Annotated in this window: 56 protein-coding genes (2 of these 56 only partly in view); 19 read left to right on the top strand and 37 right to left on the bottom strand. The window is 32.4% G+C overall.

The window, feature by feature from the left end; all coding sequences use genetic code 11:
- The 5 genes from BK054_RS13895 to BK054_RS18355 form a co-directional block, all read right to left on the bottom strand.
- On the bottom strand, positions 1–43 hold the start of the coding sequence (locus tag BK054_RS13895; protein WP_006263582.1) for an AraC family transcriptional regulator. It extends 815 nt beyond the left edge of the window; the window shows 43 of its 858 coding nt (coding positions 1–43); it begins with the start codon at positions 41–43; its stop codon lies beyond the left edge, outside the window.
- Between the two features lie 737 nt (positions 44–780).
- A complete protein-coding gene (locus tag BK054_RS13890) occupies positions 781–1,761 on the bottom strand; it encodes an IS30 family transposase (RefSeq protein ID WP_071307362.1) in 981 nt (326 codons plus the stop codon).
- A gap of 173 nt (positions 1,762–1,934) precedes the next feature.
- Entirely contained in the window at positions 1,935–2,129 is a 195-nt protein-coding gene (locus BK054_RS13885) for a CsbD family protein (protein WP_006263581.1), read from the bottom strand.
- Positions 2,130–2,238: 109 nt separating this feature from the next.
- The gene (locus BK054_RS18755; RefSeq protein WP_006263580.1) at positions 2,239–2,373 is read right to left on the bottom strand and encodes a hypothetical protein; all 135 of its coding nucleotides are present in this window, start codon (positions 2,371–2,373) and stop codon (positions 2,239–2,241) included.
- Positions 2,374–2,438: 65 nt separating this feature from the next.
- A complete protein-coding gene (locus BK054_RS18355) occupies positions 2,439–2,603 on the bottom strand; it encodes a lmo0937 family membrane protein (protein WP_006263579.1) in 165 nt (54 codons plus the stop codon).
- Positions 2,604–3,720: 1,117 nt separating this feature from the next.
- On the opposite strand from BK054_RS18355, the gene BK054_RS13880 reads away from it, so the two are divergent.
- The 4 genes from BK054_RS13880 (at position 3,721) to BK054_RS13865 (ending at position 6,375) form a co-directional block, all read left to right on the top strand.
- A complete protein-coding gene (locus tag BK054_RS13880; protein WP_232234280.1) occupies positions 3,721–4,317 on the top strand; it encodes a KGG domain-containing protein in 597 nt (198 codons plus the stop codon).
- 52 nt (positions 4,318–4,369) lie between these two features.
- A complete protein-coding gene (locus BK054_RS13875; RefSeq protein ID WP_006263577.1) occupies positions 4,370–4,984 on the top strand; it encodes a DUF892 family protein in 615 nt (204 codons plus the stop codon).
- Between the two features lie 168 nt (positions 4,985–5,152).
- Positions 5,153–5,722 (top strand): hypothetical protein, encoded by a 570-nt coding sequence (locus BK054_RS13870; protein ID WP_232234279.1) that lies wholly within the window; start codon positions 5,153–5,155, stop codon positions 5,720–5,722.
- A gap of 14 nt (positions 5,723–5,736) precedes the next feature.
- Entirely contained in the window at positions 5,737–6,375 is a 639-nt protein-coding gene (locus BK054_RS13865) for a DUF4142 domain-containing protein (protein WP_232234278.1), read from the top strand.
- Between the two features lie 74 nt (positions 6,376–6,449).
- On the opposite strand, the gene BK054_RS13860 is transcribed toward BK054_RS13865, so the two are convergent.
- Positions 6,450–7,373, bottom strand: coding sequence for a helix-turn-helix domain-containing protein (locus tag BK054_RS13860; protein WP_006265287.1), 924 nt, complete (start codon positions 7,371–7,373; stop codon positions 6,450–6,452).
- Between the two features lie 386 nt (positions 7,374–7,759).
- Positions 7,760–8,605, bottom strand: a complete 846-nt coding sequence (locus tag BK054_RS13855) for an SDR family oxidoreductase (RefSeq protein ID WP_006263573.1) — start codon at positions 8,603–8,605, stop codon at positions 7,760–7,762.
- Positions 8,606–9,089: 484 nt separating this feature from the next.
- On the opposite strand from BK054_RS13855, the gene BK054_RS13850 reads away from it, so the two are divergent.
- From BK054_RS13850 to BK054_RS13835, 4 genes are all read left to right on the top strand, one after another.
- On the top strand, positions 9,090–9,737 hold the full coding sequence (locus BK054_RS13850; protein WP_006265283.1) for a hypothetical protein: 648 nt from the start codon (positions 9,090–9,092) through the stop codon (positions 9,735–9,737).
- A gap of 327 nt (positions 9,738–10,064) precedes the next feature.
- Positions 10,065–11,849 carry a hypothetical protein gene (locus BK054_RS13845; protein WP_006265282.1) on the top strand — a complete coding sequence of 595 codons (1,785 nt, stop codon included), beginning with the start codon at positions 10,065–10,067 and terminating at the stop codon, positions 11,847–11,849.
- A 591-nt stretch (positions 11,850–12,440) separates the two neighbouring features.
- On the top strand, positions 12,441–13,469 hold the full coding sequence (locus BK054_RS13840; protein ID WP_006258868.1) for a response regulator transcription factor: 1,029 nt from the start codon (positions 12,441–12,443) through the stop codon (positions 13,467–13,469).
- A gap of 373 nt (positions 13,470–13,842) precedes the next feature.
- The gene (locus BK054_RS13835; protein WP_006261199.1) at positions 13,843–15,015 is read left to right on the top strand and encodes a proline dehydrogenase family protein; all 1,173 of its coding nucleotides are present in this window, start codon (positions 13,843–13,845) and stop codon (positions 15,013–15,015) included.
- A 242-nt stretch (positions 15,016–15,257) separates the two neighbouring features.
- Here BK054_RS13835 and BK054_RS13830 read toward each other — a convergent pair whose 3' ends face one another.
- The 3 genes from BK054_RS13830 to BK054_RS13820 form a co-directional block, all read right to left on the bottom strand.
- Positions 15,258–15,845, bottom strand: a complete 588-nt coding sequence (locus tag BK054_RS13830; RefSeq protein ID WP_006265279.1) for a hypothetical protein — start codon at positions 15,843–15,845, stop codon at positions 15,258–15,260.
- A gap of 154 nt (positions 15,846–15,999) precedes the next feature.
- A complete protein-coding gene (gene ung, locus BK054_RS13825) occupies positions 16,000–16,662 on the bottom strand; it encodes a uracil-DNA glycosylase (RefSeq protein ID WP_006258873.1) in 663 nt (220 codons plus the stop codon).
- A gap of 126 nt (positions 16,663–16,788) precedes the next feature.
- Positions 16,789–17,427: a helix-turn-helix domain-containing protein gene (locus BK054_RS13820; RefSeq protein WP_071307359.1), complete on the bottom strand. Its 639-nt coding sequence runs from the start codon at positions 17,425–17,427 to the stop codon at positions 16,789–16,791.
- Positions 17,428–18,215: 788 nt separating this feature from the next.
- On the opposite strand from BK054_RS13820, the gene BK054_RS13815 reads away from it, so the two are divergent.
- Genes BK054_RS13815 through BK054_RS13805 form a run of 3 tightly spaced genes read left to right on the top strand, consistent with a single transcriptional unit; the run spans position 18,216 to position 23,722 of the window.
- Positions 18,216–19,496, top strand: coding sequence for a TolC family protein (locus tag BK054_RS13815; protein ID WP_006265278.1), 1,281 nt, complete (start codon positions 18,216–18,218; stop codon positions 19,494–19,496).
- A 19-nt stretch (positions 19,497–19,515) separates the two neighbouring features.
- Positions 19,516–20,616 (top strand): efflux RND transporter periplasmic adaptor subunit, encoded by a 1,101-nt coding sequence (locus BK054_RS13810; RefSeq protein WP_006265277.1) that lies wholly within the window; start codon positions 19,516–19,518, stop codon positions 20,614–20,616.
- Positions 20,617–20,635: 19 nt separating this feature from the next.
- Positions 20,636–23,722 carry an efflux RND transporter permease subunit gene (locus BK054_RS13805; protein ID WP_006263565.1) on the top strand — a complete coding sequence of 1,029 codons (3,087 nt, stop codon included), beginning with the start codon at positions 20,636–20,638 and terminating at the stop codon, positions 23,720–23,722.
- A 58-nt stretch (positions 23,723–23,780) separates the two neighbouring features.
- Here the strand turns inward: BK054_RS13805 and BK054_RS13800 are convergent, their stop codons facing one another.
- Positions 23,781–24,620, bottom strand: coding sequence for a helix-turn-helix domain-containing protein (locus BK054_RS13800; protein ID WP_006265276.1), 840 nt, complete (start codon positions 24,618–24,620; stop codon positions 23,781–23,783).
- Between the two features lie 97 nt (positions 24,621–24,717).
- On the opposite strand from BK054_RS13800, the gene BK054_RS13795 reads away from it, so the two are divergent.
- The 4 genes from BK054_RS13795 to BK054_RS13780 all read left to right on the top strand — a co-directional run bounded on the left by BK054_RS13795 (position 24,718) and on the right by BK054_RS13780 (position 27,787).
- Entirely contained in the window at positions 24,718–25,884 is a 1,167-nt protein-coding gene (locus BK054_RS13795) for an MFS transporter (RefSeq protein WP_006265275.1), read from the top strand.
- A gap of 683 nt (positions 25,885–26,567) precedes the next feature.
- On the top strand, positions 26,568–26,936 hold the full coding sequence (locus BK054_RS13790) for a hypothetical protein (protein ID WP_006265274.1): 369 nt from the start codon (positions 26,568–26,570) through the stop codon (positions 26,934–26,936).
- Complete coding sequence (locus BK054_RS13785; protein ID WP_006263562.1) at positions 26,930–27,295, top strand: DUF2200 domain-containing protein; 366 nt, start codon at positions 26,930–26,932, stop codon at positions 27,293–27,295. Before BK054_RS13790 ends, BK054_RS13785 begins: the two co-directional genes overlap by 7 nt.
- Before the next feature lie 6 nt (positions 27,296–27,301).
- Positions 27,302–27,787 (top strand): DUF4259 domain-containing protein, encoded by a 486-nt coding sequence (locus tag BK054_RS13780; RefSeq protein ID WP_006265273.1) that lies wholly within the window; start codon positions 27,302–27,304, stop codon positions 27,785–27,787.
- A 26-nt stretch (positions 27,788–27,813) separates the two neighbouring features.
- Here BK054_RS13780 and BK054_RS13775 read toward each other — a convergent pair whose 3' ends face one another.
- Together BK054_RS13775 and BK054_RS13770 are read right to left on the bottom strand one after the other, a co-directional pair.
- A complete protein-coding gene (locus BK054_RS13775) occupies positions 27,814–28,407 on the bottom strand; it encodes a Crp/Fnr family transcriptional regulator (RefSeq protein ID WP_232234277.1) in 594 nt (197 codons plus the stop codon).
- A 190-nt stretch (positions 28,408–28,597) separates the two neighbouring features.
- Positions 28,598–29,212: a GNAT family N-acetyltransferase gene (locus tag BK054_RS13770; protein WP_006265272.1), complete on the bottom strand. Its 615-nt coding sequence runs from the start codon at positions 29,210–29,212 to the stop codon at positions 28,598–28,600.
- Positions 29,213–29,439: 227 nt separating this feature from the next.
- Here BK054_RS13770 and BK054_RS13765 point away from each other — a divergent pair, with 227 nt between their 5' ends.
- Positions 29,440–30,060, top strand: a complete 621-nt coding sequence (locus BK054_RS13765; RefSeq protein ID WP_006265271.1) for a class I SAM-dependent methyltransferase — start codon at positions 29,440–29,442, stop codon at positions 30,058–30,060.
- Between the two features lie 11 nt (positions 30,061–30,071).
- Here BK054_RS13765 and BK054_RS13760 read toward each other — a convergent pair whose 3' ends face one another.
- The 3 genes from BK054_RS13760 to BK054_RS13750 all read right to left on the bottom strand — a co-directional run bounded on the left by BK054_RS13760 (position 30,072) and on the right by BK054_RS13750 (position 31,782).
- On the bottom strand, positions 30,072–30,455 hold the full coding sequence (locus BK054_RS13760) for a hypothetical protein (protein ID WP_006265270.1): 384 nt from the start codon (positions 30,453–30,455) through the stop codon (positions 30,072–30,074).
- A 105-nt stretch (positions 30,456–30,560) separates the two neighbouring features.
- Positions 30,561–30,965, bottom strand: a complete 405-nt coding sequence (locus BK054_RS13755) for a DoxX family protein (protein ID WP_006258887.1) — start codon at positions 30,963–30,965, stop codon at positions 30,561–30,563.
- Between the two features lie 121 nt (positions 30,966–31,086).
- The gene (locus tag BK054_RS13750) at positions 31,087–31,782 is read right to left on the bottom strand and encodes an SDR family oxidoreductase (protein WP_006265269.1); all 696 of its coding nucleotides are present in this window, start codon (positions 31,780–31,782) and stop codon (positions 31,087–31,089) included.
- Between the two features lie 156 nt (positions 31,783–31,938).
- Here BK054_RS13750 and BK054_RS13745 point away from each other — a divergent pair, with 156 nt between their 5' ends.
- Positions 31,939–34,131, top strand: a complete 2,193-nt coding sequence (locus BK054_RS13745) for a S9 family peptidase (RefSeq protein ID WP_006265268.1) — start codon at positions 31,939–31,941, stop codon at positions 34,129–34,131.
- A 72-nt stretch (positions 34,132–34,203) separates the two neighbouring features.
- Here the strand turns inward: BK054_RS13745 and BK054_RS13740 are convergent, their stop codons facing one another.
- From BK054_RS13740 to BK054_RS13695, 10 genes are all read right to left on the bottom strand, one after another.
- Positions 34,204–34,440: a hypothetical protein gene (locus BK054_RS13740; protein WP_006265267.1), complete on the bottom strand. Its 237-nt coding sequence runs from the start codon at positions 34,438–34,440 to the stop codon at positions 34,204–34,206.
- Between the two features lie 11 nt (positions 34,441–34,451).
- Positions 34,452–34,820: a hypothetical protein gene (locus BK054_RS13735; RefSeq protein WP_006263552.1), complete on the bottom strand. Its 369-nt coding sequence runs from the start codon at positions 34,818–34,820 to the stop codon at positions 34,452–34,454.
- Between the two features lie 400 nt (positions 34,821–35,220).
- Positions 35,221–35,850, bottom strand: a complete 630-nt coding sequence (locus BK054_RS13730; protein ID WP_006265266.1) for a response regulator transcription factor — start codon at positions 35,848–35,850, stop codon at positions 35,221–35,223.
- Between the two features lie 2 nt (positions 35,851–35,852).
- On the bottom strand, positions 35,853–38,147 hold the full coding sequence (locus BK054_RS13725) for an ATP-binding protein (RefSeq protein ID WP_006265265.1): 2,295 nt from the start codon (positions 38,145–38,147) through the stop codon (positions 35,853–35,855).
- Positions 38,131–38,721: a hypothetical protein gene (locus tag BK054_RS13720; RefSeq protein ID WP_006265264.1), complete on the bottom strand. Its 591-nt coding sequence runs from the start codon at positions 38,719–38,721 to the stop codon at positions 38,131–38,133. Before BK054_RS13720 ends, BK054_RS13725 begins: the two co-directional genes overlap by 17 nt.
- A 16-nt stretch (positions 38,722–38,737) precedes the next feature.
- Complete coding sequence (locus BK054_RS13715) at positions 38,738–39,289, bottom strand: hypothetical protein (RefSeq protein WP_006265263.1); 552 nt, start codon at positions 39,287–39,289, stop codon at positions 38,738–38,740.
- A 31-nt stretch (positions 39,290–39,320) separates the two neighbouring features.
- A complete protein-coding gene (locus BK054_RS13710; RefSeq protein ID WP_232234275.1) occupies positions 39,321–39,755 on the bottom strand; it encodes a hypothetical protein in 435 nt (144 codons plus the stop codon).
- A gap of 40 nt (positions 39,756–39,795) precedes the next feature.
- Positions 39,796–41,259: a hypothetical protein gene (locus BK054_RS13705; RefSeq protein WP_006265262.1), complete on the bottom strand. Its 1,464-nt coding sequence runs from the start codon at positions 41,257–41,259 to the stop codon at positions 39,796–39,798.
- A gap of 218 nt (positions 41,260–41,477) precedes the next feature.
- On the bottom strand, positions 41,478–42,134 hold the full coding sequence (gene fsa, locus BK054_RS13700) for a fructose-6-phosphate aldolase (protein WP_006258898.1): 657 nt from the start codon (positions 42,132–42,134) through the stop codon (positions 41,478–41,480).
- A 147-nt stretch (positions 42,135–42,281) separates the two neighbouring features.
- The gene (locus tag BK054_RS13695; protein ID WP_006265261.1) at positions 42,282–43,091 is read right to left on the bottom strand and encodes an SDR family oxidoreductase; all 810 of its coding nucleotides are present in this window, start codon (positions 43,089–43,091) and stop codon (positions 42,282–42,284) included.
- A 228-nt stretch (positions 43,092–43,319) separates the two neighbouring features.
- Here BK054_RS13695 and BK054_RS13690 point away from each other — a divergent pair, with 228 nt between their 5' ends.
- Entirely contained in the window at positions 43,320–44,336 is a 1,017-nt protein-coding gene (locus BK054_RS13690) for a M28 family metallopeptidase (protein WP_006265260.1), read from the top strand.
- 402 nt (positions 44,337–44,738) lie between these two features.
- Here the strand turns inward: BK054_RS13690 and BK054_RS13685 are convergent, their stop codons facing one another.
- The 6 genes from BK054_RS13685 to BK054_RS13660 all read right to left on the bottom strand — a co-directional run bounded on the left by BK054_RS13685 (position 44,739) and on the right by BK054_RS13660 (position 52,013).
- A complete protein-coding gene (locus BK054_RS13685) occupies positions 44,739–46,322 on the bottom strand; it encodes a P-loop NTPase fold protein (RefSeq protein WP_058699573.1) in 1,584 nt (527 codons plus the stop codon).
- A 473-nt stretch (positions 46,323–46,795) separates the two neighbouring features.
- On the bottom strand, positions 46,796–47,482 hold the full coding sequence (locus tag BK054_RS13680) for a transposase (RefSeq protein WP_006265257.1): 687 nt from the start codon (positions 47,480–47,482) through the stop codon (positions 46,796–46,798).
- Between the two features lie 123 nt (positions 47,483–47,605).
- Complete coding sequence (locus tag BK054_RS13675) at positions 47,606–48,043, bottom strand: DUF2750 domain-containing protein (protein ID WP_006265256.1); 438 nt, start codon at positions 48,041–48,043, stop codon at positions 47,606–47,608.
- Between the two features lie 129 nt (positions 48,044–48,172).
- Positions 48,173–48,901, bottom strand: a complete 729-nt coding sequence (locus tag BK054_RS13670) for a toxin-antitoxin system YwqK family antitoxin (RefSeq protein WP_225581550.1) — start codon at positions 48,899–48,901, stop codon at positions 48,173–48,175.
- A gap of 164 nt (positions 48,902–49,065) precedes the next feature.
- On the bottom strand, positions 49,066–50,307 hold the full coding sequence (gene rocD / locus BK054_RS13665; RefSeq protein ID WP_006258906.1) for an ornithine--oxo-acid transaminase: 1,242 nt from the start codon (positions 50,305–50,307) through the stop codon (positions 49,066–49,068).
- Between the two features lie 107 nt (positions 50,308–50,414).
- A complete protein-coding gene (locus BK054_RS13660; protein WP_006265254.1) occupies positions 50,415–52,013 on the bottom strand; it encodes an ABC-F family ATP-binding cassette domain-containing protein in 1,599 nt (532 codons plus the stop codon).
- Between the two features lie 719 nt (positions 52,014–52,732).
- Here BK054_RS13660 and BK054_RS13655 point away from each other — a divergent pair.
- A complete protein-coding gene (locus BK054_RS13655; protein WP_006265253.1) occupies positions 52,733–53,497 on the top strand; it encodes a class I SAM-dependent methyltransferase in 765 nt (254 codons plus the stop codon).
- An 89-nt stretch (positions 53,498–53,586) separates the two neighbouring features.
- On the opposite strand, the gene BK054_RS13650 is transcribed toward BK054_RS13655, so the two are convergent.
- From BK054_RS13650 to BK054_RS13630, 5 genes are all read right to left on the bottom strand, one after another.
- Complete coding sequence (locus BK054_RS13650) at positions 53,587–54,195, bottom strand: GDYXXLXY domain-containing protein (protein WP_006265252.1); 609 nt, start codon at positions 54,193–54,195, stop codon at positions 53,587–53,589.
- Positions 54,185–55,255 (bottom strand): DUF4401 domain-containing protein, encoded by a 1,071-nt coding sequence (locus tag BK054_RS13645; RefSeq protein WP_006265250.1) that lies wholly within the window; start codon positions 55,253–55,255, stop codon positions 54,185–54,187. The genes BK054_RS13650 and BK054_RS13645 overlap by 11 nt, the downstream gene beginning before the upstream one ends.
- Entirely contained in the window at positions 55,245–56,225 is a 981-nt protein-coding gene (locus tag BK054_RS13640) for a DUF2157 domain-containing protein (RefSeq protein ID WP_006265249.1), read from the bottom strand. Before BK054_RS13640 ends, BK054_RS13645 begins: the two co-directional genes overlap by 11 nt.
- Positions 56,226–56,420: 195 nt before the next feature.
- Positions 56,421–56,879, bottom strand: a complete 459-nt coding sequence (bcp, locus tag BK054_RS13635; protein WP_006261164.1) for a thioredoxin-dependent thiol peroxidase — start codon at positions 56,877–56,879, stop codon at positions 56,421–56,423.
- A gap of 88 nt (positions 56,880–56,967) precedes the next feature.
- On the bottom strand, positions 56,968–57,671 hold the final stretch of the coding sequence (locus BK054_RS13630) for a DUF3320 domain-containing protein (RefSeq protein WP_232234274.1). It continues 5,017 nt past the right edge of the window; only the last 704 of its 5,721 coding nucleotides appear in the window; its start codon lies off the right edge, out of view; it ends in the stop codon at positions 56,968–56,970.

Here is a 57,671-nt window from a genome sequence, read left to right as displayed (position 1 = left end):
CTTGTCCTGCAATATTCTTTAATGAAACTTGTTTTGTCTTCATTTTTCGCTCTTATACTGAATTTTTTACAAGATACTAAATCAATAAACAAAGGCGGTACTAAAATCCCCTTTGTTTGTTCAGCTAGGCAGATTACTAGTAAATTATAAAATTCAAAAAAACACTTCTATTTAAATGTTTAATTTTCAATCTACTATTGGCACTTCCTATTTTTTTAAAAAATAAATAAAGACTACCTAATATTAAGAAATCTATAAAATAGATCCCCCTCCTACACCCTCTTTTCTCCTATCTATTTTTTTACTACCTTTGCCTACAGTAAAGGCTTTGACTCAATGGCTATTATTGAGAATATTCTTCTATTCAAAGTCTGGTACATCTCACCAAAAAGAAAGCACAAATCACAGCTTTCAAAATTCAATTTTAAAAATTTTAACAAGTTTTTTAACACTATGGATTCGCCATAAATCGAGTATTCATGCGGTCTCCGTTGTGGTTTGTTCGGAAGGTGTTCGGAAAACACCCCCTTTTTCCGAACACTTTGCAAAGAACTTCCGAACAACGCCCAAACAAACTTCCCGAAAGCCTTGCTGTCACTGGCTTTGTCGCGTGCTGTAATTCACTAAAAAACGCCTAAATGTCAATATTTTTAACAGCTGTGATTTGTCCTGTTTTTAGAATTTATAGTAGTTAAATTATTCTCATTGTGAGATATCTGCTTAAAAAAAGAGCATCTCTTTATAAATATAAAGAAATGCTCTTTTTTACATATGGTGGATTCAAGTATTAAATGCAACAGTAACCATTAGGTTTAATTTTTCTGTAAAAATTTCGTTAGGCGATTTAAAACCAAATCTCTTTCTTGGTCTGTTGTTTAAAATATTTACAGCCTTGTCAATTGCTGCTTGTGTAATTAAATCGAAATTAGTCATTTTAGGGAAATATTGTCTTACTAATCCATTTAAATTTTCATTAGCTCCTCTTTCCCAACTGTGATAAGGCTTTGCGAAGAAGTAATCAAGCTCTAGAGTGTTAGCTATATTTTGATGGTTTGCAAACTCTTTTCCGTTATCAGAAGTCATAGTATGAAGTAACGGTTTGAAGTCTTTTAAGAGTTCTATAATTTTAGCTTCTACAACGTGAGCTTCCTTTGATTCTATCTTTCCCATCCATAAAACCCCTGTAGCTCTATCGTTTATAGTAAGCAGTGCTCCACGATGATTTTTCCCTATTACTAAATCTATTTCAAGATCACCTATTCTATATTTATCATCAACTATACTAGGTCTTTTTTCAATATCTACTCTATTACTTATCAAGCCTCTACTGTCTTTGCATGCACCTCTTTTTCTATATTTTTTACCTTTAGTTCTAAGATGCTTATAAAGCTTTCCTCCTTGTTTTTTGTTCTGCCAAATGAATTGATAAATACATTCAACAGAGACCATTTCTTTTGCTTCAAGTTTACTTCTACCTACTATTTGTTCTGGACTATAATCTTGATTAAGATAGTCTATAATAGTTGTTTTTACGTTTTCAGTTAAGCGTATTCTCTTGCGTTTTTCTTTGTGTCGTTGAGCTGTCTTTCTTTGTCCAAGATTAGCTTTATAAACACCATTTCTTTCGTCTGAATTGCGCTTAAGCTCTCTGCTAACAACAGACTTGTCTTTGCCTATATAACAAGCAATTTCAGTAAGTGATTTACCTGCCTTTTTATATGCTTCTATTTTATATCTTTGTTCTAACGTTAAATGTGACATCTTTTTGGGTGTGTAGGAACCTCAAAAGTAGATGTTTTTTTTCGCCAACGGCGGAGAACATTTGCTCCATGGAGCAAATGTTCTCCGCCGTTTTTTAAATGCTGTTGCATTTATTAGTTGAATCTAAGTATTATATTAGATAATATAAATAAACTTAATAAGATTGAAATCATTTATTCTTCTTTCCAATTTTTGATAACTTCTTCAATCTCTTCACGTGTCTTTCCACTTTTTTCTTGAAGCTTTCCAACAACTTCGTCAAATTTTCCTTCAGCGAAAACCTTATCATCATCGAACCATTGTCCATATTTTTGTTTAACAGCTCCTTTAATACGTTTCCATTTTCCTTCTAATTCTAAATTATTCATAATTAGTGATTTATTAAATTAATACTCTATTTTTTTTCAACTGTTTTACTCTGTTTACCAAATAACTACACTTTGTTAAGTACAATTACTTTTTAATTCATACTAATAGTTAATCTGATATACAGTCTTCGATATCCTTAACCTCTTTCATGAATTTTTTCTTCACTACTACTGCTAATACAACTACTCCTATAGCCGCACAGCAAAAGATTTTTCCTAATTGATACATTTTTTCTTTTTCCATAATTTTGTTTTTAAGATTAGTAAATTATATTCTAGTCTCTTGTTTATTATTCTATGATATCTAAACTAGAGCTCACTTTTAGGTCCCTTTATAACTCGTGATATAAGCATTAGTAAGACAAGTATTAACAAGATATGTACTGCCCAACCGAGCACTTGTCCAAAAGCAAAAAAACCTACTGCCCATCCTATTAAAAGAATTACGATAATTAACCAAAATACATTTCTCATATGTTAAGTTTTAAGATTAGTTTTTACTGCTTGATAGATTTGTTGATTAGTATTACTTTTGGTAGTCTTGACGCTTGATCTAAATGTTTTATTCTTTAATCCCTATATTAAAGTAATACCTATGTATTTTATATTTTATACATATATAAAAGCTATTTACAACTAAATAAATACAAATAGTGTACTACTATAATATTTTTATCAATAATAAAGAGAATAATCTTCTTTTCAATAGCGCGGTATATAGTGTCAGTACTAAAGCTAGCATAAAAACCATAGGCACCTTGCTAATGTTTTATAAAAACTCTTTAATAATTAAAATATCGAGGAATAAATGAGTAAAAAAAACTCAATTTGAGTAATTTTTACTCAAAAAATTGAAATAAAAAGTAAAGCGAGATCTGTAATCACTATCTATTTATGTGATTATAAAAGCTAGTAAATATTTTATAGTAATTTCTATCCATACTAATGTAGAAAGTTACATATAGAATAATTAATTTATTCTACTTATAGAATCAAAAAAAATAAGTAACATACTTTCAAATGTCTTTCTTATACAAGAAGAACAGATAATATTGCAAATACAAAAAACAAACATTGTTGATTTAAAAAAAATAGCCTGTAAATCCCAAATAATACGTAGAAAAACGAGTATTAAATACACGGTATGTATAAAAAGTAAACATTTATTCTACATATTTTATATTATGCTTGCCTACTATATTTGTTAAAATAAATAATTTAAAAAAAAACACAAATAACTCATTTATAGCTATTTATATAAATTAGTTTATTAATTGTAATACTATTACTTACAATTAACTTATTATATGAAACATAAGTAAGTATTTTTTAATTTAATAAGACATTTATTTATGTAAATTAAGAATATTATTATGTTATAATTTTTTATTTCTTAAAAAATAAAATAATAACAAACAACCTTAATCCCTTGTAGCTCCTGTTATTCAAAGGTTTTTTAACAGTTGATATCACCTCCTACTCTATTTTGTTCTATTTTATTTTTCAAGCATGGATATTGAACTAACTAAAAGTAACTGTGACATTTATGACAGCTAGTATCACAGTAATATTAACTTTTAAACAAAAAATTATGAACCACCACAATTCTAGAAACAGAGGGTCACAAAGTAGTCGACAATCTGATTTTTATCAAATGGCAGAAGAAATTTATCAATTAGGTTATGAACATGGTTATGACGATGGAGCTGATGATCAAGCTTATGATGATGATATTGAGCAAGAAGAAATTGAACAATTCTTCGATGAAGATGATTTCTACGATCAGGACTCGTCTTATGACAACAACTTCAATGAAGATGATCACCCGAGAGATTCACAAGGGCGATTTATTCCAAAAGGACAAGGAAGAAGATCAAATAACTCAACATATAGCAACAGGTCTTCTAATTCTCAATCATATGGTAACAGATCTCAAAATTCAAGAGGACAACGTCAATCATCAAGGAGATCAAACTCTAATCATAACGACCAAAGAAGTTATTATAATAGTGCAGATAACAGAACTGGTTCAAATTCATCTAGAAGAACTAACAATGGAAGTTCACGTCGCGGTTTTGCAGCAATGAGCAAAGCAAAAAGAACTGAAATTGCAAGAATGGGGGGACGTGCATCACATGGTGGTGGACGCTCTAACAGTAGTTCAAGGGGAGCATATTCTTCTAGATAGTAATTTAGATAGAAGGAGAGTTTCTCTCCTTCTTCTTTAAAACCTAAAACACATGAAAAAATCAAATAATATTTCGAAGGGAGCATCTGAGTTTAAAGATCTTTTTATCCACTTATTAAAAGGTATCTATAATACAGAACATGGCATTTTAGATTCCTTACCTACTATGATAGAAAAGGCTACAACCCATGAGTTAAAAGATACACTAAAAGATCATGAGATTGTCACACAAAGACAAATCATTCGATTAGAAAAAATTTTTAGAACTCTTGGAATTACAAGCGAAAAGGAATCTTGCCTAGTGATGAAGACCTTTGATGAAGTAACTCAGAAAATAGTAAAAATAACAAAAGACGGAAGTATGGTAAGAGATGCTGGACTCATTGTTATTGCTCAACAAATAGAACATTATGAAATAGCAACTTATGGCGGACTAATCCAATTTGCCCTTGCTATTGAGGAATATGATATTGCTGATTTATTAGAACAAACTTTAGATGAGGAAGAGCAGGCTGATTGTGAATTGACTCATATAGGAGAATGCCACATCAATATAGAAGCCAGTGATCAGAATGTAGAAGATGAAGATGTAAAAGAATCTACAAGTAAATCTAGTTCAGCGAATCAAACCAAAAAGAGTAGCCAGCCCAAGGATAAAGTAAAATAGATTTACTCAATTCAATATTCTTTTCTAAAAATTGCTAGAACTAGAAAATGAAGTGGCTTACCTAGGTCATATCTCCATAGTATAAAATCTTTCATAATACCCCGAAAGTAAGCCACTTTCATTAAAAAAACAATCATGTATATCACTCTAAATTATAAATTCTTTCTTTTGCTATTCACTATAATTATCTTAATTACTGTGTTCTTTACTTCTTGTAGAAGAGATCCAAATCATTACAGATCAACTTATAGGTCTAAAACAAATGAAGTTGTAGATACAAACTCTTCTCCTATTCAAGATCATAAAAATAGTAACGCTTATAATGATTCTTTAGCAAAACACTTTAGTACGCTTGTAAAAACACAGTTTTATTATACAGAAGCTGCAAAAGAGAAAAGCAGAGATAAAAGAATAGTTGACTTTGCTAATACTATAATAATTGAATATCAAAACATTTTAAAAGAAATGAGCATCCTTGTTCAATCTACAACCCAAGATAGTATTATCAACCTGAGTGACAAGAGGCTTGTTCTTCATAAACTAGAAAACAGCTATTCAAAGGACTATGAGTCCCTTTTCTTAGAAGAAACTATCAAACTACAATTCAGTATCAGAGAAGTCTTATGGCAAATTAAAAATAATACTCTTAATACTGACCTACAAGTATTCTATGAGAAACTAATACAAGAAACTGAAATACGTATAGATGAAGCAACCAATCTATTAGATAATGTATAACCAATATTTAAATTATGAAAACATACATAAAAATGATTTTTTTAGCATTAATAATAGCCCTCGCCGCTATCGCATGTAAAGAAAGACCTACAGCTAAAGACCCAGAAAAAATGGCTAAAGATCAAAATAAAGCTAATCTTGATCATACTAATTATTCTCAAGGTAACTACCATCGAGAGGATTCCAAACAAGGTATGAATCAAAACAATCACAATGATAAAAAATATGCTGATATAATAGTTGACGTAATAAGTGATCAACTATATGAAATAGAGTTAGCAAAAACTGGAAAAACTAGAGCAAATAGTCTTAGAGTACGTGAATTCGCAACAGAGCTTGAGAAGCATCATACTAAAAGATTGCAACAATTAAATGCTTTAGCAGGGCAATTCAATTATGCTATTCCAAGAAACTTATCCGATTCACAATGGAAAGATATTCAAGATATAGAATCAACAAATAGTAAAAAATTTGACAAAAAATGGATTGATGAAGTGATTTCTGCTCATAACAAGGCAGTAGATATTTTAATTAAAGGAATTGATAAAACAGATCATATCAATATTAAAAACGAACTGAACAATACGCTACAAGAAGTAAGATCTCATCTTGAATCTGCAAACTACATTAAAAATAATATTATAAATAAATAGCTGTAATACATATATTATGCTTTTTTACTTTTTTTTTTACCGCCATATACTCTATGGCGGTTTTTATAATAACATTATTCTGTATTTAAGCCTTTACTATATTTTTTTCTAAACTCAGCGGGGTTATGGTTTGTAGCTTTTTGAAAATTTCTAAAAAAATTAGAATAATCTGTAAATCCACATTTATGTGCTATATTATTAATTGATAAATTAGAATAAATCAATAATTGCTTAGCGTACTTTATGCGTTGCTCTAAATAAAAAGAATAGAATGTTTGATTATACATTAGTTTAAACCCTTTCTGAAATACATTTTTATTAATCTGAAATTGCTCAATTAATTCATCAATAGTATAAATACGGTCATATTCTTTATTACAGAGAATAGCATGAATTTGTTGTATTTTTTGTTTGTCACTGAATTTAATCTCTCGAATTTTAGTGTAATCAGGGGTATTCTCTTCTATTTTTTCTGTTTCAAAGATTGGATTAACAATAGCAAAGCTCATCCAAATCTCTCTAGACTGCCCCATATAATGGAAACCACAATAACCTTTTATCGATTCTCCTTTAATTAATAGTTCTAATGAAAAAGAAGTTCTTTTGGTTGGGGTTTGAAGAAAAATCAGAAAATTCTTAAGCCATTTTTCCTGATCTTGTTCAGAGACTAAGTCTAAAAGGTAATTATCTATAAAATCTATTTTATCTAAGATATTGTCTTTAGCTTTAATTAACGACATATCTAATATCCTACCTTCAGGGCTAATTTTAATAATACAAGATGTAATATACTCATAACCAAGAGTCGGCTGAAGAGTAATGAAATACTTAAACTTATTTTCATACTCTTCTGCTAAAATATTAAATACTGTTTCTGCATTTGAAAAACAGTCATTTTCAATATTAGAACTAAGGCGTTTAGTATAATTCCCTTTAGCTAAATCATCTAGAGCTTCTAAAAAGGCTTGAAATCTTTCTTTATTGATTTTTATAGACATCTAATTTTAATTTAAGGTAAGTGTTACAATAATCTCATCAGCATTTATCTTTACCTAACAACAATTAATTTTAGATACTTACAAGAATTAAATACACTTTAAATAAGACATAGGCTCTAATAAAATGTTTTTACTACTTTTAAAAAAGAGATAATAACGATAATTTAACCATCAACAGAAGGTTATTTGTACTTTATTAAAATCAATCGTTTATAAGGTTGTTGTTCAAATTTAAATATTACTAAAATAGTATCAAAGTATATTTATATTTTTTGACATTACAACAATATACATTAAAATCAATCTAATTTATACTAAAAAATTAACCCCCACTTAAAAGCAGGGGTTACTTATTTAAAACAATTTTACATTTTTTTGTTTCTAACCTATAAGGTTATACGACCACCAGTAGCCGCAATAATAGCTCCTGAAATATAAGAGGCTTGATCACTTGCTAAAAAAACATATATAGGAGCGATTTCACAAGGTTGCCCAGGTCTCCCCATAGGAGTATTCTTTCCAAAATTATCAACATCAGAAATAGTTGTTGGAATTAATGGAGTCCATATAGGTCCAGGGGCCACAGCATTGACTCTTATTTCCTTTCCTTGTTCCAAAAACATTTTACTCATACTAGCTGTTATATTTTGAATAGCAGCTTTGGTAGAAGCATAGGCTAAAAGACTGGGATTAGGATTATATACATTGACTGATGTTGTATTGATAATACTACCTCCTTTAGGAATAAATTTAAGACTATACTTTATCATAAAAAATAATGCATCTAAATTAGTCTGATATGTTTGCTTCCAATCCTCTATAGTAATTTCTTCAAAAGTTTTATGCTCCCTTTGAAAAGCGGCATTATTAATTAGTACATCTATTTTACCAAATTTCTTGACAGTATCTTCAACAATCTTTTTACAATTTTCGGCTTTCTGAAGATCTAATTCAAAAGCTATTCCCTCTGCTTTTGCATGTTTGATCCAATTTAAAGTATCTTGTGCATCTTCTCTTTCTAATGAGGACAAATACACTATTGCAACATTAGCTCCTTCTCTAGCAAAAGCTATGGCAGTAGCTTTACCTATACCAGAATCTCCTCCTGTAATAAGTACTGTCTTATCTTTAAACAATCCTTTCCCTTTATAAGAAAATTCTCCATGATTAGGTCTGTTTTTCATATCTAATTCATTTCCTGGAGGAATTTGTTTGGTTTCTGAATATTCCATAATTTAATTTTTAAGGTTAATACAACCTATTAAAAGACAAAATCTATGCTAGTTACCAAATCAGATAGAACAACAAGCTACAAGACTTACTTATGTCAAGAAGTAAATATTCAATAGAAAGTAAATATGAGTAAAAAACACACATATTGTAGATTAATTACACAATTATTCCCTTTAACTAAAAAATAATCTTCTAATTAAGCTTACTTTTTCTGAATATTAAAAAAGATTATTTACATAAAAATAAAACACAACTATTTGTTATTATGTAACTTAATAATTAAATATTATGTTATATAGTTGATTTTATTATTACGGTAGTAGTTATATTTTATTTTAAGATTAAAATATAAGCTATGTAATAATACACAAAATGCAATGTTGTTTTATTTTAAGCATAGCTTTTGCTTTCTAACTATTGAAGAATAAAATGATAAAATACTAGCTGTCACTAATTTTTTATTAATTAAAAAACTTCAATATTATGAATAACCGTAATAATAGCTCTAGAGCTTACAATAGATCAAGAACAAGAGATAATTTTAATTCATCAAAAGATCGATCAAACCAATACTCTAATCGTTTTGATAGTTATGGAGATAACAATTATTTTGGCGATAACCGTTATGATGACTCTCAATACGATATGAGTGGACACAACTACAATAATAATCAAGATTATTATAATGATGAGTATCAAAGTGGTAATAATCGAGACAATTACTATAATGATAACTACAACCATAATAATAATTACATGGATAGTTATGATCAAAATTTAGAATACCCTAGAGATGACTATAATATGGATTCAGATGGATATCATGAACATTACCCAGGTTATAATGAACAAAGTCATTATGGCTATGACGAAGATTCTTTTGATACAAGAAATCATTCACAAAATAGAAATATGGGGCGCTCTTTTAATAATAGACAATCTCAAGATTATCGACAACAGAGAGATTATCGACGTCCGCAAATATGGATGGATAATGATGAACAATACTCTTCAGATAGATTAAACAATACTGATTACTACGGAATGAATTCTTCTAGAAACAATTCTAATCATAATCAACAACGTAGATCTAGACGTCACTATGGTTTTGGTAATAGAAATAATTACTAAAAAAAATCATAAAGTGTTATTTTTCTAAGTATGCAGTAAAGGATGAAATATTCCTTTACTGTTTTTTTTATACTACTCAACAGATTTTCACTTTAAGGATGAGATTTAATTAAATGTATAGATATTATAATTAGACACTTACAAACAATACAATCTATTACTTATACCTGCTTCCTTCTAAGTATTCTAGCTCTTATCTCTCCCTTCTTCCCTAGGTCTTTACATAAATTTAATATGAGATAATCGCCTAACATGATATTTGTCACTTAATTACTCAGAATATTTGAAGAATTTCCCTCCCTTATAAAATATAACAAACAAACCAAAATGAAATTAAAACCAATACATTCATTTCACATTCCAGTGATGGGATTGGCCTATACGATTGATAGTCCAGTGAGAGTGGCTCAGTATGGTTTCTCCTCTACTATCTCTGTGATGGATGATGAATTAATAGAACGCATGAACAAGTTCTATTGTGAGAAATTCGAACTGCCTTATCAAGAGATAACGAAGAAAATAGAGGACTTTAGAGCCAAGCGTATTACAGCTTATCTAAATACATTAGATACCATCGTAAAAGGGAAATTCGAAAACCTAAAAGCTTCTTTCTTAGAAAGCAAAAAAGAGGTTGAGGATTATATCGATATGTTGCCATCTGTATCAGAGATCAGAAAGAATCTACAGCAGCACTTAGATGATAAGCTATCTATAGATCACCTGAAGGGAGTTCTAGAGCACTACCTTACCCCTGGTGCTATAGATGTCAATATCATGACTAAGGTAGATAGAGAGAACTTCACTAAAAAAGAAGCCTTACCGGTAGAGTATAATGATGCACATGCTGCCCTAAGAGGCTTTGTGAACAGTACTTTAAACTCATCCGTAGTCCTATCTGCAGGTATGAATCCAAGATTGTTTAGCTATTTTGAGGAGTTTGACGCTTTTTATCCAGCTGTTGACAGTACTTTACAGAAGAAAATCATCTTAAAAGTAAGTGACTTTAGATCTGCCTTAATACAGGGGAATTTCCTAGCCAAAAAGGGGTTATGGGTATCTGAGTATCGCATAGAGTCTGGACTTAACTGTGGTGGGCATGCCTTCGCTACAGATGGTTATCTAATGGGAGTAATATTAGAAGAGTTTAAAGCTAGAAAAGCAGAATTAATAAATTCTACCCATGACTTACTAGTCAAAGCTCTAGAACAGAAGAATAGATTTGTTCCTTCTACTCCTCTTGATTTAAAGGTTACAGCTCAGGGCGGCGTAGGTACAGCGGCAGAACATCAGTTCTTGCTAGAGCATTATGAGGTAGACTCTGTAGGCTGGGGCTCACCCTTCTTATTAGTACCTGAGGCTACTTCTGTAGATCAGACCACTAGAGAATTATTAGCTAAGGCAAAAGAAGAAGATTTATACTTGAGTAATATCTCTCCTTTAGGTGTGCCGTTTAATAGTATTAAAGGAACTTCTAACGACTTCTTTAAGTCAGAGAGAATCAATAAGAACAAAGCAGGTAGTTCTTGTCCTAGAAAGTACCTAGCCTTGAATAAAAATTATTCGAATGAAGGACTGTGTACTGCTTCTAGAAAGTATCAAACTATCGAAATAGAAAAGCTAGAACAGGGTAAGGATAATATTAGCCAAGAAGAATACAATAAGAAGTATCAACAGATAACAGAAAAAGCATGTCTATGTATAGGCTTAGCCAATGCGTCTTATATGGAGCTTAACTTGCCTATCAAAGGAGAAGCACAAGGAGTAGCTATCTGTCCTGGACCTAATATTGCTTACTTCACGAAGGAAGTATCTCTTAAGAAAATGGTCAATCATATCTATGGACGAGATAATGTAATCGATACGAAGGAACGTCCTCATTTCTTTATTAAAGAATTAAGAATGTACTTAGATCATTATAGACAAGAAAAATTAGCTTTAGAATTAGAACAATCAGCTCCAAAACTGAAGAAGCTAATGAAGACAAAAGAGAACTTACTAGAGGGAATCACTTACTATAAAAACCTCTTTAAAGAAGACAATACTTACTTTATACAAGAACGAGAAAATATACTTAAAGATTTACTTCAAGTAGAAAAAGAGCTCCTAAACTAAATAAGAAGAAATCCAGCTGTCAGCAGACAAGCTGGATTTTCTTTTTTACTCATATCCACAATTGTAATTTTTATCACTTAGACTAAATAAAAAAAGCACCCAATCAATACATGATTAGGTGCTCAAAATAGACAAACGAAATGTATCTTTTACGCTAGTTTTGTCTAAGGTCTTTATAACTAGTGGGGACTTTGGATGTTTACTCATCTCATCAATACATAAAAAGAGTAAAACAAAAAAGGATAGTTTTTTAGTAATAAAGACAATCCAAAAATAGTATGTTTTACTAGAAAATTAACTATCCTTTTTAATAGTTATAGCGCTAAATTACGGCTATTTTTGAAATATACACTATTAAAAAAGTCTTCTAACAGACAAATCAATGCCTTGTATATCAATACTGTGAACCAAACAAATAGATGACACTATACTTTTTTAACATTTCACTACACAGATTTAAGAAAGTACTGCACTGATATTTTAGTTAATTTTACATCTTGATCAGCAGAGAGGTTCTCTAAAAAACAGGTCTAATTAAACATTTATTATCACTCTATATTAACATATAATGTAGAGCATTATAAACCTTATATGATTTCATTACCGTTATTTAATCAATTTCCTTTTTTTGCAACAGATACTCCTAAATATATTATTATCGGACTGTACTATGGGATATCATTTCTCTCTCTAGTTATACTTCTTGCACTTTATATTATTTTCAAGTATAAGAAACTTAGCTTTAGTTTTTTCTTACAATTAAGTATATTCTCTAGTTTCTTAGTCAAGGACATTATTTACTTTTATCTACCTGATCACCACGCTACTATCGGTTATTTATTAGCTTGGAATATCGGTACATCACTAGTGCTACTAATACTTCTGCCCTACCCTTTTTTAAGATTTAAACACAAACAACAATTCTATAAAACAGGGATTGTTGTACTGTTTGCTTTAGTTGCTATAGAGTTATTATCTAATTTATTTATCGTTCCTAGTCATGGGAATAGCTTTATTCACCCTATAACGACGATACTAACGATACTAGCATTGTACTTATTCTTCATTCTGAATCATACGTATAATTATAAAAATTATATTTCTTTCTTAATTATCTGTATTACCGCTAGTACCATTATTCTCGCTCCTTCTATTAATGATACGCTTTACGAGTTATTCATCGTATGGCCTACATTGCGTTTAATAGGAATCCCTATTCTTATTTGTTCTAGTTGTATTACCCTATTAGAAGTAAAGAAAATACACGAGCGAAACTCTATCTATAAACGATATTTATACCAGTATATGTATATGGTAAAAGACTACCATAAACAGTTAGAATATGAGAAAAGCCTTAATGCAGATAAAACGACAAAAGTAGAGCAAGAAAAAACAACCATACAAGATCAACCTCTATATCAATTAAAAAATAAATACAATCTTACAGAACGTGAGTTGGAGGTTCTAAGTCTACTCTGGGAAGGGGCTACGAATAAAGAGATAGCTGATGAGTTATTTATCTCTATTAATACCTGTAAATATCACATTAGTAAAATCTATTTTAAACTAAACATTAATTCTAGAGCACAGATTTATGCTTTTAAGGATAAGCTAGAATAGCTGTCATACTCTAATTGTATTCAACTATTTTTTAGTTTTAAAAAGGTCTTTTCTTCTTATCAGAGCATTCTTTATAAAGTCAATGATATTTTCTGAGAATTTTGATGATATAAATAGTCCTTAACCCTCTAAACAAGACTAAACAACGGAGTATCTCTATTTTTTTATAACTTTTAAAAGAAGTTATAATTAGATATATCAAAGAATTTAAGAGTTTAGTTCTTGTTCGATAAGGATTAAAAGTATTTAACACTTTATAATCACTAAGCGATTAAAAAATATCACATATTTTAAATAAGAAGATAAATACCAAAAACTATTAAATTATTACTAAAAGAGTAATTATATTTGCCTAACGAATTTACTTTTTATAATGAAAAATTTATTTAATAATACTGAAGTAGCTTTTGCTCTTAAAAATAATAAAGAATTAAAAAGAGCACATTTTTTATTTAAAATGATTAGCAAACCAACTTTAGTAAAACTTGGTTCTTCCCTTGCAAATTTTGCAATTAAAACTCATTTGCCTGTTACTGGTTTAATCCGTTCTACTGTATTCGATCACTTCTGTGGTGGTATTAGTGAAGATGACTGCTTAACTGTAGTAGATAATATGTATGCTAAAGGTGGTGTGGCATCAGTTTTAGATTATTCTGTAGAAGGTAAAGAAACTGAAAAGCAATTTGACGCTGCTCTAAACATGACGATTAAGACAATCGAGTATGCTAAACAACGTCCAGACTCTATTCCTTTTGCTGTATTTAAACCTACTGGATTTGGTAGATTTGATATGTTTGTGAAAAAAGGTGAGAAAGTAGCTTTCACTGCTGAAGAAGAAAAAGAATGGGAACGTATCGTTTACCGTTTTAACATGGCTTGTAAGTTTGCTTATGACAATGATGTTCTTTTATTAATCGATGCTGAGCACAGCTGGATGCAAGATGCTGCTGATGATATCGTACTAGACATGATGAGAAAGTATAACAAAGAGAAAGCATTGATCTATAATACTGCTCAGATGTATCGTTGGGATAGATTACAGTATTTAAAAGATCTACACGCTATCGCTAAGGCAGAAGGATTCCATGTAGGTATGAAGGTAGTACGTGGTGCTTATATGGAGGTAGAACGCGAAAGAGCTACAGAGAGAGGATATAAATCTCCTATCTGTGTAGACAAAGCTGCTACTGATGTAAACTATGATGCTGGAGTTACTTATATGTTAGAGAACATAGACTCTATGGCTATCTTCGCTGGTACTCATAACGAGAAAAGTTCTTACTTAATCATGGACTTAATGGAGAAACATAATATCTCTCATACAGACCGTAGATTATACTTCGGACAGCTGTACGGAATGAGTGATAATATTAGCTTTAATTTAGCGAAAGAGAAGTTTAATGTAGCTAAATACTTACCATTCGGACCTGTACGTGATGTAATTCCTTACTTAATCAGACGTGCAGAAGAAAATACTTCTGTTGCTGGTCAAACAAATAGAGAGTTAGATCTTATCGAAACTGAACTGAAAAGAAGAAAACTGTAATTAATTACAGTTTTAGAAATACAATTACCTGCCTAGGGTAATTCATTATAAAAAACGGAAGCCTTATCAGCTTCCGTTTTTTTATGATATTGATTAAAATCCTGCTTCTTCAAAAAGCTTACTCTAATTTCTTCTCTCTTCACGATACTAAGTACACATAACAGTAGAGGCGGCTATACTACTAATATATAAAGTAGAATTGCTTTTGTAGTATCTGGGTTAATATTCATACATACCCTCTATTAATCACCTAGTACTAATAAGTTTGTTTCCATATCTGTATCTTTAGGAACTAGTAGTGAAACGTTGTATTGGTTCTGGACATACTTTAAATGGTCAATATTTAAATAATTGCCAATTAATTCAGCGCATTCTTCTGCACTTCTCTTTCCGCAGAGTATACCAAAAAATTGAACCTCTGTTTCTATTTCAAGGGATAATTGTTCATCAAAATCTTCATCTGCATAAATGTCAATAGTAGCAGACATCTTCACTATTATTTTGCTATCAACTTTTCTAAAGTTGATTTTTGCATTATACACTCCTGTATGTTCATAAACATAAAAAAGAGCTCTAGGCTTCCCCTCCTCTTCTTGATAATCTTCCCATTCTATATCATATCCTGCAATATCTTGCCATTGATTCAGTTCATTAGGATTGATAAATAATAATAGCTCTGAATTAAAATACAGGCCCCTTCTATTTAATCTACCCTTAGTGTCTTCAGCCTTTATTTGTAATCCGAAGACTAACTGTTTTATTGAACTATCCATAAAAGCATCTAAGTAAGCATACTTTACGTCAAATTCTTGGTCTTTTATTTTAAACATATCAAAATAACTAAGTTAATTACATTCTTTACTTAAAAGATGGAATATACTGCCACGCGAGGTCTCCCGACTTCGTGTTACTAAACAATATTATCTTATATACAGTCCCACATAAGAGAAGAGTGCTATAGGTTAAAAAATTCCTAATTCTTCATTAAATCTTCCAGTCAATTGTTTTAATTCCTTTAGACTCCAAGTACGCATTTGTTTGAGAAAAAGGCTTACTCCCATAAAATCCTCTATAAACAGATAAAGGAGATGGATGTACTGTCTCTATCACGAGATGTTTGGAACGATTAATATTCTTTCCTTTCTTTTGAGCATAACTCCCCCATAGAATAAATACAATATTCTCTCTGTGCTCACTTAATTGTTCTATTACTGCATCAGTAAACTTCTCCCAACCTAACTTCTGATGAGAACCTGCTTTTTTCTCCTGTACAGTTAATGTTGCATTTAATAAGAATACGCCTTGTTCTGCCCATTTGGTCAGATCTCCATTTATATTCTTAATGTCTAAATCATCTTCTAGTTCTTTATAGATATTTTGTAAACTCGGAGGTAACTTTACACCTTTACTTACGCTAAAAGAAAGACCATTTGCCTGAAATGCCCCATGATAAGGGTCTTGACCAATGATGACTACCTTCACATCGTCAAAATCTACTAGCTCAAATGCTTTATAAACCTCCTCTTTAGGAGGATAGACCATAGTAGTTTCATATAAACAATTAATATTCTCTATTAGTGTTTTAAAATATGGAGATGCCATTTCAGTTGCTAAATGCTTATTCCAACCTTTTGCTTTTAGTTTCATTCTTTTTTTCTTCAAATATAAGCTTTCAACTAAAATATTAAACAAGATTTAGAGTGAAATACTAAAAGAAAAGAGTAGCTAATCACTATTATTTGTCTACTCTTTTCTTTTAGTATCTCTCATTGATTATATCTCAGATATACCTTTCATCTGTGGTAAAAAAGCGCCTCGAATACAGAAGAGTTCTTTTATATCGTCTATTTTTACCTGGATATTTTCAAATGCAGGATTATCACCGATCAATAACAGTGTATTATCATCTACTTTTCTTTTAAATCTGTAAATAACAATCCCTTTTCCTCTAAGTACAAATAGATAAACATGCCATAACTGTAAGTCCTCTACACTAATATGCTTAGTAATCACATAAGAAGTCATTTTAATAGTTGGATACATATTATCCACTGATACTTGAAAAGCAGTATCTACTTCCTCTACCGTTGGAAAAACATAACTTGGAGCTGTAGCCAAAGTTTTCTCTGGATCCAAAAAATACTCAAAGTGATGATCAGTAGAAATCATTTTTACTTTTCTCTTGTGATAACTACTGTTGTATACAGCTGTAGAATCTGAGAAGAATAATTCATTTAAATCAATTTTGTGTTCTTTACACAACGCTATTAAGCCTTCATACTGTAAGCTATCTCTCTTTTTCCATGAAGAGATAGTATTAGGTTTAACATCAAGAATATCTGCTAACTGTAAATCAGTTTTAATCCCTAGCATTCTCTTTAGTTTCTTAATTACTCCTGTTGCATTTTGCATAGCTTTAATTTTTTAGTGTTTGTTTTAATTTTTTTTACTTTTCTCATGTGATTAAGGCACTTTATAAGCCATAAATGATAATAATCAAATATTTTAATGAGTGGCTATTTGTACACTAATTCTAGTATAGTAGCATAAACTGCCCTATTATTTATCTACTCCAAAACCTCGTTATAAGGCTTACCTAAGGCTATTATTGATTTTTAAACAAAGAATTAAATCTTTAGTTTATTACTACTTATATAGTACAAATTACAAAATATAAATACTAATAAATCATAATATTCAAACAATACAAAGTATTAGATGTGTAATAATTCGCAATAATGTACCTATAAAGACCTTTTACAATAATATTGCCAACATTTCTTAATTTTTAAGAGACTACATTTTGTCAACTATTCACAATAAAGCATTGATTACAAAGCTGATTGACACATTTAAACATCACAAAACGTAAAGCCATTTAAAAAATAATACTGAACAATTGTATATTTTTTAGGATCAAAACCCTTTTTGGCTTCTTTTTTGTAATAGTCATTCTATAAAGAATAAGGGTTTTGGATTAAAGAGAGTTCTTGTTAAACTTTTAGATTAAATAGAATAATGACAACTCAACGAAAAAGTAGAAAACAAAATCAAGTTAAATAGATTGAAAATTGCGACTATAAAGAGGAGTAGTAATTAGCTTTCTAATCATTTTCTAATGTTGTTTTAATCTCTCTCTAATGGAACTCAAAGTTCTCTATAAGTCCTAAACAATAATTTTGACCTTAAAATAAAAAACAATGTTTAAAAACACTTTATTAGCCATTCTATCCACCTTTGTACTAAGTACTTATGCACAAGATAGCTCCGTTAAGACACTGATGTTATCAAAAGAAGAAGCTGAAGCACTTTTCTTAGAGCAGAACTTAGAACTTATTGCAAAGAATTTAGAAATCTCACAAGCAGAAGCACAATTGTTACAAGCAAAATTATGGCCTAACCCTACTTTTGAAGTTTCTGAAATCAACTTCTGGAAGACTACAGATATAGAAGAACAACCTAAGCTTATAGGTAACTGGGGTGAAGCACAACAATATGCTTTTAGAGTAGAACAATTGATTCAAACTGGAGGTAAACGTAGAAAGACCATCGACCTTCAGAAATTAACTATAGAAGAGAAACAACAAGAGTTCGAAAGTATTATTCGTGAGCTTAAGTTAGAACTAAGAGGTAATCTATCTAACTTACAAATACTTCAAGAGCAACAAAAGATATACGAAAAACAAATAGAAAGTACTAAGTCCCTAATTAGTGCATACAAGAACCAATTAGATCAAGGGAATATCAGTCAAGCACAATACATCCGTTTAAAGGCGGCAGAGCTTCAGTTTAAAAAAGAATTGGTTAATATCAATAAAGAACTTGAAGAAGCTGTGAAAGACTTTAAAAACTTTGTCAATATTGGGAGTAACACCCTGGTCGTTATTACTGATAAACTAGTAGCTCCTGAGAGAGAAATATCTGAATTAGAATTAGAGAATTGGATTATCACTGCTCAGGAACAACGTCCAGATGCCTTAAAAAGCAAAACTCTAGAAAAGCAATCAGAAAAGCGATTAGAGATTGAGAAAGCACAGCGAGTTCCTGATATTACACTAGGAGTTGATTATGACAGAGGTGGTAATATTATGCGTGATTTTGTTGGTTTTGGGATTTCGTTTGACTTACCCATCTTTGATAGAAATAAAGGAGGTATTAAAGAAGCTAAAATAGATATAGAATTAGCAAAACTAGATACGCAAAGCAAACTAAATGAAATTGCTAATGATATAGTAGAAGCTTTTAGAAATTATTATCATGCTGAACAGCTATACAAAGATATAGATAGCGAATACGAAAGCCAACTAGATCAATTACTAGAAGCATATTTAAAGAACTTCCAAAAGAGAAATGTGAGTTTAATCGAATATTTAGACTTTGTAGAAGCTTATATAGAGAATAAAACAATTCTATTAGAAACTAAGAAAGATCTAAATGATCACTTTGAAAAACTACAATATGCAGTAGGACAAGATTTATAAAAACTAAACTAATTAGACAATGACAAAATATTCTATACTAACACTAGCCTTACTAAATATGGTTCTGATGAGCTGTAATAAGGCAGACCAAAATAATGAAGAGATAGCTAAAGAACAAGAATGCTTATCTGAGGCAATGAAAAGTACACTCAATATGGAGAAGGTAACTCTTCGACCTATAGAACGAAGCCTAACTCTAAATGGATATATTGATTATAACCAAGATAAGACAGTTCCTTATAATAGTCTAGTAGATGGACTAGTTACGAATACTTACTTTTCGTTAGGAGACTATGTAAAGAAGGGACAATTATTAGCTGAAATAAAAAGTACAGATACCAATGAGATATACAGTGAGTTAAAAAGTAGTGAAGCTGAATTAAAAGTAGCTAAGCGCGAGTTAGAATCAGTAGAATCAATGTATAAAGATGGGATTGCTTCTCAAAAAGAGTTAATCGAAGCTCAAGAAGAAGTCAAAACACTTAATAGTAAAGTAGCTGCAGTAAGAAGTAGTCTAGCGATATTCAATAGTCGTGGCGAATCTGGAGTAGTAAATGTAGTAGCTCCTCAGTCTGGTTATATCGTTACAAAAAATGTAAGTACAGGAATGACTGTAAATGCAGGTGATGAACCCCTATTTACAGTAGCTGATTTATCTGATGTATGGATTATGGCTAATGTATATGCCGCTAATATGCGTCATGTACAACCAAATCAAGAGGTAAAAGTATCTACCCTAGCTTATCCTGATGAATACTTTGCAGGAAAAGTAACTAAAGTATCTCAAGTATTCGATACAGAAGAAAGAGTCTTAAAAGCTCGTATTTCAATGGAAAATAAAGAGATGAAATTAAAGCCGGGAATGTCTGCTGATATCATTATTCAGTTAGAAACAAACGAGGGTAAATCTCTTGCCATCCCTAATACCGCTATCATATTTGATAACAACCAAAATTATGTGGTAGTCTATAAAAATGATTGTGAACAAGAAGTTAGAAAGATCACCCCTGTCTCTAAAAACAATATTTATACCTATATAGCAGATGGCGTAAAAGAGAATGAGATGGTTGTAACTACTAATGAATTACTTATTTATGAGCAGCTAACTAATAAATTGTAATTCGTAAAAGCCTTTATTTATGCAAAAATTCGTCAAAAACATAGTATCCTTTTCACTTAAAAACACATTCATCGTCATCTTCGGTGTATTGTTATTATTGTTTGGAGGGATTTATAGTTATATACACACGCCTATTGAAGCTTTCCCTGATGTGACTAATACTCGTGCACGTATTATCACACAGTGGCCTGGTCGTAGTGCAGAAGAAGTAGAAAAGTTTATTACCCTTCCTATTTCAAAGGAGGTTAACACCATTCCTAATAAAGCAGAGGTAAGATCTATCTCTCTATTTGGGCTATCTGTTGTAACAGTATTGTTTAATGATGAAGTAGATGACTTCTTCGCTCAACAATATGCTTCTAACAGAATGGGAAATGTAAATCTGCCTGAAGGAGCTGATTTTGAAATAGAGCCGCCTTCTGGAGCAACAGGAGAAATCTTTAGATATATCATTAAGAGCGATCTTCCTATCAAAGAAGTTACTGCTATTCAAGACTGGGTAATAGAACGAGAATTACTATCTGTACCTGGAGTGGCAGATGTAGTAAGCTTCGGTGGTGAAGAAAAGATATTTGAAATACAGATAAATCCTACTGAATTAATTAATTACGACTTATCTCCTTTAGATGTATACGAAGCTGTAGAAAAGAGTAATATTAATGTTGGTGGTGATGTTATCCAACGTGGTGATCAAGCTTATGTAGTAAGAGGTGTAGGATTATTAGACAATGTTGAAGATATCGAGAATATCCTTATCGAGGTAAAAGGAAGTACTCCCATTCTAGTAAAACACGTAGCTAATGTCGTGGTATCAGCCAAACCACGCTTAGGACAAGTTGCTTTTCAAGATGACGATGATGTCGTACAAGGAATCGTAGTAATGCTTAGAGGTGAAAACCCAAGTGCTGTTATCGAAGGGCTAAAAGATAAAATAACAGACTTAAACGAGCGTATTTTACCTAAAAATGTTCAAATAGAAACAGTCGTAGATAGAACGAACCTTGTAAATACAACAGTACACACCGTATCTAAGAACTTAGTAGAAGGAGTTATTTTAGTATCCATTATTGTATTTATTTTCTTATATAATTGGCGTACTACATTTATCGTTGCTTCTGTTATTCCACTGGCTTTCTTATTTGCTATCATCATGCTGAAGATACAAGGGTTACCTGCCAACCTAATTTCAATGGGAGCATTAGACTTTGGATTGCTACTAGAAGGAACTTTAGTTATTGTAGAACATGTCTTTGTAGGTCTAGAGAAACGAGCTGAACAAGTGGGAATGGCAAGGTTTAATAGAATGTCTAAACTAGGTACTATTAAGAAAAGTGCAAGTAGTGTAGCGAGCTATATTTTCTTTGCACTATTAATTCTAATCGTAGCCTTAATGCCTATCTTCTCTTTCCAAAAAGTAGAAGGTAAGATGTTCTCTCCCCTAGCCTTTACATTGGGTTATGCTCTATTAGGATCCCTAATATTGAGTTTGACTTATGTACCAGCGATGTGTAAACTTTTACTGACTAAAGATATCAAAGAACGTGAGAATGTTATCTCTCGATTCTTTAAGAACAATATCTATAAGATGTTTAACTGGAGTTTTACTCATAAGAAATTAACTCTTTCTATGTTTATAGGTTTACTTGTTATCTGTGGAGTTAGATTTCATTATTATGGTTCAGAATTCTTGCCTAAGTTAAATGAAGGAGCTTTATATATTAGAGCGACATTGCCTAGTAGTATTAACTTAGATGAATCTGTAAGATTAGCTAAAGAAATGAAAGCTAAAATTAGAGAATTCGATGAAGTAAAATTTGTCTTGACTCAAACTGGTCGTCCTAATGATGGTACTGACCCTACAGGATTCTTTAATATTGAATTTCACACTGAACTAAAGCCAGAAAGTGAATGGACGCGTAAAATAACAAAAGACAAACTTCTAGAAGAGATTCGTCTGAAATTAGAGAACTACCCTGGTGTTAATTTTGGATTCAGTCAACCCATACAAGATAACGTAGAAGAATATGTAGCTGGAGTAAAGAGTTCTCTTGTAATTAAGATATTTGGAGATGATTTATTTGAGTTAGAAAAGTATGCAAATCAAGTAGCAAAAAGTATCAAAGATGTTGAAGGTATTACAGACTTAAATGTATTTAAGAATATTGGTCAACCTGAATTGAGAATCAAATTACACGATCACAAAATGGCTAAATATGCTGTAACTACAGCAGATGCTCAGGCTGTTATAGCTATGACTATTGGTGGACAGGCAGCTACTACACTATATGAGAATGAAAGAATGTTTGATGTTGTACTTCGTTTCAACAAAGAATATAGAGATTCTGCTGATAAAATCGGAGATATTTTAATTCCTTCATTAGATGGTAAACAAGTCCCACTAAAAGAAATTGCTACGATAGATTATCACACAGGACCTGCCTTTATCTATAGAGAAGGTGGTAGTAGATATATCGGTATAGGGTTTAGTATTGAAGGAAGAGATTTAGGAAGTACTATCGCTGAAGCAAGAGCTAAAGTAGAGAAAGAAGTAAAACTGCCTGCTATCAATAAAATGGAATGGGCAGGAGAGTTTGAAAGTAAAGAACGTGCTGCAAATCAATTAATGCTTGTTGTTCCAGTTTCTTTAATCTTAATCCTTGTATTATTGTACTTCAACTTTGGTAATGTAAAAGATACTGCTATAGCAGCCTTAACTATTCCTTTCGCTTTTATCGGTGGTTTTGTATCACTTTGGGCAACTGGCACGATATTTGGAATATCAGCAGGGATAGGATTTATTATTCTTTTTGGAGTAGCTACTATTGATGGTATTGTACTTATTGGAGTTATGAGAGAAAACTTACAACATCGTATGCCATTAAAAGAAGCAATAAAAGAAGGAGTAAAAAGCCGAATAAGACCAGTAGTAATGATTGCATTGATGGGGTCTATGGGATTGCTTCCTGCTGCTCTATCAAATGGAATGGGGTCTGAAATACAGAAACCATTAGCAATTATGATCGTAGGAGGGTTAATCATCTGTATGATTTTATCCTTTACTATCTTACCACAAGTATTCTACTGGGCTTACAGAAATAAGAAGTAGATTTTTTCATATATTTTTTTTTAGGGACACTTTATCCTAAAGATAGAGTGTCCCTTTTTTATACTTTATTTTCTCTTTTAAACTGTAATGGAGTTAAGGTAGTGTGCTTCATAAAATACTTTGTAAAATGACTAGCATCGGTAAAACCAAACTCTAATGCTATTGCTGATAAATTATGATCACTATGCTTAATTCTCTTTTTGATCATTTCTATTTTTAAACCATTTATATATTGTGTCAGATTCATCCCCATATTGGTTGAAAAATAATTTCTAAATCCTGACTCTGAAAGACCAAATTCATGACTTAAATGCTTTACTCCTAAACGATCTGGTAAATGAATATGAGCATGAATATAATTCTGTATTCGCTCTATTTTAGAAGTGTCATACTGATCTATTATATGTGTATTATCAGCCGTATATTTATCCATTAATAACAATACGCTTCTTAATAAATTAGTATGTAATTCTGAGACTTGTTTATTATTAACCTCCCACTCTACAATCATTAAATCAACAATTGAAATAATCTTATTAACCAACTCTATATCAACCCCTTTTACTTTTCTAACCTCCCACATCCTACCTAAGTTAATTAGTAGGTTATCCCAATAATCTGTTATACTAGCATTAACTCCATCTTTAAGTGCACTAGGCAAAAACTTGATGACTCTAAACCTTGTTTTTTCTTCTATATAGAAATGATGACTATCTTCTGGAGAGAGAAAGAAAACAGTATCTCCTCGATAGATAGATTGTTCTTTATTTAAATCGTGTATACCACTCCCCTCACTGATCAGCATTAATTCATAATGATTGTGATTATGGTAAGTAAATGGCCACTCTTCTGTGCGAAAATGCCTTAAAAACAAAGGTTCGAACTGTACTAACTTCATCTTACAAACATAGCGAAATATACTATTAATATAACAGAATATACAAAAGTGTATTTGATAACTCTACTACATTTGCCAACTTAACAAACTAAACAATATGTCAATCAAAAACAAAGAAAAATATGCTATCCCTATTATGGCATTTACTGCGGGGACTATTGTAGCTAATGTCTACTATAGCCAACCCATTCTAAAAAACATTGCTGAAACACTAGGAGAACCTGAAGCTGCAGTAGGCAAAGTATCTATGCTAGCTCAGATAGGTTATGGTATAGGTATGTTCTTTCTACTTCCTTTAGGAGATAAAATTAATAGAAAGCGATTAATCATTACGATATCTATTATACAAATATTTGTATTAATGTGTATTGCTAATACCACTCATTTAAACTTCTTGCTAATCTTGAGTTTTTTAGCTGGGGTATGCTCTACTCCAGCCCAAATTATCTTACCTATGGCAGCTCTACTAAACAAAGAGAATAGAGGAAAAAGCGTAGGTATTGTCTTTAGTGGAATATTATGTGGTATTCTTGGCTCACGTCTAATTAGTGGATGGTTAACAGATTTATGGGGATGGCAGAGTGTTTTTACCTTTTCTGCCATTATGATCTCCATTAGCATCGTTTTGATGTGGCAATTTCTACCTAATGCCCCTATTAAGTTTAAGGGTAGTTATATTCAGTTATTACAATCTACGCTTCGATTAGTCAAAGAACACAAAACACTGCGACAAGCAGCCTTATTAGGCTCTTTAACCTTTGGAATCTTCTGTTCTTTTTGGACTACACTTACTTTTCATTTAAGTGGAGCTCCCTTTAACTATACCCCTTCTATGATAGGTATGTTTGCGATAGTCGCTATCGGAGGAGCCTTAGTAGCCCCTTATTTTGGCAAATTAGCAGATAAAGGACAAGTCTTTCAAAACTTATTCCTTACGATTTCGTTAGTAATTATTAGTCTTGTAGGAATGCTTATTTTCCCCAACTCTATTATAATCTTAATTATCGCTATATTCTTATTAGACATTGGAGTTCAAGCAACACAAATCACTAATTTTACCCGTATCTACGCTCTTAGTGAAGAAGCACACAGTAGATTAAACACAGTCTATATGACAGCTTATTTCATAGGAGCTGGTATAGGAACTTTCTTTGGGTTGATTAGCTGGAGTATCAATGGATGGCTAGGTTCTCTAACCCAAATGCTGTTGTGGAGTTTCTTAGCACTAGGTATTGTCTTTCTATCTAAAAAAGGAAAACTATAGTCCCCACATGATTAGTTTACTATAACTAATTCTAACCTATAGCTCTCTAGAATTAAAAGATGTAACTTTTAAGCCTAGAGAGCTATTTTAATATAATCACTACTCCTACTTTCATAGATTACAAATTTATAAAGACTTAAAAGTACAAATCCTACTTACTTCCACTTTTTTCCATTCTTTTCCGAATACTTCCAAATATTTCCAAAAAAGTCTATTTATTTCCATTTACAAAACCTTAAACCACTGAATATCAGCAATTATTATTTTTAAACATACCTATTTCTTCGGAAGCTCTTCGGAAGAGTTCAGTATTTGTTCGGACTGAGGGGTAGTTTTCCGAAGAACATCCAAAGACTGCCCAATAAATTCCCGAACAATATGCATTTAAGCTTCTATTTTTTATGTCTCTTTTTAGCTTCACTTTTGAATAAAATGGGATATTCCTTAAAATTAAAAAAACTATAATTCATTGTGAGGCATAGGTTTTCTATAATATCTCTTGCCTTTTTAAGGTCCAAGGCTATCTATATTATCAATTCTAAAAAAACCTCATCCTTTTAATTCCCTGAATGATAAATCAATATTAACTTGAATAACAAGAAATTGAGTAGCATAAACTGTTGTAATTGTATCAAGCTTAATTATATTTACACTACCATTAACTAACCCAAACAATTATCATTATGAAATTATTCAATTTTTTTAAGAGCAAGCGCAGCTCCATAGATCCTACTAGACCCTGTAGCTACGCGGATATCTGTAGTAATGACACCGCAGAACAATATTATGATGCAGGACATCTAGATAAGCTACATCTTATTGGTTTAGCTTTTGGTGGAGATGACTCACCTTTTAATATTTTATATGTTTCACCTGAAGCTGCTCTCCAAAAAAGAGAGATAGATAATTATATCGTAGATTTACTTCAACAAGGCTATAAAGTACAATACAAAGCTTTTCCGGAGTATAAAGGCAATAGTTTTATCCCATCGAAGATTATTATAGAAGTAGACGGTGACCAGACATTTACGAAAGAAATTGAAATATGGTAAGTAAAGACATGGAGAATCATAGAATATACAGTACCTCCTTTGCGAGTGTATACCCTCATTATATTGCTAAAGCAGAGAAAAAAGGTAGAACAAAAGAAGAAGTAGATACGATCATAAGATGGCTTACAGGTTATAATCAGGATGATTTGAGACAAATAATAGAAACGAAAGTAAACTTTGAGGATTTCTTTGCTAATGCTCCTCTCATTAATCCTAATATCAATCAAATAAAAGGAGTTATCTGCGGTTACCGTGTAGAAGATATTGAACATCCACTTATGCAGAAAATACGTTATCTAGATAAACTTATTGATGAGCTAGCAAAAGGAAAAACAATGGAAAAAATACTTCGAACTTAAACAACTATGGGAGCATGGGGATATAAAGCATTAGAAAGCGATGATGGATTTGACACAATTAATTATATCGAAGACTATATAGAGGATAATTATTTCTCATCTGATAAGTTTCAATTAGATTTAGGAAAGTTAATCCAAAGACTACAAGACATAGGAGCTCTAGGTAAGAGCTTTGACGATATTGATTTTTACTATGACAATACTGCTATGGCTTTAGTAGAGCTATTCTTTATTTTTAAAGATGATGGATATCTTCATTACGGTAATGGTAATGAGATTCAAGAAGGGCTTAAGCTACGTCTAGCCGAATTTAAAGGAGATAAATTAGCCCTAGGATTCTTACTGCTATATATGCAAGATATGATAAATGAAGTACCTGATGAAGATGGAGAAAGAGAATCTGTTGAGTTATGGAGAGACTCAAACAGTTTTGAAGAATGGAAAGAACATTTAAATATGTTAGCAAAAAGATTAGAACAAGAACTAAAATAAAAAGCCTCTAAAAAATAGAGGCTTTTCTATAATACAATTCTTCCTTTTATAATTCTTAACTTATTGTCTTCTCTCAATCTTTTAATACTCCTGATCACCGTTTCTACTCTTAGCCCCGTCATGTCAGCTATTTCTTGTCGAGTTAAATCCACAATATACAAATCCTGTTGAATCAAAGGATGTTGCCAATTAGTCTTTAAATAATTTAATAACGTTAGTACGCGCAAATCTGCATCCTGAGCAGAAATTTTAGGAGCCATTACCCCTTGAAAATATAATTTCTTTGACAGATTATAGTTTATCAGTAAAGAGAAATCATGATTCTCCTTGATCAGGATTAGAAAACTTGCTTTGTCTAATTTTAATACTTCTGTTTGTTCAACAGCAATGGCATTACAGATATAGGTTGTCTCTAAAAATATAGTTCCTTCTCCGAAGTTATGTCCTCTAGAATAGAAGCTAAATATAAACTCTCTACTATCATCCTCATCATAAATGTTTAATTTAACTTCTCCACTCACGATATAGTAAAAATACTCTGGCCACATGCCTTCTTCAAAAATGAAATCATCTTTTTCATAAACAACTTTCTCAGCTCCATATTTTTTTAACAATCTCATATTCATCATAATGATAAATTATTGGTCTATATTAAAGATAGCACATTATATGCCAAAACAAGAGATTAAATTGTTAATAAAACAGTTCAAAAGGAGAATAATCAATAGTATATGACTATTGTCATATAATTAACTCATACAAATTAATTATATGTTAAAAATAAACCAAACTTAACAGTGCCACGATAACCTAAATTATATTTTTAATCAACCCTTGTATCTTTTCTTTAGAAATTCCCCATTCATCATCTAATATACTATAATAAGCCGCATTACGAGTAGTACCATCATTCTGTATTTTATCCTTTCTCAGAATACCTTCAAAGACTCCTCCTATCTTCTCAATAGCTTTCCTTGAGCGAATATTAGTGTCTTTCGTTTTCAGTTGTACACGATTTGTTTTCAGTACTTCAAAGCAATAGGTTAAGAGCAGTAATTTACATTCCAGATTTACTACACTTCCCCAATACTCTTGCGTAATCCACGTCCATCCTATTTCTAACTTCTTATCTGCTTCATACATCTCAAAGAATCGCGTAGAACCAATGATCTTCTGTGTTCTTTTATCAATAATAACAAAGGGATACTGTAATCCTTTTTCTCTAGCTATTAACGCATTTTGATAGTTGTCATAAAAAGTATCTCTATCAGAACAATCTGTAGGTACTAATCGCCAAAGTTCTTTATCTGCACTAGCTTGATATAATTCTTCCAAATGTTCTTTTTCTAAAGGAATAAGATCCACTGTTGTTCCTTCTAATACTGTTGGGTATGGAATCCATTGTGTTTTGTTATTTTTAACCATAATTATTTATATAACTTCCCTATTAATTAGTAAGGAGTAAATGTATAACAAACGAGTATTCTCTTTTAGTCTGTTGTTATAAGAAGACACCAAGCAACATAATCAATACACCAGCTTACTGTTTTATAGAATGAAACTACAAAAAACGATGCCTTAATATCCTTTAAATCATTTAGAGAGGCAATGGACTTAAATACTTACTTTTGTACTCTTATTAAAACCTAAACATGAATTGTACGCTGTGTTATACACCTTTAAGCACTAAGGTAGATGAAGAGTATTATATCTGCCATACGTGTAATGCATACCTAAAGGATGAGATGCTTTACTTTGATCAAGACAAAGAAAAAAGCCACTATGAATGTCATAATAATGATGTGAATGATATCGGTTATCAACATTTTACAGCTCCTGTAACGAATACTGTATTAGCACACTGTACACCAGCTATGCTAGGTCTAGATTATGGATGTGGAAAAGGCCCTGTAATTACAAAACAATTAGTAGAACAAGGCTATACTGTAGATCTTTATGATCCTTTCTTTCTTCCAGACCTTGCTTATCTAGATAGGGTATATGATTATATCTTTAGTTGTGAAGTATTTGAGCATTTTTACAATCCTAAACAAGAATTAGAGAAATTATCTGGAATACTAAAACAAGATGGTTTACTGATTATTAAAACACATTTATACACAAATCAAGTAGACTTTAAAAATTGGTATTATCGCAAAGATCAAACGCATGTTTTTATTTATACCTTCAAAACTATTGAATATATAGCAGAGCATTTTGATTATCAAATTGAGACGCTTACTGAGAGATTAGTTGTCTTACGAAAAAAATAAGAGGCTATGTATTAGATACTAGCCTCCTTTATTAATTTATCACATTGCTCTTTCCAGTTGTCCTCTCCTATCCAAATTCCCTTAACATCAGAATATCTGTTAATATCATTTAGAGCGTTTAAATCGTCGTCTAAATGCCAAATAAGACCACTACCACCTATAGTGTAGCTTTTATCTGCTCTATTGGTAAATATAATATGCTTATGCGTGATACCTATTTTATCTGCTAGTAAGAATAAATCATCATTACTTCCCCCTCCATTCATAGCACAAAGCAATTCATTATACCTCCCCGTTACGATAAAAACGTCTATTCCTTTATTAGTTAACTCTTTTGCATATTGAGCTACTTCTGCTTCTGTCAATGTTCCATCAAAATCAAATGATACTCTCATTTTATTGTTTTTTTGTGATGCTGTGATATCGTGATATTGTTTTGTGATTTTACTCTTTTAAGGAGATATTTTGTTTTACAAGAAAACAACATCACATAAACATAACTAGACCCACATCCCTTTTTTCCCTTTATAAAAACGAATAGTTCCAGGGCCTATAAAGGCTATAGCTAAGGCAGCTAATAGATATAATAAGTTCAGCTCAGCATTTACCCCTCCTGTATTAGGATCTAAGCCAAAGCTTCCCATTCCCTTTACTAAGAATAGAGACATAAACATCGTAAATGCTATAATAGAAGCAGAAATACGTGTAGCAAACCCCACCAGTAAAAATATAGGTGCTACTATCTCACCGATAGGCACTCCTATCCAAAGCAACTCTGGTAGATTATGTGCTTTTAACTGGTTAATAATAAAATCATGTCCATGTATTAATTTATGGATCCCGTGGAAGATCATTAGCCCTCCAACACCTAATCTCAATAGGAATTTTCCAAAATCTGCATTCATATACTACTGTTTTTTTGTAATTCTGTTATTTCGTGATTTTGTAATACAAAAAACCGAAATAATACCTTGTGTTAATTGATCTTTCTTAAGTCTCCTTAAAGTCTTGTGACTTTGAGATATATTAGCTAGTTTTAGTTGGTCTTATTTCTATTTTACTAGGAAGCACACGAGGATTCATCGCTAAGATATCTACTACCAACTGTCCCATATCTTCTGGTTGTATTTTCCAGTGGTCAGCATCAGAAGGCTGGTGGTTATTAAAATTAGAAGTCACAGAACCAGGCAATATTGTTGTCACCTTTACATCTGCATTTCTAAGGTCTAACATAGCTGCTTGAGTAAAACCTACTACACCAAACTTACTAGCGTTATAACCACTTCCATTAGCGAAAAAGTTTATCCCTGCTAGACTGGCAATACTGATATAATACCCTTTGTGCTGCTTTAATTGCTTTACAGACGCCTTTAAAGTGTGAAATACCCCAGTTAGATTCGTATCTATCATTGTATTCCAATCCTCTAAACTCATTTCTTCTACAGAGGAGAAGATACCCACTCCCGCATTGGCAATCACAATATCTAATTTTCCGAATTTCTCTACGATTAGTTCCACTGCCTTCTCTTCATCTTCATACTTCCTTACATCAGATTGAATTGCTAATATATTATCTGTATGCTTTAATTCAGCAATAGCTTCGTTAACTGTATCTATATTCCTACCTGATATTGCTACTTTATATCCTTGTTCTAAAAGAGCTTGAGCAATTCCCTTTCCTATACCTTTAGTACCTCCTGTGATGTACACTACTTTTTGCATATACTATTCTTTATGGATTATTTAAAGAATAAAGATATAAAAAAAGAACTATTCTCTCTTGTCATAAAGGCTCATACATTGTTTTTTTTATACTCTAATTTGGCTAGTGACATATTTGGATTTAAATTAGCGACGATAAAAACAACTATAGTAATTATGAAGAACAAATCAGTATTATTCTTTTTGCTAGCTGGAAACATCATGTTTGCACAACGCAACTTTGATATGACAGAGGCTACACTAGGACAAGGTAGACAGTTTGCTACAGAAAGAATACTTCAACCATCTTGGAAGAATGACAATACCCTGAGTTTTGTAACTAAAAATAGAGATAGCCTTTTAATAAAAAGTCAAGCTAACAAATGGGAGTCACAAACAGCTCTTACTGCTAAACAATTAGAAGAAGTAATCAATAATACAGTTAAAGGGACTACATTTAACCTTAGAATCATCCCGACTAACCTAACTTGGTTAAATGACAATGAAATAGAGTTTTATACTCCTGATTCTACTTTTAAATCAAAGTATTACTTCAAGGTTAACCTTACTGATAAAAAGGTAGTCAACTCATTTAAATTTGATCTTAATGGTGACCAACAAATCATCTCTCGCAATGGAGATCATATCGCTTGGTTACAAGATAATAATATCGTAGTGACTACTAATAAAGGTGGTGATATTAAAGTAACTGATGATCCTGCTCTAGATATCATCAACGGAAGTAGTGATACTCACCGCAATGAGTTTGGTATAAAAAAAGGAATGTGGTGGAGTCCAAAACAAGACCAACTTCTATACTATAGAAAAGACCAAAGTATGGTGACTTCATACCCTATCATTCAATGGAGTGAACGTGTGGCAGAAGTAAAAAACATCAAATACCCTATGGCTGGTATGGCTAATGAGCAAGTATCATTAGTAATCTATGATGTATATACTGGTAAAAAGGTAACTCTACAAACTGGTGAAGCAGACCAATTCCTAACCATGGTTACTTGGGATCCTTCTGGAAACTATGTTTACGTAGGAGTTCTTAATAGAGAACAAAATCACTTAAAAGTAAATCAATACAACGCTGCTACAGGTGCCTTTGAAAAAACGTTATTCGAAGAAAAATCTAAAACGTATACAGAACCTTCTAATAGTCTAGTATTTGTACCTGGTGCACCTGATCAATTCTTATACTTCTCTGAAGCAGATGGATATAGACAACTATTCTTATACGACACAAATGGCAAGCTAATCAAGAAATTAGGTCATGAAAACGTGATAGTAAATGAATTCTTAGGTTTTGACGAAGACGCTAAAAACCTTTACTATATAGGAGTTACCAATCAAGGATTAGATAGACAGTTATTCAAAACAAACCTTAAAAAAGGTAAAACAGAACAGATTACTACGTTATCAGGAACACATAGTGTAGTCTTAAACAAGAGTAAGTCATTGTTCTTAGATCAATTTAACAACTTAGAGACACCTAACAAAGTTACTATTGTCAATGCTGATTCTAAAAAAGAGCAACAAGTATTAGAGTCTAAAAATCCTTTTGATGGGGTTGTGACGATGCCTAAGACAGAGATTAAGACGATTACAGCTGCAGATGGAAAAACTCCTTTAAATGCACGTATCATCTACCCTACTAACTTCGACGCGAACAAACAATACCCTGTGATGGTATACGTATATGGAGGGCCTCATGCACAGTTAGTAACCAACACATGGTTAGGTGGAGCGAACTTGTTCTTTAACTATATGGCACAGCATGGCTACATCGTATTTACGGTAGATAGTAGAGGTAGTTTTAATAGAGGACGTGACTTCGAACAAGTAATCCACAGACAATTAGGTCAAGCTGAGATGGCAGATCAAATGAAAGGGGTAGATTACTTAAAATCACTTCCTTATGTAAACCAAGATAAGATAGGTGTATATGGATGGAGTTTCGGAGGTTTTATGACTACAACTTTATCTGTTAACCACCCAGAAGTATTTAAAGTAGGTGTAGCAGGTGGCCCTGTAATGGATTGGAAAATGTACGAAATCATGTATGGAGAACGCTATATGGATATGCCTAGCGAAAACCCTGATGGATACAAAAAAACAAGCTTACTTAACAAAGCAGATAAAATAAACAACAAGCTTTTAATTATTCATGGAGCTCAAGACCCTGTAGTGGTTCAGCAGCATTCTATGGAGTTTATAGAAGCGGCTATTAAAGCAAAGAAACAAGTAGATTACTTCTTATACCCTTCTCATGAACACAATGTTATGGGAGTAGATAGAGTTCACTTAAATGACAAGATAGCACAGTATTTCTTCGATTACCTAGAGAAACCAAATACAAAATAGTATTATCATAAACAGTAAAGCCGAGACATAGTTCTCGGCTTTTTTATACATATTACTTTATAATAAAATATATTATCTATTACTTTCTATCCATTCATATAAATCACTTAACTTCTTCCCTAGTGTTGCAAGATTAGTTCTTAAATGAAGTGCTGGTATTTCTTTATCTTTTTCTCTGTGGGTAATAGTTCTGATACATTTGGGGCATCTATAGTGATCATGGGATGCTGTTGTTCTAATATAAGTACATCCTAGAAACTTTAAGTATGCCACCCAATCTTTAGTTTTAACAGGTCTATTATTTCCCATCCTCCTATTCTTTAGACTACATCTAGTTCTAATGTTTTTAGACTAGGTCTTTCAAGCCCTTGTAGGACACCATTATCATCTATAGAAACCTTTGAGTAATTCTTTTTATGTAATTTATCATTTTTAAAACCTAGTGATTGGATGTAATCAACTTTTTCTTTCAGTGATATTTTATTTAAATCCTCTATAAAAACATTTACATTATACTTAAAATCATCTAAAGCCTTATCTTCAGATTCTCCATATCCACTTATTAGAAATGAAGGAGAAATAGCTACATAATACTCACCATCTTTACCGCTAGCCACCACAACTTCTAGAGACGTAATTAAATTCTTTTTAATTCTTATTGTCTCTTCTAAATCTCTTAAATGAATCATTATATCTCTGCGTTTTTAAATATATTAGAATAACCACATATAATATCAAATACAAATTTACCAAACTAAAGCATTAATAAACAATATTTTATAATATATTTCTGTTATATCTATTCTTAATAATAGTACTCCATGCTCCGCTTGCTGATTCTAGGAGTATGCTAGGGGTTTTCTTCGAGTTTTCTAGCCTAGAAGGCCGTTTTGTCGAAGAAAGGTGCAAGCATACCTCTAGCACTCCCCAAGCATATTCTAACGATTTATATAAAAGAATCACAAACGACTCGATTATAAATAGATATGTAAACAATAAGCTATGCAGCATAAATATAACTAAACAAAAACTAACCTCACTACTGAGCAGAATTGTATTAATCATACATCGATTAGAATATATTAATCTCTATTTCTGTATAAGATTATACTCTATTGCCATTTTAATAGCAGTACTCAGATTAGAAGTTTGAAACTTCTCTATTAAGTTTTTGCGGTGACTCTCTACTGTATGATGGCTGATAAACAGTTTCTCTGCTATCTGGTTTGTGGTTAGACCTGATGCGGCTTCTATTAAGATTTCTTTCTCACGGCGAGTCAGTTTTGGGATTTGCTTTAAGCCTACTTCTTCTTTTTTGTCTAAGACTATTTTAGACTGTGAACAAAGGTATTTTTCTCCTGCAAATACAGTTTTAATTCCTGAGATAATCTCTTCTACCGAAGCATTCTTCTGAATATATCCCTTCGCTCCTTCTGCTAAGCTACTATTAATAACAGCATATTCATTGTGCACACTCAACATGATAATCTCTAACTGAGGAAATTTCTGTTTAAGTGGTTTAATTAACTCCAATGTATTGATATCTGCTAAATTGATATCTAATAGTATAATATCCGTGTCTGTAGTTAAGAGCCTTTGCATCATGCTTTCTTTATCCGAAAAACAAGCGACTACTTCTATTTCTGATTGATACCCTAATATATTTTTTAATCCTTCTAATAATAAAGGATGATCGTCTGTAATGGCAACTTTTATCATAATTACTTTTTAGGAAATTTAAATTCCACACTTGTTCCTATATTTTCTTCTGAGTGTACAGCTAATGTACCTTTCATAAACTGTATACGCGATTGTATGTTGTGAAAACCTGCTGACTTCTTTAAGTCTAATTTATTAATATCAAAACCTCTTCCATCATCTTCTACTGTGACAATAATCTCGTGTTCTTCTTCTACCAACTGAATAATAATCTGAGAGGCAGCAGCGTGCTTTATAGCGTTGTTTACTAACTCCTGTATAATGCGATAGACTAACAATTGTTGATCTTGAGATAGAGAATTCGTATAGCTCAAAAATTCGATATGAATATCTAAAGTATCATTAGACATACGTATTCCAAATTCGTCTAAAGCTTCTTTTAAACCATAGTTAACCAATAAATCAGGCATTAAATTATGTGCTACCTTACGAAGTTCTGTGACTGCAGCATCTATCTGATTAATGGATTTATCTAATCCCTGCTTAGCCTGACCTTCTACTTTATCATTTAACTGCGTAAGGTGTAATTTAGTACCTGATAACAGACCACCTAAACCATCATGTAAATCACGAGCCAAACGCCCTCTCTCCTGCTCTTGTCCTTCTAATAGGGCTGTTAAAGTTGATATTTTAGAATTTTGTTTTTCTTGTTCGATAGCTAAATTATGTAACGTATCTCTCTGCTTCATCGTCTTTAGACGTTGTCTATAGGCATATAACAATAAAAACACGACTAAAATAAAGAATATCATAGAAGCAACGTAGAAGGTGTTGAGCTTATCCTTATAAGCTACAATACTCTTATAAGTCAATAAGTCCTTATTCTTCTGTTCTGTTTCTAACTGTGATAGACGTAGTTGCTGTGCATTCTTCTGTGCTTCAAGCTCAGAAAATTTTAATCTACTACGTTGATTCTCTTCTGTCAATTTTAGATTGCTCAACAGTTGTTCTCTCTGCTGAGCTAAAGCGCTCATCAACTGAATCTTTTGTGTGTTTTGATCCGATTGAAACTGAAGCTTGATCAGCTTCTGTTGTTGTCGTTCTTTATCAAACTCAGCTTCTAATTTCTTTACAATCTGTAGTTTATCTTGGTTATAAAGCTTTTTAAATAGGGCTAAATACTCTTGTTGATAGTAAAAAGCTTCTTTATAATTCCCTTGTTCTACATAAATCTCCACTAAGGATTCGTAAATATTCAATTCTATATTGTAATCAACAATACTTGACTTTTGGATAGCCTGTTGCGCTTCTAATAAGTATAATATAGCCGTGTCACTATCACCATTAGCTAAATGGATAGTAGAAATAATACCATACGAGGAAGCTATGTGATCTGCTTGGTCTATTTTCAGAGCGATCTGATTAGCTTTCTTAGCGTATTCTAAAGCTTTCGTACGATAACTATCTGGGAAAGAATATAGGTATAAACTCGCTAAATTATTATTGGCAAAAGATAAATCAGATAAGTTATACATCACGTCCTTACTCTGATTAAAGATGTCTATCGATTGCAAAAAATATCGCTCCGCTAAATCTCTATAATTAATATCTGAAGAATGACTCTCATATAGACGATTATACAGATTCCCCATTTGCATAAAGGTGGTAAACTTTACTTGAGGATCTGACTGTGATAAGGCATATTTGAGTGCCGTTTTAGTATACTTTTCATGTAGCTCCTTCTCTCCTAACTGACCATAAATAACACCTAACTCACTATTAGCAAATGCCTTTCTCTTATTTAATGTAGGCGAACTACTAGCAGCTTCATAAAGCTTAATAGCTGATATAATACTATGTACAGCCTTATCTTGCTTGCCATCTCTACTGTATAACCATCCCTCACAATAAGCTACATACCCCTTAGTCTCAGTATCGTTTAACTTTAGGCTATACTGTTTGGCTAATTCAAGGCTTTTTACTGCACCCGAATTATTCTCTCTAATACGCCTATTCACAGCCTCTATACAATATAATATACTTACACTATTATAATCTCCTTTTTTTAAGGCTGTATTGAGGTTCTGGATGAATACCTGCTCAGCTTTATCATATTGTTTATTCGCATAAAGAGCAGATATATAAGACACTACCACAGTATTCTGAACTGTACCAGTACTTATTTCTGCTTTATACTTTTGTTCCCAACTTTCTAAAGATTGAGCAAGCACAGGCTCTATGGCAGTAGCCAATAACACAAGTGTCAAAAGAGAGACTCTCTTCATGCTCAACTTTAAATGCGATAAGGTATATAAAGATTTCTTCAAAAAATACAAGATATTAGGTATTACGCTCAATACAAATATATTTATTCTGTTTCTTATTGAAATAAATATCTATAAAAGGCTCATATTGTAATCCTATTTGATATTTAAACTCTAAGTTTTCATCCCATTGCATCGGAATATCTTCTTCTGGCCAAATCATAGCCCAGCCTCCTGCATATCCATATATTCCCTCATTATGATACATCGGATGGCTCTGCATCCATAAGTCTATATAATCGTCATTATAAATAGATTGTAAATCAGATAGATCATCACTATTACAGTCATTATCTTTAACCCACTGTTGAACTTCAGCATCACCAAAATGCATCAAATGCTCGAAGTTTGGGTATACTTGTTGAGTTTTAGTTGTTAGAGCTGTATATTTCTTTAAATCTATGGATTGGATATCAATGGATTCAAACAAGAATATCTCATCCTTCTCTATTAAGGCCATCCATTGATTTAGGTATTTGATTATAAAGCTGATACTTTCTTCTTCATTGACATAAGCGACTTGCTCATCACCTGGTATTGCTTTTACAAAAAGGTGTGATTCTCTAATCAAAGTCTGCGCTTTCTCTTTTAATTGTTCTAAGTTCATTTATTGTTTTTTAAGCTTATATTTTAGCAAAGAAGTCAAACTTTTTCTCTGCTATTAACTTAGGTTCTTGATTTGGATGTTCTTCATATACTTCTATATAGACTACTTTCACATGAGTAGGTATCCTATACTCCTTTTCTTGACTGTAGTTATACCCAGCTATAGAAGCTCCTTCTTTACCAGCTATATGCTTAATATTTACATAGTACTTAAGCGTTATACCATTGCCAAACTGCTCTCCTTGTTCAAAGCGTATCTTAGAAACTTTGCGAATCTGTAATCCTCTAGAGTTAATATTCCCTTGTATCCTAAATCGCAACACTTTATCTTCTTTAGAGACTAAAGAAACAGCAGGTACAAATCTCTCTGTAACCTCCTGATAAGTGGTATAAGTATGTTGTTTACCTGTTTCAGGCACTTCTCTTGTCACTTGTTTAGGTGCAGTATATATCGTTGAGACTTGCAATGTTTGAGCCTTAGTCTGACAACCAAATAAGCTAAATATAGATGCTAAAATCATAAGGTATTTCATTGTTCTAAGGTAGTACAAGCATTCAAGAGTAAACATCCCTAATTACAGTGGTTTTAGGGTTATAAAACTATTTATTATAATTTCTATCTATTATCTCTAATTTATCTAATAATAAGTTTGCCTTAGCTCTTATTTTATTCCATACTTGATGCGTATTCAGATATTCCCATTCCCAAAGTTCTTGAGGAATATCATCTATCTCCTTCTTAAACTCAAGTAACTCCTGTCTTAACAAAATATCTATTCTTTTATTTCTAAAGACTGTTTCAAAAATAACTGGAGTGAAGGCATAATCAATTTCAGATTCTAATTCAAACAAAGGATCAAATGTAGGTTCTGATAATTCGTCTAATTGACTAACATTCAATGCAAACAATATAATTGAATTTATCAGACATGAATAATAAAAATCAACGTGTTGGTCATAATCTATCTTTCCACTTGGTTCTTCTTTTGGTTTCTTTTTAAAACAGAAAAGTGATTTTAAATTAATTTTCATCATAACTTTATATTTATATTTCTTGGAAATGCTCATCACCTTTCTATTCTTCTAAATACGCTCTACCCGTATAAATATCTATATAATAACTTACTGTTTTATCTTCAAGGTTTACTTGAACTAAACCGTCTGAATAGATGTATTTATAAGCCTTCGCACCTATATTCTCCTTCTTTATCTGATTGTAAAGTGTATAATTCTCATCCTTCTCTTTCTGCAAGGCATAGATACCTTTAGCAATATCCAAAGCAAGTATAGAAGTGTACTCGGGTGCTATACTCCATAGTTGAGCGTTTTTATCCCATACCCCACACTTACTATCTCCCTCTGTGCTTTCTATATTGACAAGATATAGTTCATCACTACCGGTATAGTACTTTACTGAAGTGACCTTCTGATGAGGTATAACCATTTCTTTAGCAGGCCATACAAGCCTCCCTATTTGATCTGACACCTTAAAACTATCCAAATCAAGTTGTTCTAGCACTTGCCCATTTATATCTAGATACAACCAATCATAAGCCCAAATATCGTGATCATAATTAAAAACACCTATTAAAAAATAAGGAGAATTGTGAATAGAATATACAAGGTTGGCATTCTTTATAAAGGCTATTTGTTTTTTTGTAGCCTTTGTAATTTCTTTTGGAAAGGCTTTATCATATTGCGGATACGAGTAGACACTTCCTGTATTTCTATCTTTTAATAACTTAGAAACGATTGGTTCAAATCGTTCTTGCATCAATTGATCAAGTACAAGGTCTTCATTACCACACTTTATAGTAAGCGTATTAATACCTTTTAAGCCTTGATGTATTGCTTTCTTCTGCTGTACATCATAAATAGAAAAAGAGTTATTAGAACCTTTTATAAATCGCTTATCAGCTAAAGTTGTAATGATATCAGACTCCTTTTTCTTTAAATATTGATTCTTAATTGCATAAAGTGTCTCATTCCAATAAATATGCTCACCATCTACTGCTTCAGGATTTAGAGTGTAACTATCTTCTAAATAAGGGACTTCTTTGTGCAGTAAGATCTGTTTGGTTTCAATTACCCCAATCTCTATACTATGATAGGTTTGTTCTTTTTTAATAGCTCCACCTAAGATATTCCACTCCCAATTCCAGATAGGCATCTTTCTCTCGTATTCCCTCTGTTTCTTATAGAATGTCAGTCCATTCACCACTTCTATCTCTATTTCACTCTCTCCTACTTCAAGTACTTCTTTTCCAGTGGTATCTATAACAACAGAAGCTCCCTTATTATTTATAACCATCGCATAACCTGTCGAAGTATAAACAGATGCGCTTTTATACTTTATCCCGTTAAAAGGCTTTAAATTATCCTTATTTACATAGATAAAATCATTCTGTTTAGTTAAAAACGGAATAAGTTGAGAGGGTTCTACTTGAGGCATATTTAAAGAGGATTTGTCTTTTCTCAATTGAGCATAAGTTATGATAGATATCAATATCAAAAGGGTACTTAATACAGCTACTTTCATACTTTTCATTTTTGTATTGGATAAGTAACAATATTAAAGAGATAAGCAAAAGGAGACAATCCCTATTAGTGGGGATGTTTTTCAATTCCTATAGCATAACTATTGTTTTATATTTACTAGAATAGAAGAAGACTTACTTGATTGAATCAAAAAAGGCTACCTTACGGTAACCTTTTTCTTTGTTTGTAGTTTGTAATATGTGTATAAGAATTTTCTTCTTATTTATTTCCTTTAGCGTAGTCAGCTAAGAACTGAGCTAATCCATTATCAGTTAATGGGTGTTTTAAAAGACCTGTGATAGCACTTAAAGGTCCTGTCATTACATCCGCACCTAACTTAGCACAGTTTACGATGTGCATAGTATGACGTACAGACGCAGCTAAGATTTGTGTTTCAAATCCGTAGTTATCATAGATAAGACGGATATCTTCGATTAATGTTAGACCATCAGTAGAGATATCATCTAATCTTCCAATGAATGGAGATACATAAGTAGCACCTGCTTTAGCCGCTAATAAAGCTTGCCCTGCAGAGAATACTAATGTTACATTAGTTTTGATTCCTTTAGAAGAAAAGTACTTACATGCTTTTACTCCTTCTTTAGTCATTGGTAATTTTACTACGATCTGAGGATTAAGTGCAGCTAGTTGCTCACCTTCTTTAATCATCCCTTCGTAATCTACAGAAATAACCTCTGCACTTACATCACCTTCTACTATCTCACAGATAGCTTTGTAGTGATTTAAAATGTTTTCAGCTCCTGTGATTCCTTCTTTAGCCATTAAAGAAGGGTTAGTGGTAACACCATCTAATACCCCCAGTGCCTCAGCTTCTCTAATTTGATCCAAATTAGCTGTGTCAATAAAAAACTTCATAATCTATATTATTATATTATGTTATGTTGTAACCCAAAAGTACGATATATATTCATCACTAGAGCGATTCTTAGAGAGTTTTTATAACAATACTTACACCTCTAACCCCTATTCACTGAGTCCCAAATAGTAATGATTTTACCTTTATTAGCCTTTAATCTTGTAGTGATTCATCAGCATCTTCTCATACACCTTCCCAGGTAATATTTTTTTGAGGATTAATGAGAACTTCTGCAAAGGCTCCCCTACTTTATACCTCACTTTTGGCTTAGGTGTATTGATCACTTTGTGAATAGCTTTAGCCATCTCTATTGGATCTCCACCACTGTCTACATGCTCATCCATCATATCTAATGACATTTGGTAAACTTCTTTATAAGCCGAATTATCTAATACAGGAGCATGATAGCGCCCTGCAGCAATATTAGTTGCAAAATCACCAGGTGCTACATTAGTCACTTCTACATTAAATGGCTTTAACTCCATTCGCATAGCTTCTGTAATTAACTCTAAAGCTCCTTTAGAAGAAGAATAGATCCCTCTAAATGGCAATCCCATATATCCTGCTATCGAAGTAACATTAATAATTAAACCTTCTTTTCTAGCACGCATATGAGGCAATACAGCCTTCATAACTTCAATAGGCCCAAATACATTCGTTTGGAAGTTATTTAAGATTTGATCAGCAGGGATTTCTTCAATTGGTCCTGTGATTCCTACACCAGCATTATTGATTAATACATCTATTTTTCCTTCTATAGCAATGACTTCTTCTATAGCAGATTGAATACTAGCCGTATCGCGTACATCTAAGCGTACTAAAGGAATTTTTGAATCTACTACTCTCTCAGGATTTCTACTTGTTCCATATACTTTACACCCATGTTGTGTCAAATATTCTCCTACACTCCTACCTATACCAGAAGATCCTCCTGTAATAAAAACGATTTTACTCATTGTATTTCTTGATTTAGAACAAAGATAAAAATATTCAATGAAGAATACTTACTGTCGCTTTGTTGTTTTCTTTTTCTATTCCCCCAGAACCACCACACCTCCTGTTCCCTGTTCCCCGTTCCCTGTTCCCCGTTCCCCGTTCCCCGTTCCCCGTTCCCTATAAACCGTCAACCAAGCAAAACATACTAATTCTTCTTATCTTTACCCCAAACACATTAAGACTCACTCATGAATAAAATTATATTAGCTGCTAGCCTATTAGCACTTAGTATGTCAATGACTAGCTGTAAAACAACTAGTTCTATTTCAAACAACCAAACAGTTTCTTCTACTTATTGGCAAGAAATATCTGCTGACTCTATGGCTGTAAACCTAAAAGTATTAGCCTCAGAAGAATTTGAAGGAAGAAGAACGGGAGAACCTGGACAAAAAAAAGCGACTGAATATATTACCAACTTCTATAAAAAGAGAAATATAGCGTATCCTAAACAAGCAGATGGCTACCTACAACCTGTTCCTAGTGCTTTTATGAGAAATAGCATGATGAGATTAAAGGATAGCGAGAATATTATGGCTTTTATAGAAGGAAGTGAAAAACCTGAAGAAGTACTAGTCATCTCAGCTCACTTTGACCATATGGGAATATTGCTTGACAAAATCTACTATGGTGCTGATGACAATGGCTCTGGTACAGTAGCTGTAATGGAGTTAGCTCGTGTATTTAAAGACCTTGAAAGCAAAGGAATAAAACCTAAAAGATCCATTCTATTCTTACATGTAACAGGAGAAGAATTTGGACTATTTGGGTCTGAGTACTATGTTCAAAACCCTATTATACCATTAGAAAATATCATAGCGAATATTAATATCGATATGATCGGACGTACAAGTGATAAATATAAGAAAGATGGGGACTATATTTATGTAGTAGGCGCTGATAGATTGAGTAAAGAATTACATCAAATGTCTGAGCAATCAAATGCAAACTCAGTCAATATCGATCTTGATTATACTTATAACGATGTCAATCATCCTGAACAAATTTACTATCGTTCTGACCATTACAGTTTCGCAAAGCACAATATTCCTGCTATGTTCTACTTTAATGGAACACATGCTGACTATCATCAACCGACGGATACCTATGACAAAATAGAGTTTGAATTAATGAAAAAGCGTACACAATTAGCTTTTGCTACAGCGTGGACTATTCTAAATGCAGAGCACAAACCTCGTTTAGACTAAATATAACGCTAAATCTCTTTTAGATATGAAAATGATTTGGATCAAAACTATAGATATAAGTTTATTTCTATTGTGCACCATTAATCTGATTCTATGGATCATGCGTGGCTTATACGTTATCGGCACGAATACTTCTGAGACCTTTCAATGGATCTATGAAGAAGCATATACCCCGATGCTATATGCCTTATTTATCCTACCTGTCTTAGTAGTAGCGACCATGATTAATAGAAAGTTCTCCATACAATCCTTTACCTTTTTATCCTTAAAATGTTTAGTGATTAACTTCTTTTTGATCTTTGTGTTAAGGTAACTAATTATATACAACAACGCCTATTCGTCAAGGAATAGGCGTTGTTGTATATTTATACTTCTACTTCTATAAAAACTGAAGCATGTTTTCTAAAAAGAAGGTATAAAACCATACTCTTGTAGTTTTCTAAAAGCCTCTATAAGTAATAAATCATAATTCACCTTGTAATCTGGTATAGTAGCATTATTACCTCCGACTTCCCTAATATTTTTAATTTTTAATTCATCTAAATCTTGATGTCTTAAGTTATAAGTGACATTTAATTTAAATTCATTTAGCACCATGACTTTATCTCCATCTGTTGTCTTATCTTCACTTTTTAAATATTCTGCTATGAATACTCTAAAAACTTCAGGAATTAAAAAGTCTACCTCATGTTTATAACCAGACTCATAAGTAACTAAATTATATTTCTCCATAAAATTCTGATTTTCATCAAAATACTTTTTAGCATAGAAATTATTATCCTTTACTGTAAGTAATGCCTTCTCCAAATATGCCCACCCTCCTAACATTTCTTGTATAATTTCAAATACTGCTATAAGGGCTATTCTATTCTTTGATAAGGTTATATTATTTTTTATTATTACATGTTCTTCTATTGATAATAAAAAAGTATTACTCTTAAAAAGACTTCTCAGATTTATAGCCTTGTTCTTTGATAAAATCTTTAAAACCGCTGCTAATAAATATACTACCGATTCTTCCTTAACTATATCTTTTTTTGATAAATTTATAAATGTTGATTGATCTATAATAGCAGTAATTTTCTGAGTTAAATACTTGAAATTATCATAGATAAAAGGCTTCACAGAATAGAACTTATCCATATACCCAGAGAAGTCAACACCCTCACCATATTTATGTGCATAGATCTTACGGATATTCTCTATATCACAGACAAAAACAACCTTGTCAAAGCCAAACTTATTCTCTCCTGTTATCGAATGTGTATGAGCAGAGAAGATATTAAACAACCTAAAGATATGGTCAGGATCTAAACGATCTAAATCATCTATGACTAATATTGTCTTATTCGTTCTCGTCTTATCTTCTTCTATCTCCTCTTGATTAAATGACTCACATCTTTTTAATCTATCAACCAAATCAAAAATAAACTGTGAAGTTGCATCCATTTCATAAGGACTACCTTTCTTACTTTCGAATGCTTCTAAAAAACCAAATACATCACCCGACTCATCTATACTTATTTCCTTACTATATTCTTTAAAGTCTTTTACTAAAGGTTTTAGCACTTCAATAAACTTTGCCACAGGTTTACCGATTGTCTCATGAAGAGAAATAATATGTAAAAACAAAGGCATTAAATCTGCTTTATTTTGCATAAACATCGACATACGCAACCAAAAGTTAAAGTCTTGTTTTACTAAAACTATTTCATCATTATAATGTGCCATTAGCTCATACAATATATCAAACTTAATTAGCTCAAAAATATCCTCATTAGCAGATACAGCATAGTTCACAGGATAAAGTCTTATAAAGCGATATCCATCTTTATATTTATCTTCAAAATCATTAATAAATGTAGACTTCCCTGCCCCAAAGGGAGCTGTAAACAAAATACGTTGATTAAGTTCTAAATCAAGATACTCTTTAAACTCTACCAATATAGAGTCGTTAGGTATTTTTATATTTTCTTTTTGTGTCATAATCTTCTATTTCTATCCCACCCCAAATCTTATTAATTCCACTAATCCTATAAATCATGGTATAGTTCCCTACTTTAAATATTTATCTATAAATTCACTGATACGTTGTGTTAACTTTTTACTGATGCTTTGGTGGTCTCAAAATGATCGTTTATTCTTAATTTATTTCATTTGTATAATATACTACTTCCCCCTCACCCCTACAAGAGGAATCCCGTAAAGGATGCGAATAATTGAGTAAAACAAAAAAACCACACAAAACGAATTGCAATTCGCCCACATCGTGAATGCCGTCCCATATCAGATAATTTATAGACACAACGTATTACCAATTGTGTGTCGTAGGGGCGAATTGCAATTCGCCCACACAACGAATGCCCACACAACGAATGCCTACATCGTGAATTATTTGTCCCAAACATTATATGGCATATTGTTTACCCAATTATAAACGGGCGAATTGCAATTCGCCCCTACCTGTGAAATTTATCATCGTGCCATCGTTTAGGGTTGGTGATGATATAATTCGATATATATTGATAACTTCTCTCGTCTCTTATAATATGCTCATAGTAATTTCTCTGCCAGATGGTACGGGCGGTTGGGGGCGTTGGAGACGTTGGGGCGAATTGCAATTCGCCCACACAAAACGAATTGCAATTCATCCCTACCTTTATTCTTTTTATTGTGGCTATTTTATAACCTCTGACGATAGCCCCGATCGTTTGAGACGGAGATCTAAATCCTTTATTATCACCTGTCTTTGTTTTATTCTTCACAATCTCGATTATCGCATGCATATGATTAGGCATAATGATAAACTCATGCAAAATCACATTATCTCTCACATTTGCTGTATTCAGCCATTCATCCCTTGCGATCTCACCTATCTCATTCAATGTTAACACCCCGTCTTGGATAGATCCGAAGATATTCTCCCTATCCTGTACACATAGCGTGATAAAGTATAATCCCTCAGATGCATAATCATACCCTTTTAAGCGTATAGATCCCCTTTGTTGATAGTTATTCATCTTATAGTTATTCATAGCCAAATAGTTGTTACCTACATCACCTAATACATTGATTTTAAATATACCACTTTTCTTACTACCCTCAAAAACAAGAAAAAGCCCATCTTCACAGACGGGCTTTTTCATTAAGCACTTCGAATACCTCAAAGTCAAGAAACTTCATCGAACTAAGAATAAGAGTCTGACCTCTGTATTGAATAAAATAAAATGTCTGCCGATATCGGCAGACATTTTATTTTATCCTAATCTTTAAGATAAGTATTCATTATACATTTTGGTATATTCAACAAATCCTTCTAGTTTCTCTTGGTTAACCAATTCATCTAAGATATCTAGGGCTAACCGAATAGGATCTTTCTCAATACAAAATAGGTTACTATCGCATTCTATTCCTGCATAATTAGAGTCTCTTTTCATACCTATCGCCCAATTCTTTAAGAATAAATCTAATGGTATTTCGACTATTTCATGATTAGCCCATCCTTCTTGTCTACATGCATTTGCATAAGCATTCGCCGACCAAAAGCATAATAATAAAGCCTCTTCCCCCTCTTCGTCTTCAAAATCATTAGAATATAAGAAAGCAAAACCACGAGGTTCTTTTAAAGCATAGATTATTTCGGTCTCACAGATTCTCTTTAGAAATCTCTTATACTTTGCTTCTAATGTAGCAGTGTCTTTTAACATGTTTTATTTTTTATAATATCTTAACTCTAAAAAGTCATGAACTCTTCTTCTAGTATAGAATAAATATCTAGAAGATAGTCTCAGTATTAAATAACTTCAAATAAAGAAGATTTAAGATACCCCTCTTGATTAATACCTCTTTATTTCTCCGTCTATTACTCCATTTTTATAATTTACCTCTCCTTTTAATCTTCCATCCTCATAATATCCTTTCATCGCTCCGTCTAAGACACCATCCTTATAGCTTGTTTCGCCTTGTAATTGTCCGTTTTTATAATACTCCTTACTCACTCCATCCAATTCTCCATTCTTATAACTCGCCTCTACTTTTACTTGACCATGCTCATAGTATCCTTTGATAATACCGTGTTCTACCCCATTCTTATACGTCATTTCTATCTCTAGTTGCCCATCTTCATAATACTTCTTAGTCATTCCCTCCAGCTTCCCATGCTTATACGTCATTTCAATTGCAGCTTGTCCATCCTCAAAATAGCTTCTCTTACTTCCCTCTAGCTTTCCATCCTTATACGTTTTCTCTAGCTCTAGCTTTCCACTTTTATAATATTCCTTAAAACTGCCATCCAATACTCCATTCTTATAGTTTGCCTCAGCTTTTACTTGTCCATCCTCATAATAGCGTTTAGTTATTCCATCTAACTTTCCTTGCGTATAGTTTTCTTCTAAATCTACTTCTCCATTGGCATAATAGCTCTTTGCACTTCCTGTAAATACCTCTTTTGAATTCACTTCATACATCACGCCATTACGCTCTTGAAGATCATTGATATGAACTCCTTTTTTAGCACAGTTTATGAATAAAACTGAAATAAATAAAATACACAAAACTCTTTTCATACTTACTTTCTTAAAAATCACGTCGGAGAATCTCTTGTTCTCAACAACAAAAATAGCCTTATTCTTATAAATAAATCACAAATTGTCTCAATCTATTTACAACCTTCCTAAACTAAAAAAAGCCCACGAATTAACGTGAGCTTTTATATTTATAAAGAGATATACTATTTCTCGAATTCTTTTAATGTTTTAGTAATAATACTTACACAGTCTAATAACTGCTCTTCGTTCATTACTAATGGCGGAGCGAAACGGATGATGTTACCATGCGTTGGTTTTGCTAATAATCCGTTGTCTCTTAATTTAAGACAGATGTTCCAAGCTGTATCACTTTCTTCAGTATCGTTGATGATAATAGCGTTTAATAAACCTTTACCACGTACTAAAGTACAGATATTACTAGTAGCAATATACTTGTTAAGCTCCGCTCTGAATAATTGTCCAAGTTTCTCAGCGTTATCCGCTAATTTCTCGTCTAATACTACATCTAGAGCAGCCATAGCTACAGCAGCAGCAGTAGGGTTACCTCCAAAAGTAGAACCGTGTTGTCCAGGTTTGATTACATTCATAATCTCATCATTTGCTAACACAGCAGAGATAGGATATGCTCCTCCTGATAATGCTTTACCTAATACGATGATATCAGCTTTGATATTTTCGTGGTCGATAGCTAACATTTTACCTGTACGAGCGATACCTGTTTGTACTTCATCTGCAATGAATAAAGCATTGTGCTCCTCACATAACGCTTTAGCAGCAGTTAAATAACCTGCGTCTGGTACATAAACTCCAGCCTCACCTTGAATAGGCTCAACTAAGAAACCTGCAATAGTTCCTTTGTTAGCTTCTAAAGCTGCTTTTAAAGCTTCTACATCATTATAAGCTACACGGATAAATCCGTCTGTATAAGGTCCGTAGTTTTTACGAGCATCAGGATCGTTAGAGAAAGAAATAATCGTAGTCGTTCTTCCGTGGAAGTTGTTCTCACATACGATGATTTTCGCTTGATTCTCAGCAATACCTTTTACTTCATAAGCCCATTTTCTACAGATTTTTAAAGCAGTCTCTACAGCTTCTGCCCCAGAGTTCATCGGAAGAACTTTATCAAAACCAAAAAGCTTAGTGATTTTCTCTTCGTATAATCCTAATTTATCATTGTAGAATGCTCTAGAAGTCAATGCTAGTGTACCCGCTTGATCAGCGATCGCTTTAACGATAGCTGGGTGGCAGTGTCCTTGGTTTACAGCAGAATATGCTGATAAAAAATCATAATATTTCTTACCTTCTACGTCCCATACATATACTCCTTCTCCTTTAGATAATACTACTGGTAGTGGGTGGTAATTATGTGCTCCGTATTTATTTTCTAGCTCAATAGCATGAGCTGAAGTCATTTTGTTCGACATTATAATTGTTTTTGTATTGTTTTTGTTCTCGCAATTTAAATCTTTTTTAGTGAAATCTAAAATTAATATTTGTTAGAATTAAGTCAAAAACAAGCTTTACTTTTGACTTAATTTAAATTTATCACGTCTACTATTCCCAATTCCTTAATAAAACTCTCATCATGGCTAACAACTACTAAGGTTCCATTAAACTCACTTAAAGCTTTAGTTAAACTCTCAATACTAATAATATCTAAGTTATTCGTAGGTTCATCTAATAGTAACACATCTATCTCTGAAGCTAAAATAGTCAGATAACACAACACGAGCTTCAGTTTCTCTCCTCCACTAAATGTACTTATCTTATTTGTCCATAAGCCTACCCCTATTCCGTACTGAAATAATAGATTGCGAAGATCCGCCAGAGAGTGTTTCCCTTTATTAGCCAGTTCTAACTGATCTATAGGCGTTAAACTATGATCTAGTAAAGAGTAAAATTGATCCAAATAGACCACCTTAGCATCTGCACGGTATAATTCTCCTGTAGTAGGTAGATAAATTCCTTGTAACAATTTAAACAGCGTAGACTTACCAGAACCGTTCTTTCCTTTGAGCAAGATTCTATCTCCGCTCATGATTTTAAAGTCAAGATTCGTCTTAAATATTGGAGCAAATACAGGAGAATAACGATAGTTCATTTCTTTAGCTTCCCATAACAACTTCCCTTTATGCAAAGTAGATTGGGGAAAACGAATAGCAAACAGTTTATCTCGTTCTAATTGGGTTCTTAATTCTAATAATTCAGATTGTATTCCCTCTTTCTTTTGTTGGTGAACATCCTGTAGCTTAGCTACGCTGTTCTCTGTTTTATTGCGCATCGCATTAATAACAATCTTTGGAAGACCTGCTTTTTTCTCTGCTTTTTTGTTCTGAGCCTTGTCTTTACTTATTTGCTCTGTACGTTTAATATCCGCTTTTTTAGCATCTTTCATTTCTTTAGACAGATGATCTACTTTACTCTGGATACCTTGTAGACGCAGTTCTTTTTGTTCTTTGTATAGGCTGTAATTCCCTCCATACTTAAACACTCCATTAGGTGTTAGCTCAAAAGTAATAGGCATTAACTCAAGTAATACCCTATCATGGCTGACAATAACGATAGTACCTTTAAACTCTTGTATATACTTATAGAATAATTCCTTGGTTTCTAAGTCTAAGTGATTAGTAGGTTCGTCTAATAACAGTGTGTCTGCCTGACTTAGCATCATCTTCGCAAATAGAACCTTCGTCTGCTGTCCTCCACTCAGACAATCCATCGTAGTATCTGGTGATATCGTCTCTAATCCCCAATACGCTAATACCTTAGCGATCTGTTCTTCTATGTCCCATTGATCATTAAGTACTTCGTAGTCCTGTTCTTCTACAGAACCCGCTAGTATAGCACGGAGTGCCCTAACCTTATCAACTACCCCTACTGCTTCATAAATAGTGTGAGATTCAACTAATTGTTTATTTTGTGGCAAGTAGAATACTGTCCCATTAATATGAATAGCAGGTTCCGCTAACTCTAATTCTCTAGCGATTAGTTTAAGTAATGTTGTTTTGCCAGTACCATTTTGACCGATGATACTGACCTTCTCTCCTGCATTAATAGATAAACTAATATTTGTAAATAAAGGTGTCTTATCTGCGTGATAATAAGATAAATTTGATATAACTATGCTCATAGTCTTTTAAAATTTAACCCAGAATAAGTAATAGACCAATAAACGAAAAGTAAGTATACAAAATAGGTCTGAATTAGCGATACAATCATACTGTAGTATGGTTTTAGAACTAATGAAAGAGCTATGAAGTAGAACTGCTTTATAGTATTTGGCTGAGGCTGATTCTTGGTTTACTGCTGTGAATAATCCATACGTGGCCCGTACACCACTCCTCACGGTCAAAAAATATGTATTTACACGATACTAAGTATTATGACAACACAAGACTGTTGTCAATTTATAAAGATGATAACCACTCGTCGGACTGAAGTTTGTCCTTTTATCTATTGGTTATATATAACCAATCTTTACTTAGTTGTGTACATTTAGACTATTATTCGTTAATACTGATGCAAATGTATATCTACTTTTAGTTTTAAACAATTATTTGAACGATATTTTTATTAAAAAAGGCTGTTTGACTAAAAAGGTCTTATACCTAATTGTATAATAATGTTGTTTTAGAATGATGTAAGTACCTGTACGTAGCTTGCACTTTCTAGGGGATTCCTTGCAGTTTTCTAGCACTTTGCTTGCCTAGAAGGTGGTTTTCTCGAAGAAAGGTGCAAGAACCCCTCAAGCAATCCTCTAGCAGGTCAGAACAAAACTGTCTTTTCTTTAATCAAAATCAGATTAAAAGTTTTTTTTATTCTATGTTTACAGTCCTATAATCAAAAAATATGAGTAATAAAGAATTAACAAATAGATATGGATCACTAGCTTCATGGGTGTATCATATCGATAAACCTATTGGAAGATCCTTTGGAGATGTAAAATACTATAGTGAAAGATTAAAAAACACAGAAGGAGTAATCCTAGAACCTGCATCTGGAAATGGAAGAATACTAATCCCTCTATTAGAAAAAGGATTAAAAATAGAAGGGTTTGACGCTTCTGCAGCAATGCTTTCTTACTGTGAGCAAGAATGTAAACAAAGAGGTCTCAATGGTATCTTTAGACAAGAAATGTTTAATACCTTCACCTCTACTACCTCTTATGAAGCAATTATAATCCCTGCAGGGTCATTTCAGCTTATAACGGATACTGATGAAGCTATTGAGGTATTAAGACGCTTTAAATCAGCTCTAAAAGAAGGTGGCCGATTAATAATAGACTTATCTCCTTTATCTGCATTAGCAGAAGCTCCTATGCTAGCTAGACAGTGGAATGTAGATAATGGAATGCTTACACTGACAGAATCTAGAGTAGAAACATCTTATCTTAAGCAGACTACTATATCCCAATTGAGATATGAGCATTGGGATAATGAGAAAGGGTTAGTTAACTCTGAGATAGATCTGTTCTCTCTTCGCTTCTGGGGAGTAAAAGAATTTGAACTAGCCTTAAGATCTGTTGGTTTTACAGAGATTACCATCAGTAGTAATTACAATTATTTAGAAGAAATTTCAGAAGAGACACATACGCTAACTTTCGAAGCGAAATAGGTAAAACAAACAGGGAGGTTATCATCAGGATAAACTCCCTGTTTGTTTATACTAAATGCCGTAGGCAAATAATTCTTAATTTTAAATTCCTAATTCCCAATTAATTTGCGGTCTTTATCGTACATCCCTACCAAAACGCTATTCCCGTCTTCATCTACGCGTAGTCCACCATATTTAGCTTGTTCATACTTCTCTGCATCCCCCTCTTGAAAGAAGAAACTCTCTGCCCCAATATTAAATCTCCAACCTCCATAATTAAAGTATTTAATATAGATTTGGTTATCGTTCTTCTCTCCCAATTCATTGACCATCTTCACCAGACTCCCTACATTATCCTTATCTAAAGACAGTAAGACATATCCACGCTTATTCAATTTGCTCTTTTCTACAGCCTCCTCAATATCGTTCACAGCTCTAGCTGATAGTTCTTCTTCTGTAGTTGTAAGAATCTCATTCTCACTAACAGGGCTTATTGAATCTAGAATACTTTGATCAAAAGTACTTGTTCTAGTTGATATCGCATAGTTAAGATTCATATAATCTCCTTGCATTAAGGACCTAGGATCTACAGGAGCTAATTCTAGCAATACGAATTGTCCTTCTTTTATTGTCTTTTCCTTTTGTAATACTGCTCTTACGAAGAAAATACCAATAAGTACAAATACAACTAGGATAATTATGTTCTTCTTATTTTTCATTTGTCTGTCCCTCACCTTTTTGAATTAAATAATAGATACCTAAGAATAATACACCTATGCCCATCATAGATAGAGATTTCTCTAATAAAGAGATGCCTAAGTCATAGTAATACATTATCATAGAAAATACAAGACCTACTATGCTAATCCCAAAACCTACTTTATATTGTCTCATAAAACTCCAAAGCATATATAAGAATGTGATACCGAAGACAACATAATTTAAAGTGATTAAAACATTAAATAATATAACGACTAGATAAACTGCTGCCTTAACAGTGGGATTAATAATCTTCATCTTCTGTATGATTAAATACACGGTCGCTATAATCAAAGCCAAGACTGTTATCACAAAAACAAATCTCATACTGCTAAACAATTCAATATTGTGGTAACTAAAAGCTTGACTTCGCAATAAACTAGCTGTAGTTATGGTATAAAGAAAACAAGCTGTAAATATTGGAAGATACTTCTTACTGAGCCATGTTATTGCTGTCCTTACCTTTTGTTCTTGCCAAAAAAGATAAGTCGTTAAAACTACAACTAGAGCTAAATAAATATAATAGAATGGTGTTATATCAAATTTGTATAAAACATATTGTAAGGCAATTAGCGTCCCCACAGAACTAATGAAAGATACAATCTGATTATTGAATAAAAATAAAGTAAGTAATGAAAAGAACAATCCTACTAACTCCATTTGATTAAACATATCTCCGAAGCCATAAGTCATAAAAGCGTATCCTATAATATAGAATGACACAACTAAACTATCTGTTACAGCGCTGTCTTTACTTCTATTCAATGCAAATGAGCCTACTAAAAACAGTAATCCCATAATACTTAAAAAGGTATTATTAGAAAACAAATCACTCGATATCAAAGCAATAAACCCCATAAATAGTCCTAAACCTATAAGACTTCCTATTACTGATATTACTCTAATTATAATTGACTTAAGCGCTAATTTGCTTTGTGCCACTTGTAGGGCATCTTGCTCTACTTCTACTCCTTTTTGGATTAAAGAAGTAACTATATCTTTAAATTGATTACTGTTCATTGCTCCACACTTTTTTCTGGTTTATAATCAACTTCACAATTCCAAAAGTTCCTCCTATACAGTATAATGCATATAATAATAACGAAGCCTCATTGATATCAGCAATCTTGATAATTAAAGCAAATACAATAGCAAATACAGAAAGTAAAAAATAACTATACAACAATAAATCCTTAGCTTTTCTACTCCATAAGAAACTTCCAATAAACCAAGCGATAGAAGCTATTACTAGCATATATAACCCTCTTAAATCAGCTTTAATATAGCGGTCTGTACTTACAAAAATAAAAGTAATAATACCACTAGTTGCAACTGAAAAACAGGCTAAAGAAAGTAGTCCCGTATAATATCTATCCAATTTATAATTCGTTTTTTTGGCTAAATATATAGGTGTTAAATATAATACTACATTCAATAGTAAAAGAAATAATCCACTATAGAACAATAGATCATCACTCGTTACTTGTAAGAAATAAAGAATCAAAGTTGTGTTAGCTAGTACAGCATAAAATAACCACTGAGGAGAGAATCTGCTCAATACTGTCCATAGTGTAATAGCTAATACCCACATAAAGAAGAGATCGTAAGCATTAGCTCCTGTCTGATACACTTGACCATATACAGCGAATAACACCCCCACTAATATACTCGCACTTAACAAACTAACTTGTCTTACCACAGTATTCAATTTAGGGTACACGGCTCCTATAACACTGATAGTTAAAAGAATGAATACAAGTAAAAACTTGATGTTTTTATGTAGATCTGCCCAATTGTATGCAAAGAAAAATACTATACCTGACAGTAAAAACCCTGCTCCTAAGGCTAGTGTCAAATACTTGACAAACTTCTGCCAATCTGTGATATTAGCATAACTCTTCTGCTCTAACAATTCTCCTAACTGAGAATCTGAGAGTGAGCTATGCTCTTTTAGAAGATATAAATCTCCCTTATCAATCTTTTCTTTCATGCTTCTTTTTTATTTTCTCAAACGTAATACAATTTATTGAAAGTTGTATTACTTCACCTTAGAATACACCCTAGATTGCTCATAGATTAGCTGAAAAAAGGGAGATACTATCACATGGTATTCTAAGTCGAAAACGAAAAAAAGACAGTATCTAACCGATTAGATACTGTCTTTTTTATAATTTCTTTTAAAAACTTATACTGTCTCTAGAATCTGAGCAGCGTGATCTTTAGTTTTCACTTTACTAATCACATCAGATATAACTCCCTCTTCATTAATCACAAACGTCATTCTATGAATACCGTCATACGTGCGTCCCATAAATTTCTTAGGTCCCCATACACCGAAAGCATTTAATACTTCTTTCTCTTCATCAGCTAATAAAGGAAAAGGCAAGTTATTCTTCTCAATAAATTTCTGTTGTTTAGCAGCTGAGTCAGCACTAACACCTAGTAATTCGAATCCCTTTGCTTTTAACTCTGCGTAATTGTCACGCAAGTTACAAGCTTCCCAAGTACATCCTGGTGTACTTGCTTTTGGGTAGAAGAATACTACTAATTTCTTTCCTTTATAATCACTTAACTGATGTACTTTTCCTGATTGGTCTAATGCTTTAAACGCTGGAGCTTTTTGCCCTACTTCTAATGTCTTCATCTTCTTCCTAATTTAATTGATTACGTAAAAATAGGAGAATTTATAAGAACTATCAAGGCATATCCTATAAACTATCTCTATCGTGTGATTATTCTTTTAATATTATTTTGCCAAATTGATTAATAATCTTGTCCTCTACCATCATCTTCTGAATCACATGTTGAATCACTTGATCCATCTGACTTCCTAATTTAATAAAATCAAAAACTCTTCCGATAGCTTTAGTTAAATCTTCATGTGGCACACTAAAGTTAGTTTCTAGTAACTCTATTATCGCTACCTCTATCTCCTCAGGACAGATGTCTTCTATATTTCTCTTTTCTATAGTATTTTCTCTATAATGAGTCAACCCTCTTTTATAAAGATCTTCATTCCAATAAAACTCTTGATAAGAGAGCACACTAGTACAATTAGGAATCTCGTTAATCAATTCGACTAAATATGCCTGCAACTTCGTACCAGTACGAGAAATATTCCATATAGTCATCATTTTTTTTAACAAGTAGTTCTGACTAATAGGTCCTTCCGTCTGAATAATTTGATACAATTGATTCTGTACTAGATTTCTATTGTTTTGAAGGTATATTGTCTCAGAGTTACCATCCGCTATAGCATTAAAGTTAGCAGATTCATAAGGCCTTTGTCTAGATACAGCCGCCTTATCAGTCACTTCGATTAAATGTTTGCTAATAAAATCACTTGATCCTGTCTCCATCTCCACTTCTTCAGCCTTCTGATAGGTCTCATCTATCTTAGCTTGTAAATCTTGTAGAATTAACTCCTTATTCTTAA

Origin of the sequence: Myroides sp. ZB35 (assembly GCF_001865835.1) — a bacterium.
GTDB lineage: Bacteria > Bacteroidota > Bacteroidia > Flavobacteriales > Flavobacteriaceae > Flavobacterium > Flavobacterium odoratimimum.
This window is presented reverse-complemented; position numbering and strand designations above follow the sequence as displayed.

Bases quoted from the DNA above. Each gene is read 5' to 3' on its own strand.
- BK054_RS13890 (WP_071307362.1), bottom strand. From the start codon at position 1,761: ATGTCACATTTAACGTTAGAACAAAGATATAAAATAGAAGCATATAAA.
- BK054_RS13885 (WP_006263581.1), bottom strand. From the start codon at position 2,129: ATGAATAATTTAGAATTAGAAGGAAAATGGAAACGTATTAAAGGAGCT.
- BK054_RS18755 (WP_006263580.1), bottom strand. From the start codon at position 2,373: ATGGAAAAAGAAAAAATGTATCAATTAGGAAAAATCTTTTGCTGTGCG.
- BK054_RS18355 (WP_006263579.1), bottom strand. From the start codon at position 2,603: ATGAGAAATGTATTTTGGTTAATTATCGTAATTCTTTTAATAGGATGG.
- BK054_RS13880 (WP_232234280.1), top strand. From the start codon at position 3,721: ATGAACCACCACAATTCTAGAAACAGAGGGTCACAAAGTAGTCGACAA.
- BK054_RS13875 (WP_006263577.1), top strand. From the start codon at position 4,370: ATGAAAAAATCAAATAATATTTCGAAGGGAGCATCTGAGTTTAAAGAT.
- BK054_RS13865 (WP_232234278.1), top strand. From the start codon at position 5,737: ATGAAAACATACATAAAAATGATTTTTTTAGCATTAATAATAGCCCTC.
- BK054_RS13860 (WP_006265287.1), bottom strand. From the start codon at position 7,373: ATGTCTATAAAAATCAATAAAGAAAGATTTCAAGCCTTTTTAGAAGCT.
- BK054_RS13855 (WP_006263573.1), bottom strand. From the start codon at position 8,605: ATGGAATATTCAGAAACCAAACAAATTCCTCCAGGAAATGAATTAGAT.
- BK054_RS13850 (WP_006265283.1), top strand. From the start codon at position 9,090: ATGAATAACCGTAATAATAGCTCTAGAGCTTACAATAGATCAAGAACA.
- BK054_RS13845 (WP_006265282.1), top strand. From the start codon at position 10,065: ATGAAATTAAAACCAATACATTCATTTCACATTCCAGTGATGGGATTG.
- BK054_RS13840 (WP_006258868.1), top strand. From the start codon at position 12,441: ATGATTTCATTACCGTTATTTAATCAATTTCCTTTTTTTGCAACAGAT.
- BK054_RS13835 (WP_006261199.1), top strand. From the start codon at position 13,843: ATGAAAAATTTATTTAATAATACTGAAGTAGCTTTTGCTCTTAAAAAT.
- BK054_RS13830 (WP_006265279.1), bottom strand. From the start codon at position 15,845: ATGTTTAAAATAAAAGACCAAGAATTTGACGTAAAGTATGCTTACTTA.
- ung (WP_006258873.1), bottom strand. From the start codon at position 16,662: ATGAAACTAAAAGCAAAAGGTTGGAATAAGCATTTAGCAACTGAAATG.
- BK054_RS13820 (WP_071307359.1), bottom strand. From the start codon at position 17,427: ATGCAAAATGCAACAGGAGTAATTAAGAAACTAAAGAGAATGCTAGGG.
- BK054_RS13815 (WP_006265278.1), top strand. From the start codon at position 18,216: ATGTTTAAAAACACTTTATTAGCCATTCTATCCACCTTTGTACTAAGT.
- BK054_RS13810 (WP_006265277.1), top strand. From the start codon at position 19,516: ATGACAAAATATTCTATACTAACACTAGCCTTACTAAATATGGTTCTG.
- BK054_RS13805 (WP_006263565.1), top strand. From the start codon at position 20,636: ATGCAAAAATTCGTCAAAAACATAGTATCCTTTTCACTTAAAAACACA.
- BK054_RS13800 (WP_006265276.1), bottom strand. From the start codon at position 24,620: ATGAAGTTAGTACAGTTCGAACCTTTGTTTTTAAGGCATTTTCGCACA.
- BK054_RS13795 (WP_006265275.1), top strand. From the start codon at position 24,718: ATGTCAATCAAAAACAAAGAAAAATATGCTATCCCTATTATGGCATTT.
- BK054_RS13790 (WP_006265274.1), top strand. From the start codon at position 26,568: ATGAAATTATTCAATTTTTTTAAGAGCAAGCGCAGCTCCATAGATCCT.
- BK054_RS13785 (WP_006263562.1), top strand. From the start codon at position 26,930: ATGGTAAGTAAAGACATGGAGAATCATAGAATATACAGTACCTCCTTT.
- BK054_RS13780 (WP_006265273.1), top strand. From the start codon at position 27,302: ATGGGAGCATGGGGATATAAAGCATTAGAAAGCGATGATGGATTTGAC.
- BK054_RS13775 (WP_232234277.1), bottom strand. From the start codon at position 28,407: ATGAGATTGTTAAAAAAATATGGAGCTGAGAAAGTTGTTTATGAAAAA.
- BK054_RS13770 (WP_006265272.1), bottom strand. From the start codon at position 29,212: ATGGTTAAAAATAACAAAACACAATGGATTCCATACCCAACAGTATTA.
- BK054_RS13765 (WP_006265271.1), top strand. From the start codon at position 29,440: ATGAATTGTACGCTGTGTTATACACCTTTAAGCACTAAGGTAGATGAA.
- BK054_RS13760 (WP_006265270.1), bottom strand. From the start codon at position 30,455: ATGAGAGTATCATTTGATTTTGATGGAACATTGACAGAAGCAGAAGTA.
- BK054_RS13755 (WP_006258887.1), bottom strand. From the start codon at position 30,965: ATGAATGCAGATTTTGGAAAATTCCTATTGAGATTAGGTGTTGGAGGG.
- BK054_RS13750 (WP_006265269.1), bottom strand. From the start codon at position 31,782: ATGCAAAAAGTAGTGTACATCACAGGAGGTACTAAAGGTATAGGAAAG.
- BK054_RS13745 (WP_006265268.1), top strand. From the start codon at position 31,939: ATGAAGAACAAATCAGTATTATTCTTTTTGCTAGCTGGAAACATCATG.
- BK054_RS13740 (WP_006265267.1), bottom strand. From the start codon at position 34,440: ATGGGAAATAATAGACCTGTTAAAACTAAAGATTGGGTGGCATACTTA.
- BK054_RS13735 (WP_006263552.1), bottom strand. From the start codon at position 34,820: ATGATTCATTTAAGAGATTTAGAAGAGACAATAAGAATTAAAAAGAAT.
- BK054_RS13730 (WP_006265266.1), bottom strand. From the start codon at position 35,850: ATGATAAAAGTTGCCATTACAGACGATCATCCTTTATTATTAGAAGGA.
- BK054_RS13720 (WP_006265264.1), bottom strand. From the start codon at position 38,721: ATGAACTTAGAACAATTAAAAGAGAAAGCGCAGACTTTGATTAGAGAA.
- BK054_RS13715 (WP_006265263.1), bottom strand. From the start codon at position 39,289: ATGTTTACTCTTGAATGCTTGTACTACCTTAGAACAATGAAATACCTT.
- BK054_RS13710 (WP_232234275.1), bottom strand. From the start codon at position 39,755: ATGATGAAAATTAATTTAAAATCACTTTTCTGTTTTAAAAAGAAACCA.
- BK054_RS13705 (WP_006265262.1), bottom strand. From the start codon at position 41,259: ATGAAAGTAGCTGTATTAAGTACCCTTTTGATATTGATATCTATCATA.
- fsa (WP_006258898.1), bottom strand. From the start codon at position 42,134: ATGAAGTTTTTTATTGACACAGCTAATTTGGATCAAATTAGAGAAGCT.
- BK054_RS13695 (WP_006265261.1), bottom strand. From the start codon at position 43,091: ATGAGTAAAATCGTTTTTATTACAGGAGGATCTTCTGGTATAGGTAGG.
- BK054_RS13690 (WP_006265260.1), top strand. From the start codon at position 43,320: ATGAATAAAATTATATTAGCTGCTAGCCTATTAGCACTTAGTATGTCA.
- BK054_RS13685 (WP_058699573.1), bottom strand. From the start codon at position 46,322: ATGACACAAAAAGAAAATATAAAAATACCTAACGACTCTATATTGGTA.
- BK054_RS13680 (WP_006265257.1), bottom strand. From the start codon at position 47,482: ATGAAAAAGCCCGTCTGTGAAGATGGGCTTTTTCTTGTTTTTGAGGGT.
- BK054_RS13675 (WP_006265256.1), bottom strand. From the start codon at position 48,043: ATGTTAAAAGACACTGCTACATTAGAAGCAAAGTATAAGAGATTTCTA.
- BK054_RS13670 (WP_225581550.1), bottom strand. From the start codon at position 48,901: ATGAAAAGAGTTTTGTGTATTTTATTTATTTCAGTTTTATTCATAAAC.
- rocD (WP_006258906.1), bottom strand. From the start codon at position 50,307: ATGTCGAACAAAATGACTTCAGCTCATGCTATTGAGCTAGAAAATAAA.
- BK054_RS13660 (WP_006265254.1), bottom strand. From the start codon at position 52,013: ATGAGCATAGTTATATCAAATTTATCTTATTATCACGCAGATAAGACA.
- BK054_RS13655 (WP_006265253.1), top strand. From the start codon at position 52,733: ATGAGTAATAAAGAATTAACAAATAGATATGGATCACTAGCTTCATGG.
- BK054_RS13650 (WP_006265252.1), bottom strand. From the start codon at position 54,195: ATGAAAAATAAGAAGAACATAATTATCCTAGTTGTATTTGTACTTATT.
- BK054_RS13645 (WP_006265250.1), bottom strand. From the start codon at position 55,255: ATGAACAGTAATCAATTTAAAGATATAGTTACTTCTTTAATCCAAAAA.
- BK054_RS13640 (WP_006265249.1), bottom strand. From the start codon at position 56,225: ATGAAAGAAAAGATTGATAAGGGAGATTTATATCTTCTAAAAGAGCAT.
- bcp (WP_006261164.1), bottom strand. From the start codon at position 56,879: ATGAAGACATTAGAAGTAGGGCAAAAAGCTCCAGCGTTTAAAGCATTA.